Annotated in this window: 50 protein-coding genes, 2 rRNA genes, 1 pseudogene and 1 riboswitch (1 of these 54 running past the window's edge); of the genes and pseudogenes, 33 read left to right on the forward strand and 20 right to left on the reverse strand. The window is 37.0% G+C overall.

The window, feature by feature from the left end:
- The 3 genes from FTT99_RS04915 to FTT99_RS04925 form a co-directional block, all read right to left on the reverse strand.
- Positions 1-512, reverse strand: partial view of a lysine N(6)-hydroxylase/L-ornithine N(5)-oxygenase family protein gene (locus FTT99_RS04915; protein ID WP_180129655.1) — the 5' portion only. Its footprint begins 946 nt before the window's first position; 512 of the gene's 1,458 nt are visible here — the first part of the coding sequence; its start codon is at positions 510-512; its stop codon lies beyond the left edge, outside the window.
- Positions 505-2,289: an IucA/IucC family siderophore biosynthesis protein gene (locus FTT99_RS04920; RefSeq protein WP_180129654.1), complete on the reverse strand. Its 1,785-nt coding sequence runs from the start codon at positions 2,287-2,289 to the stop codon at positions 505-507. The genes FTT99_RS04915 and FTT99_RS04920 overlap by 8 nt, the downstream gene beginning before the upstream one ends.
- A 564-nt stretch (positions 2,290-2,853) precedes the next feature.
- Complete coding sequence (locus FTT99_RS04925) at positions 2,854-3,123, reverse strand: hypothetical protein (protein ID WP_180085067.1); 270 nt, start codon at positions 3,121-3,123, stop codon at positions 2,854-2,856.
- A 353-nt stretch (positions 3,124-3,476) separates the two neighbouring features.
- Between FTT99_RS04925 and FTT99_RS04930 the strand changes: the two genes are divergently transcribed.
- A complete protein-coding gene (locus tag FTT99_RS04930; RefSeq protein ID WP_180131961.1) occupies positions 3,477-3,968 on the forward strand; it encodes a hypothetical protein in 492 nt (163 codons plus the stop codon).
- Positions 3,969-4,081: 113 nt separating this feature from the next.
- Here the strand turns inward: FTT99_RS04930 and ybaK are convergent, their stop codons facing one another.
- Positions 4,082-4,549: a Cys-tRNA(Pro) deacylase gene (gene ybaK, locus FTT99_RS04935; protein ID WP_180022788.1), complete on the reverse strand. Its 468-nt coding sequence runs from the start codon at positions 4,547-4,549 to the stop codon at positions 4,082-4,084.
- Between the two features lie 154 nt (positions 4,550-4,703).
- On the opposite strand from ybaK, the gene FTT99_RS04940 reads away from it, so the two are divergent.
- The 7 genes from FTT99_RS04940 to FTT99_RS04970 all read left to right on the forward strand — a co-directional run bounded on the left by FTT99_RS04940 (position 4,704) and on the right by FTT99_RS04970 (position 11,577).
- The gene (locus FTT99_RS04940; protein WP_180131959.1) at positions 4,704-5,597 is read left to right on the forward strand and encodes an acyl-CoA thioesterase II; all 894 of its coding nucleotides are present in this window, start codon (positions 4,704-4,706) and stop codon (positions 5,595-5,597) included.
- 90 nt (positions 5,598-5,687) lie between these two features.
- On the forward strand, positions 5,688-6,323 hold the full coding sequence (locus FTT99_RS04945; RefSeq protein ID WP_180131957.1) for a CDP-alcohol phosphatidyltransferase family protein: 636 nt from the start codon (positions 5,688-5,690) through the stop codon (positions 6,321-6,323).
- 47 nt (positions 6,324-6,370) lie between these two features.
- A complete protein-coding gene (locus FTT99_RS04950) occupies positions 6,371-8,125 on the forward strand; it encodes a bifunctional alpha/beta hydrolase/class I SAM-dependent methyltransferase (protein WP_180131956.1) in 1,755 nt (584 codons plus the stop codon).
- A gap of 18 nt (positions 8,126-8,143) precedes the next feature.
- On the forward strand, positions 8,144-9,496 hold the full coding sequence (locus FTT99_RS04955; RefSeq protein ID WP_373684598.1) for a phosphatase PAP2/dual specificity phosphatase family protein: 1,353 nt from the start codon (positions 8,144-8,146) through the stop codon (positions 9,494-9,496).
- On the forward strand, positions 9,493-9,921 hold the full coding sequence (locus FTT99_RS04960) for a hypothetical protein (protein WP_180131952.1): 429 nt from the start codon (positions 9,493-9,495) through the stop codon (positions 9,919-9,921). Before FTT99_RS04955 ends, FTT99_RS04960 begins: the two co-directional genes overlap by 4 nt.
- A 61-nt stretch (positions 9,922-9,982) precedes the next feature.
- Positions 9,983-10,633, forward strand: coding sequence for a 1-acyl-sn-glycerol-3-phosphate acyltransferase (locus tag FTT99_RS04965; protein ID WP_180131964.1), 651 nt, complete (start codon positions 9,983-9,985; stop codon positions 10,631-10,633).
- Positions 10,633-11,577, forward strand: coding sequence for a phosphatidate cytidylyltransferase (locus tag FTT99_RS04970; RefSeq protein ID WP_180131950.1), 945 nt, complete (start codon positions 10,633-10,635; stop codon positions 11,575-11,577). The genes FTT99_RS04965 and FTT99_RS04970 overlap by 1 nt, the downstream gene beginning before the upstream one ends.
- Positions 11,578-12,037: 460 nt before the next feature.
- On the opposite strand, the gene FTT99_RS04975 is transcribed toward FTT99_RS04970, so the two are convergent.
- Entirely contained in the window at positions 12,038-13,243 is a 1,206-nt protein-coding gene (locus tag FTT99_RS04975; protein ID WP_180131949.1) for an alkane 1-monooxygenase, read from the reverse strand.
- Positions 13,244-13,424: 181 nt separating this feature from the next.
- Between FTT99_RS04975 and FTT99_RS04980 the strand changes: the two genes are divergently transcribed.
- Positions 13,425-14,375: an AraC family transcriptional regulator gene (locus tag FTT99_RS04980; protein WP_180131947.1), complete on the forward strand. Its 951-nt coding sequence runs from the start codon at positions 13,425-13,427 to the stop codon at positions 14,373-14,375.
- 325 nt (positions 14,376-14,700) lie between these two features.
- On the opposite strand, the gene lpxB is transcribed toward FTT99_RS04980, so the two are convergent.
- Together lpxB and FTT99_RS04990 are read right to left on the reverse strand one after the other, a co-directional pair.
- Positions 14,701-15,873 carry a lipid-A-disaccharide synthase gene (gene lpxB, locus FTT99_RS04985; protein ID WP_180131946.1) on the reverse strand — a complete coding sequence of 391 codons (1,173 nt, stop codon included), beginning with the start codon at positions 15,871-15,873 and terminating at the stop codon, positions 14,701-14,703.
- Between the two features lie 106 nt (positions 15,874-15,979).
- Complete coding sequence (locus FTT99_RS04990; RefSeq protein WP_180131944.1) at positions 15,980-16,240, reverse strand: helix-turn-helix domain-containing protein; 261 nt, start codon at positions 16,238-16,240, stop codon at positions 15,980-15,982.
- Positions 16,241-16,617: 377 nt separating this feature from the next.
- Here FTT99_RS04990 and FTT99_RS04995 point away from each other — a divergent pair, with 377 nt between their 5' ends.
- The 3 genes from FTT99_RS04995 (at position 16,618) to FTT99_RS05005 (ending at position 19,315) form a co-directional block, all read left to right on the forward strand.
- The gene (locus tag FTT99_RS04995) at positions 16,618-17,514 is read left to right on the forward strand and encodes a sulfite exporter TauE/SafE family protein (RefSeq protein ID WP_078193863.1); all 897 of its coding nucleotides are present in this window, start codon (positions 16,618-16,620) and stop codon (positions 17,512-17,514) included.
- Positions 17,515-17,641: 127 nt separating this feature from the next.
- Positions 17,642-18,733, forward strand: a complete 1,092-nt coding sequence (locus FTT99_RS05000) for a 3-deoxy-7-phosphoheptulonate synthase (RefSeq protein WP_143221612.1) — start codon at positions 17,642-17,644, stop codon at positions 18,731-18,733.
- Between the two features lie 57 nt (positions 18,734-18,790).
- Positions 18,791-19,315 carry a protein tyrosine phosphatase family protein gene (locus tag FTT99_RS05005; protein WP_180063791.1) on the forward strand — a complete coding sequence of 175 codons (525 nt, stop codon included), beginning with the start codon at positions 18,791-18,793 and terminating at the stop codon, positions 19,313-19,315.
- Here the strand turns inward: FTT99_RS05005 and ispF are convergent.
- Positions 19,303-19,791, reverse strand: a complete 489-nt coding sequence (gene ispF / locus FTT99_RS05010) for a 2-C-methyl-D-erythritol 2,4-cyclodiphosphate synthase (RefSeq protein ID WP_078193864.1) — start codon at positions 19,789-19,791, stop codon at positions 19,303-19,305. The two genes, FTT99_RS05005 and ispF, sit on opposite strands and share 13 nt — an antisense overlap.
- A gap of 100 nt (positions 19,792-19,891) precedes the next feature.
- Here ispF and FTT99_RS05015 point away from each other — a divergent pair, with 100 nt between their 5' ends.
- A complete protein-coding gene (locus FTT99_RS05015) occupies positions 19,892-20,542 on the forward strand; it encodes a hypothetical protein (protein WP_180003787.1) in 651 nt (216 codons plus the stop codon).
- A 75-nt stretch (positions 20,543-20,617) separates the two neighbouring features.
- Here the strand turns inward: FTT99_RS05015 and FTT99_RS05020 are convergent, their stop codons facing one another.
- Entirely contained in the window at positions 20,618-21,859 is a 1,242-nt protein-coding gene (locus FTT99_RS05020) for a D-amino acid dehydrogenase (RefSeq protein ID WP_180003788.1), read from the reverse strand.
- Between the two features lie 134 nt (positions 21,860-21,993).
- Positions 21,994-22,084, reverse strand: a riboswitch (glycine riboswitch).
- A gap of 229 nt (positions 22,085-22,313) precedes the next feature.
- On the opposite strand from FTT99_RS05020, the gene FTT99_RS05025 reads away from it, so the two are divergent.
- Positions 22,314-23,087, forward strand: coding sequence for a hypothetical protein (locus tag FTT99_RS05025; RefSeq protein ID WP_180131937.1), 774 nt, complete (start codon positions 22,314-22,316; stop codon positions 23,085-23,087).
- A gap of 174 nt (positions 23,088-23,261) precedes the next feature.
- Positions 23,262-23,789 carry a hypothetical protein gene (locus tag FTT99_RS05030; protein ID WP_180131935.1) on the forward strand — a complete coding sequence of 176 codons (528 nt, stop codon included), beginning with the start codon at positions 23,262-23,264 and terminating at the stop codon, positions 23,787-23,789.
- Between the two features lie 102 nt (positions 23,790-23,891).
- Here FTT99_RS05030 and FTT99_RS05035 read toward each other — a convergent pair whose 3' ends face one another.
- From FTT99_RS05035 to prmB, 3 genes are all read right to left on the reverse strand, one after another.
- On the reverse strand, positions 23,892-24,407 hold the full coding sequence (locus FTT99_RS05035; RefSeq protein WP_180131934.1) for an N-acetyltransferase: 516 nt from the start codon (positions 24,405-24,407) through the stop codon (positions 23,892-23,894).
- Positions 24,408-24,685: 278 nt separating this feature from the next.
- Complete coding sequence (gene aroC, locus FTT99_RS05040; RefSeq protein ID WP_078193870.1) at positions 24,686-25,780, reverse strand: chorismate synthase; 1,095 nt, start codon at positions 25,778-25,780, stop codon at positions 24,686-24,688.
- A gap of 13 nt (positions 25,781-25,793) precedes the next feature.
- A complete protein-coding gene (prmB, locus tag FTT99_RS05045; protein WP_180085082.1) occupies positions 25,794-26,804 on the reverse strand; it encodes a 50S ribosomal protein L3 N(5)-glutamine methyltransferase in 1,011 nt (336 codons plus the stop codon).
- Between the two features lie 309 nt (positions 26,805-27,113).
- Here prmB and FTT99_RS05050 point away from each other — a divergent pair, with 309 nt between their 5' ends.
- From FTT99_RS05050 to FTT99_RS05095, 10 genes are all read left to right on the forward strand, one after another.
- Positions 27,114-27,419, forward strand: coding sequence for a hypothetical protein (locus FTT99_RS05050; RefSeq protein WP_078191029.1), 306 nt, complete (start codon positions 27,114-27,116; stop codon positions 27,417-27,419).
- Between the two features lie 157 nt (positions 27,420-27,576).
- Positions 27,577-28,950: an AarF/ABC1/UbiB kinase family protein gene (locus FTT99_RS05055; RefSeq protein ID WP_180131932.1), complete on the forward strand. Its 1,374-nt coding sequence runs from the start codon at positions 27,577-27,579 to the stop codon at positions 28,948-28,950.
- A gap of 241 nt (positions 28,951-29,191) precedes the next feature.
- A complete protein-coding gene (locus FTT99_RS05060; protein WP_171263801.1) occupies positions 29,192-30,478 on the forward strand; it encodes an acyl-CoA dehydrogenase family protein in 1,287 nt (428 codons plus the stop codon).
- A 29-nt stretch (positions 30,479-30,507) separates the two neighbouring features.
- On the forward strand, positions 30,508-31,707 hold the full coding sequence (locus tag FTT99_RS05065) for an acyl-CoA dehydrogenase family protein (RefSeq protein WP_180005578.1): 1,200 nt from the start codon (positions 30,508-30,510) through the stop codon (positions 31,705-31,707).
- Between the two features lie 89 nt (positions 31,708-31,796).
- The gene (locus FTT99_RS05070) at positions 31,797-32,282 is read left to right on the forward strand and encodes a GNAT family N-acetyltransferase (RefSeq protein WP_180131963.1); all 486 of its coding nucleotides are present in this window, start codon (positions 31,797-31,799) and stop codon (positions 32,280-32,282) included.
- 342 nt (positions 32,283-32,624) lie between these two features.
- Positions 32,625-33,209, forward strand: coding sequence for a lytic transglycosylase domain-containing protein (locus FTT99_RS05075; protein WP_180131931.1), 585 nt, complete (start codon positions 32,625-32,627; stop codon positions 33,207-33,209).
- 480 nt (positions 33,210-33,689) lie between these two features.
- Positions 33,690-34,049, forward strand: coding sequence for a roadblock/LC7 domain-containing protein (locus FTT99_RS05080; protein WP_180132176.1), 360 nt, complete (start codon positions 33,690-33,692; stop codon positions 34,047-34,049).
- Positions 34,050-34,101: 52 nt separating this feature from the next.
- A complete protein-coding gene (locus FTT99_RS05085) occupies positions 34,102-35,061 on the forward strand; it encodes a hypothetical protein (RefSeq protein ID WP_180132177.1) in 960 nt (319 codons plus the stop codon).
- Between the two features lie 9 nt (positions 35,062-35,070).
- Positions 35,071-35,607 carry an ATP/GTP-binding protein gene (locus FTT99_RS05090; RefSeq protein WP_078193879.1) on the forward strand — a complete coding sequence of 179 codons (537 nt, stop codon included), beginning with the start codon at positions 35,071-35,073 and terminating at the stop codon, positions 35,605-35,607.
- 10 nt (positions 35,608-35,617) lie between these two features.
- Positions 35,618-36,049 carry a roadblock/LC7 domain-containing protein gene (locus FTT99_RS05095; protein ID WP_180132178.1) on the forward strand — a complete coding sequence of 144 codons (432 nt, stop codon included), beginning with the start codon at positions 35,618-35,620 and terminating at the stop codon, positions 36,047-36,049.
- Positions 36,050-36,060: 11 nt separating this feature from the next.
- On the opposite strand, the gene FTT99_RS05100 is transcribed toward FTT99_RS05095, so the two are convergent.
- The 5 genes from FTT99_RS05100 to FTT99_RS05120 all read right to left on the reverse strand — a co-directional run bounded on the left by FTT99_RS05100 (position 36,061) and on the right by FTT99_RS05120 (position 39,854).
- Positions 36,061-36,501 carry a hypothetical protein gene (locus FTT99_RS05100; protein ID WP_180132179.1) on the reverse strand — a complete coding sequence of 147 codons (441 nt, stop codon included), beginning with the start codon at positions 36,499-36,501 and terminating at the stop codon, positions 36,061-36,063.
- Positions 36,502-36,579: 78 nt separating this feature from the next.
- A complete protein-coding gene (gene istB / locus FTT99_RS05105; RefSeq protein WP_180072157.1) occupies positions 36,580-37,335 on the reverse strand; it encodes an IS21-like element helper ATPase IstB in 756 nt (251 codons plus the stop codon).
- Positions 37,336-38,868, reverse strand: a complete 1,533-nt coding sequence (gene istA / locus FTT99_RS05110; RefSeq protein ID WP_180072155.1) for an IS21 family transposase — start codon at positions 38,866-38,868, stop codon at positions 37,336-37,338.
- Positions 38,869-39,041: 173 nt separating this feature from the next.
- On the reverse strand, positions 39,042-39,236 hold the full coding sequence (locus FTT99_RS05115; protein ID WP_180072154.1) for a DNA-binding protein: 195 nt from the start codon (positions 39,234-39,236) through the stop codon (positions 39,042-39,044).
- 129 nt (positions 39,237-39,365) lie between these two features.
- Positions 39,366-39,854, reverse strand: coding sequence for a hypothetical protein (locus FTT99_RS05120; RefSeq protein ID WP_180072152.1), 489 nt, complete (start codon positions 39,852-39,854; stop codon positions 39,366-39,368).
- An 84-nt stretch (positions 39,855-39,938) separates the two neighbouring features.
- Between FTT99_RS05120 and FTT99_RS05125 the strand changes: the two genes are divergently transcribed.
- Complete coding sequence (locus FTT99_RS05125) at positions 39,939-40,145, forward strand: helix-turn-helix domain-containing protein (RefSeq protein ID WP_180072150.1); 207 nt, start codon at positions 39,939-39,941, stop codon at positions 40,143-40,145.
- Between the two features lie 40 nt (positions 40,146-40,185).
- Here the strand turns inward: FTT99_RS05125 and FTT99_RS05130 are convergent.
- Positions 40,186-40,792, reverse strand: a pseudogene (locus tag FTT99_RS05130) (HAD family hydrolase).
- A gap of 192 nt (positions 40,793-40,984) precedes the next feature.
- On the opposite strand from FTT99_RS05130, the gene FTT99_RS05135 reads away from it, so the two are divergent.
- The 7 genes from FTT99_RS05135 (at position 40,985) to FTT99_RS05165 (ending at position 51,413) form a co-directional block, all read left to right on the forward strand.
- Positions 40,985-41,353: an antitoxin Xre-like helix-turn-helix domain-containing protein gene (locus tag FTT99_RS05135; protein WP_180072148.1), complete on the forward strand. Its 369-nt coding sequence runs from the start codon at positions 40,985-40,987 to the stop codon at positions 41,351-41,353.
- 2 nt (positions 41,354-41,355) lie between these two features.
- Positions 41,356-41,676: a hypothetical protein gene (locus FTT99_RS05140; RefSeq protein ID WP_180072146.1), complete on the forward strand. Its 321-nt coding sequence runs from the start codon at positions 41,356-41,358 to the stop codon at positions 41,674-41,676.
- 117 nt (positions 41,677-41,793) lie between these two features.
- Entirely contained in the window at positions 41,794-43,275 is a 1,482-nt protein-coding gene (locus tag FTT99_RS05145; protein WP_180072143.1) for a class I SAM-dependent DNA methyltransferase, read from the forward strand.
- Positions 43,272-44,435 (forward strand): restriction endonuclease subunit S, encoded by a 1,164-nt coding sequence (locus FTT99_RS16605; protein ID WP_180161282.1) that lies wholly within the window; start codon positions 43,272-43,274, stop codon positions 44,433-44,435. Before FTT99_RS05145 ends, FTT99_RS16605 begins: the two co-directional genes overlap by 4 nt.
- Positions 44,436-44,467: 32 nt before the next feature.
- Complete coding sequence (locus tag FTT99_RS05155) at positions 44,468-47,908, forward strand: DEAD/DEAH box helicase family protein (RefSeq protein ID WP_180072139.1); 3,441 nt, start codon at positions 44,468-44,470, stop codon at positions 47,906-47,908.
- A gap of 17 nt (positions 47,909-47,925) precedes the next feature.
- The gene (locus FTT99_RS05160) at positions 47,926-49,797 is read left to right on the forward strand and encodes an ATP-dependent endonuclease (protein ID WP_099143604.1); all 1,872 of its coding nucleotides are present in this window, start codon (positions 47,926-47,928) and stop codon (positions 49,795-49,797) included.
- Positions 49,794-51,413: a UvrD-helicase domain-containing protein gene (locus FTT99_RS05165; RefSeq protein WP_005134232.1), complete on the forward strand. Its 1,620-nt coding sequence runs from the start codon at positions 49,794-49,796 to the stop codon at positions 51,411-51,413. Before FTT99_RS05160 ends, FTT99_RS05165 begins: the two co-directional genes overlap by 4 nt.
- Positions 51,414-51,781: 368 nt before the next feature.
- Here the strand turns inward: FTT99_RS05165 and rrf are convergent.
- Positions 51,782-51,896, reverse strand: a 5S ribosomal RNA gene (rrf, locus tag FTT99_RS05170).
- 196 nt (positions 51,897-52,092) lie between these two features.
- A 23S ribosomal RNA gene (locus FTT99_RS05175) occupies positions 52,093-52,368 on the reverse strand; the annotation flags it as partial.

Consider the following 52,368-nt stretch of genomic DNA (forward strand, 5'->3'; position numbering starts at 1 on the left):
TGTAAGCAACGCTCTGGATATTGCTGTTGTATGTCTTTTAGACACTGTGGTAAATGCGGAACATTACCCGAACCAATGACCAAATTTCGGCATTGATAACGTCTAAAACGTCCATCTTGCTCAACCATGACTTCAAAGCCTTGCTCTTGGGCATAAATGGCTTTTACGGTTGATTGATATTGAATATGCTCTAGTTGGTCTGCAACCCATTGACAATAATGGTTATATTCACGTCTAGGAATCTGAGCTTGTTCTAAAAAATAGAATTTGTATAAACGCTGCTGCGCCTTTAAGTAATTTAAAAAACTAAAAGGACTGGTTGGATCGACCATGGAAACCAGATCGGCCATAAACGGCACTTGCAGTACTGTATTGGGCAATTGCATACCCGCATGCCAGTCGAACTGTGGTTTCTTTTCAAAAAATTGATACTGCAAATGATTTTGCTTATGTAGCAAACTCGCCAAACTAAGGTTAAATGGCCCTAAGCCTATCCCAATAAAATCAAGCATATTGCACATCCTTCTGTTCCACACATAAAGGATTTGGCAATTGTACATAAACCGATTGCTGATGGACTGGAGCAATCAATTCATCCAGCTCATACAAGCGCGTCAACAGATTACCTTTATACGGTAAGGTTGGCTGATACAGTAATGAATGAATCAATGAACTTTCTGGATAAGCCTGATGCAAGGCCAACAGTTCATTTTGCAATATCGATATCAACACTTGTTCTGTGACATATCCAGTTGCACCAATTGCATTGATAATGCCGAATAAAGTATTACCAAAGAAATAATAGCTAAAGCGCTCATCGACAAAGGCTTTGGAACCCACGGCATGCGCTTTTTCTTGCAACTCTGGAAATGCGCTTAAGACCTCACCTGCAAGTTCTTCGATATAGTAAAAGCCTTGATTGTCACGCAGCCATAGATATTTAGGCATTGCATTTTCAAGCTCAAGTAAGACATTTTGCTGATGTGATTCAAAGGCCATTCCGTATTGATGGTACAAATACATTAATGGTTTTAGACTGATAGCTAAGAATTGTTTAAACCAATTGATCGCAATGGCGCTTTGATTAAGTTCAGGTTGTTGTTTTTCGATTTGTTCGAATAGTGCATTAAAACGGCTTTTCGGCTGTGCAGGATGCTCTTGGCACAATGACGCAATACAACTCACCTGCTGCTTTTCACTGAAAGGCTGATCACGGAAGATGCAAATAGTTTCTTCGACGATTTCATCATCTATGCTCAATGCCATCCACGCAGGATCATTCACCGCTTTGAGCGTTGGGCATTGTTGTAAAATACGTTCACCGAGACTTGAATGCCAAAGTCGATGGGTCATTTCACCACGGTGGCATTCTTTGGCAAGGTTGACTCGGATTGAATTGGTGATCATTACAGATAGTGATGGTTTTAACATCCACGGCGCTGCAAAACTTGCCATAGTCCGTACCGAAGTTGTTGGTGAAAATGCCCAACCTTTCTCGCCAAAATCGATAATTTTTAATTTGGTTTTTAAACTTTTAAACCATGCTTTTGACTGTAAATAACGTGCTTGCCAAGGATGCAAAGGCAATAACTTATAATGCGAATAAGCATTCAGTAGTGCTTGATCTGTTTCTGATAAATGCCATTGCAATTCGCTTTTCAATTGCACTGATACAGCTTGATCTAAAGCTGAACTTTCTTGAATATATTCTGGAGCTACCAACCAATAATGCAGTTGGCTGAGACCTTTGGCTTCTGGCGAATACCTTTCCCAATCTTCATGCACAAAACCGACCCGACTTTTCGGTGCAGGATGCATGCTGTGCCCTAAAATTAAAGCTTGTTCCGATTCAATGAAACTTTGTTCCGCTTGGACCAAAGCCTCAAAATCATGTTCACGTAGTGTCAAAAATTGAATAAGCGCTTCACGACTTTCGATCCAACGCTCTAATAATGATGAAGCATCCAGTGTATGACCTGACTCTTGTACGAGCTGTTCAAGTAATAAACTCGCTATCGCGGTGATACTAAATGACTGTTTCTGTCCTTTATTAAAAACGTATGGGATATCTGCAAGACGATGTCTACCAACAAGGCTGACATAAGATAGTGGTACAAATAACTGTGATTGTATGCAATCTAAGGGGATGTATAACAACGTCAAGCCTTGGCTAAACGTCAATTGTGATGAATTCTGTTGATACTTTTCCAGCAAAATACCTTTACCGGTTTCGTGTGAGTATGCATTGACAAGATGCTGCATCGCCAAGCGATTTGCAAGCTCTTTCATCTGACCATATCCTCTATTTTTAAGCTTTTCCAAGCTTTGTCATGTAATTATGTTTCTTTAACTGTGCAAGTAATGCTTAGTACACTGGCCAGCGTGAAACTATGTTAATGATTGCATTTTTGTGAAGATTTGCTACAGGATTGCAAATTTGGTCTTATCTCTATGTATTTAAAAATTAATTTTTTTGATATGAACTTTTCTGTTTTTATTTATACAATTTTCTGAAATGGAACTAAATGATAATTTTCTCATTTAGCATAGAAAAAATGAATCACCTTGTTTATTTATCGGACATTTTGTCACATTGTGCAACTTAAACTAAAAACCCATGTCTTTTACATGGGTTTTTATATTCTGCTTTCAACCGAGCAATTATTTAATCTAGGTACGAAATGTGCAGTTAAATTTTAATCATTGAAGACTTTACTAACACCATACTGGCCATACATTCTTATTGCCAATAAGCATGTATTTCATAACAAACACCTACTGATTTCTGATCCATATCTTCTATTCAGACTGGTTATACAGCATGAATTATGTACTCCAACGATTTGGTTGAAATCAATCAATTGATTTAACAACCCAATCCAAAAACTTGTGCTTATCAAAAAAGTCAGGTGCAGCATTTGCAAATATACTTTTTTCTTTGTTGTTAAAGATTCCTTTGTAATAAAAAGACCTATCTGCGGTAAATTTTGAGTCATCCCCTTCATGCAATTCTCTAAAGAAGATCGATAACTGCATAAATCGACTTTTAGATGCTAAACTGTGTTTTTCTAATACAAAATTATAGATTTGCTCAATAATCGCTTTCGAATTTGAATAAGGCATTTTGTTGTCTCTTAATTTGATCACACTTTCAAATTACAGCTTTTAAATTAAAATACAACTGTTTTAGTCGGATTTTAAATACCTATTTTTTATAAGTATTTTTATAATTAAACACCTTTAAGTGCTATTAATGAATCAACCTCTAAACATGAAGTTTTACTAAATTCTACTTCTGCAACTTCATGCATTTTCGTTATTCAAAGCTAAAGAAACAACAAAAGTGTAGTCTTAGCTAGAACTTCCAAATTAAAAATAATCAGTTGGAGTGAATTGATGAGTATTAATATGCACAAAATACGTATTAACCAAGATTAAAATGTTAAAAGTTTTAGCTGAACAAGGACTTCACCTAGATGTATATCAAAATTTTAAAGTTTATAAGTATTCTCATTTTTAGCAGTATTTTAACAACAGGATGTAAATCTTCACCGTCTCCTCAGCAAGAATTAGATGTACAGGCAAATTTTTTCCCGTCTATGTTGAGAATTGATGGAAATCTCTTTGCCTTAGCGAATCAAACACCTCCTAATGATTTAACTATGGAATTATTTAAATCAACACTACTCAAAGCAACTATGTTGAGAAAATACGAAGTTGAAGCCAAAAATAATTTTAGTTTAGAAAAAAATAGAAATCCAATTGAGCTGAATTCAATGTGTTTGATGACTAAATTTCTTCTAAATAAATCATATATTCAAAAAGCTAATCTCAATCCTGAATTTTATGAAGATATTTACGGCTGGATTAAAACAAAGAATAGTTCTTGGGAAAACTTACTTAAAGAGACTAAACCCGGAGAGTTCGAATATTCATGTGTGATTTCTCCTTCAAATATCCCCAATTAAGATGTGACATCGAACCAAAAAGCCGCTTAATGCGGCTTTTGTTATTTTATAGATTTTGAAGTGGAAGGTATTCCCTCTAAATTCACTTAAATTTAAGTAGTCAAAAACCGCACTTAAACATCTATCACATCAGCAAAATTTGCACCCAAAACTTTTGCTAAATCCTCGGGTTTTAAACCAATATCCAAACCACGCTTACCACCACTCACATAGATTTTAGCTAAGTTCTGTGCAGAAGCATCGATCACAGTTTTTAAGCGTTTTTTCTGTCCAACTGGACTAATACCACCTACCAAATAACCGGTTAAACGCTCTGCATCCTTTGGGTCTGCCATTTTTAGTTTTTTACAGCCAAATGCTGTGGCCACTTTTTTCAAATTCAGCTGATATTCCACTGGCAATACGGCAACAAAGTAATTTTTATCGTCCGTAACCATCAATGTTTTAAAGACTTCTTCGACAGTTAAACCAAGTTTTTCCGCAGCTTCTAAACCAAAACTTTTTGCTTCTGGGTCATGGTCATATTCATGAATTGTAAAGTCGATTTTATTAGATTTTAAGAGTTTACATGCAGGTGTCATTGCTTTTTCGTCATTCCATTCGGACAACTAGGAAAACTTGATTATAAGCCTATTCTAGAAAGACCGGCGAACACTTTTATATTTTTCATGAACATGACTTGTGCAATAAGTTTGAGTTGAATACATTTAAATAAAGCAAAAATTTCAAAAAAATATGACAACGCTGACTCAAGACCTCATCCAATTATTATCTGTAGTGCCCAAAGATCAGGGCTACTTTTTGGCACAGAGCAAACCTCTGTTTGGTGACCATATTTTTGGTGGGCAATTACTTGCTCAGAGCATAGTCAGTGCATCCTTTACCTGCACACTCCCACTCCACTCTTTACATGCCAACTTTATTTCTGCGGGTCTTGCAAATCATCCCGTATTATTTAAAGTCGAAAATTTACGTGATAGCCATAGTTTTTCTACACGACAAGTGACCGCCATACAGCATGGCAAACCAATATATATGGTGATGTTGTCCTATATGAAAAACGAAACGGGTATGGAGTATCAAATACCCGAACCAGATCTGATCCAACAGTTTCCACCAAGTATGCTCAAAGAGGAGCAATTCTATAAATCGCAAATCCAATCATCTATTTCACCTGAATATCTGGCCACATTTTTACAGCCTTTTCAGCTTATATCTAAACCGATTGAATACGTGCTGACAGATTTTCCACCGTCCGGTCAAGCTTCTGTCTTAAATCAAAATCAATATGCAGAATATTTAAAACTCCATGATGCCTTGGATGCACAATTTGACCAACTTCATATACATCAGGCCATTGCAGCATATTATTCAGACTATAATTTATATTCTGCGGCGCTCAAAACACATGGTTTAAATTATCTGTCTCCTGAAATCATCGCAACCAGCCTTGATCATTCGATGTATTTTCATCATACCTTTCGGGTGGATGATTGGGTTTTCTATGACATGAATACTACCCGAACCTCTCAATCACGTGGGCTTAGTCATGGGCAAATGTGGCAAGATGGAAAATTAATCGCAAGTACTACACAAGAAAACTTAATGCGTTATACAGGTAAATCTTGAGCCCTGTGACAATCTTTAACATTCAAATTCTTGTTAAGTGAAGCATCCAGCGTATAAAATTTATGCAAATCATACCGCTATAACAATAATATGCCTTCGATCTACCAGCTTAAGCCTGCATTTCAAAACCTGCTTCGACCTTTGGTTAAATCACTTCATCATCTTGGTATTACGGCAAATCAAGTGACCCTATTGGCAATGTTCATTTCGCTTGCTGTGGCGTTTTTCATTTATATTTATTTCTCTCACAATGGTATTGGCATTTTACTGCTAATTTTTCCTGCATGGATGCTTATTCGTATGGGTTTCAATGCTATAGATGGCATGCTGGCACGTGAGTTCAACCAACAATCCAAACTCGGTGCTTTTTATAATGAATTATGTGATGTGATTTCTGACTCAGCACTATATTTTAGTTTAATTTGTTTTGCTTTTATTCAAGCCGAACTGCTAATTTTGACCTGTTTTCTCGCCATACTTGCTGAATATACAGGTGTGATGGCGCCATTAGTGGGTCAAGAACGTCGCTACGATGGTCCAATGGGAAAAAGTGACCGTGCTTTTGTATTTAGCATCATCTGTATCGTGATCGTGACTTCTTCTATATTTAACTTCGGTTTAAATACATTGTCTCTTATTTGCAATAGTATTTTGATTATTATCATCTTTTTATTATTTATCACGATTTATAACCGCATTAAAAATAGCATTATCAACCCACAATAAATTTCAGTTTAGATCGTCAGTCGATTTATTATTTTGAGAACAACACAATGTATAACAATACTCAGCATACCTTTACGAGCCATGATGGAACATCCTTGTTTTATCAACATTGGGAAAATAGCAGTTTAAAAAGCAACCGTAAGAAAAAAGCGGTGATCTTATTTCATCGTGGCCATGAACATTCGGGACGAATGGCGCATTTGGTTAATGAATTGAATTTGCCTGATTTTGATTTTTTCGCTTGGGATGCGCGAGGTCACGGCAATACCCCAGGTGAACGTGGTGATGCACCTAGCTTTTCTGCATGCGTTCAGGACATTCAATATTTTATTCAGCATATTGAACAAACTTACCAAATTCGATCAGAAAATATAGCAATTGTAGCTCAAAGCGTTGGTGCTGTTTTAGCCGCGACATGGGTGCATGATTATGCCCCTAAAATCCGTGCTTTATGCCTTGCCTCGCCTGCATTTGACATCAAACTCTATGTGCCTTTTGCAAAACCCGGCTTAACACTTCTCAATAAATTCGCTGGCAACTTTTTTATTAATAGTTATGTCAAAGCCAAAATGTTGACGCACGATACTGCACGTGCGCAGAGTTATGACACTGACCCGCAAATCGCTCGGGCCATATCGGTCCGTATGCTGCTGGGTCTATATGCAGCCTCAGATCGAATCGTTAAAGATTCACAAAATATTTTTGTTCCTACACAGGTTTTATGTTCGGGATCTGACTACGTGGTGCATCAAAAACCGCAATTGGCGTTTTATCAAAAACTCCCTCATCCAATGAAGGAATTTCACGTCTTAGATGGTTTTTATCATGATACCTTGGGTGAAAAACATCGCAAAATCGCCACAGATAAAATCCATCGCTTTATTCAACAATGTTTTAAACAACCCTATTCCGCACCTAAACTTTTAGATGCAGATAAAATTGGCCCGAGCTGTGCTGTAGCAGAAACCTTAAGTTCAACGCTTCCAAAACATTCTTTAAAACATGCATTTTGGAGCTTAACCAAACAAAATCTTAAAATTGGTAGTCTCTTTTCCAAGGGTTTAAAAATTGGTGAAGAGACAGGATATGACTCCGGCAGTACCTTAGATTTTGTCTACAGAGATAAATCAGAAAGCCAAAATGCACTGGGTAAAATCATCGATCGACAATATTTAAATGCGATTGGTTGGCGTGGTATTCGCGTTAGAAAACAAAATATTGAAGCGCTATTAACGAAATATGCTTCTAAGTTAAATGATGCCCAACACGCGGTACGGATTATGGATATTGCAGCAGGCCATGGCCGATATATTTTAGATGCTGTACAAAAACTGCCTGAGCAGCCTGAATCTATTCTGCTCAGAGACTACAGTTCAATCAATGTACAAGCGGGTCAAGCAATGATTGAGCAAAGAGGTTTAAGCCAGATTGCCAAGTTTGTAGAAGCGGATGCATTTGATACCACATCACTAGCCAGTGTTGAACCTAAACCTACTCTAGCCGTGGTCTCAGGTTTATACGAATTATTTAGTGATAATGATTTACTTAGACAGTCCTTATCAGGCTTGAGTCAGGCCATTGAGAAAGATGGTTATCTTATCTACACAGGTCAAATTTGGCATCCGCAACAAGAGTTTATCGCCCGTGCCCTGACCTCACATCGCCAAGGAGATGCGTGGGTCATGCGTTTACGCTCACAAGCCGAGATGGATGCCTTGGTTGAGCAAGCAGGATTCAAGAAAATCGATCAAGTTATTGATGAGTTTGGTATTTTCACCGTTTCCGTTGCACAAAAAATTTAAGCTTGGATGGTCAATCTTATGCATAAACTGGATACGGAAACAGGAACTTGGAAATACGGCCTACTGTGTTTGGCATTTCTGGCACCTTTTTTCTTCTTAAGTTATGGTTTTGCCAATCAATACGCTGCGGGTTTAGCGTCTGTACCTGTTATCGTCTTTGAATGGGAAAAATATATTCCACTTTGGCCATGGAGTATTGTGCCTTATTGGTCGATTGATCTGTTCTATGGATTGTCTTTATTACTTTGTTGGAATAAGTTTGAATTAAAACAACATGTCCTGCGACTATTTTCGGCACAAATCCTTTCAATCAGCTGCTTTTTAATTTTCCCGCTACGTTTTAGCTTTGAACGCCCCGAACTCACAGGTTTTTTCGGCCTATGGTTTGATGTCTTGATGGGCTTTGATAAACCGTTTAATCAAGCACCTTCCCTGCACATTGTGCTACTGGTGATACTTTGGGATTTTTTCCGTCGGCATAGCACAGGTAAGCTAAAATATCTGGTAGATGGTTGGTCCTTTTTGATCGGTCTCTCGGTTCTAACCACTTGGCAGCACCATTTTATAGATATTCCAACAGGTTTATTGGTCGGTGCCTTATGTTTATGGCTATTCCCGATGGCTGGCTCTGCGCCATGGGTTCAAAATAAACAAAGTCGGCTAAGCTTAAAGCACATTAAAATCGGCATCCTTTATCTGTTTGCTGCCTTATTGTGTAGCGCAATCGCACATGCAAAAGGTTGGTGGCTTTGGCTGCTTTATCCTGCAAGCAGTCTGCTTTTAGTTTCGTTTGCGTATTTATTCAATCGACCCCATTTTTTTCAAAAACTCAGTCATGGTGATATGACCATTGCTGCAAAAATATTGTTTGCGCCATACTTTGTATTTGCTTGGATCAATAGCCGAATCTGGACTTATCGCCATCCTGAAGATTCTAAAATCATCAAAATTAATCAGAGTTATATTTATTTAGGTCGCTATCCGTCCAAACAGGTCTTGCAACAATATGATGCTTTACTCGATTGTTGTGCAGAATTACCCATTTATCCAAAGTGCTCCTATGCTCAAAACTTGAGTTTAGACCTGATTCCTTTACAGGCCAATCAGCTGCATAATGCTGTAGATTCTTTAGAACTACTCTTGAAATCTAATAACAATGATGAAGCACAAAACATCTTGGTCTTCTGTGCTTTGGGATATTCACGAAGTAGTGCTGTAGTTGCCGCATTATTATTGAAACAACATCCTGAATATTCAGTCGAAGATGTTTTACGGATTATTCGCCATAACCGTCCGTGGGTCGTGCTTAAAGCACCGCAAATAAAACATTTAAATACTTATCGTTTAAAACTTAAAGGACTTGCACCATGAATTTACAACTTGTGGTGCTGTCAAAGTTGTTGCAATCCACCACTGGATTGCTCATCTCAGCTTATGTGGCAGCCATTTTCACGCTCTGGCTCATCATCCAGTTTGGCAATGTAATGCTATTCGATTTGCTATATGTATTGATTTCTCTAGTTTTGCTCGGAATACAGCATTATTTAAGCTTGAGAATCAAATTTGATTCGGCACTTTTAGCCACTGTCGCTGAATACAGCAAAACTCAAAGCCTAGAACAAACCACCAAAGAGCTGGACTTAAGCTTAATTAACCTAAAATTAATGCCTACAAATAAATGTGGCCGCGCATGGGAACTACGTGAGTTAGGTTGTCTGGCTTTATTTAAATGGCAGATCTTTGTGCTTTGCTTGCAATACATCGCATTCATCTGCATATTTTTACTGTATAAATAATTCACAATAATTTGAATCTATGCCAAATCCATTAGACACTTCAGGGAATGCTCACTCACCAATGAAAGGTAATTTTTTAAGCCGTTCAATTGCTCGCTATATTGCCTTTCTCACTCGTCGTGGGGCGCGGCTGCTCACGGGCGCGCGGAGTCTATGGGTCGGGTGCAAACCGGTTATGAAACAGCGTATTTATTATGCAAATCATAATAGCCATATCGACTTTATTTTGCTTTGGTCATCACTGCCGACAGATCTCAGACGGAAGACGCGTCCTGTAGCGGCTTCGGATTATTGGCTAAAAGATGGCTTTCGACGTTTTCTCATTCAAGATACGTTTACTGGCGTCACTATTCAACGAAATCGAGAGCAAAATCAAGATCCCTTAGAACCGATCAAAGCCGTTTTAGCGCAAGGTGACTCAATTATTTTCTTTCCTGAGGGTACTCGAAATTTAAATGATGACGTTGAATTATTAGAGTTTAAAAGCGGCTTATTTCATCTCAAAAATCAATTTCCTGATGTTGAAATCGTACCGGTATGGATCTCAAATTTAAAACGTGTCATGCCTAAAGGCGCGCTTATACCATTGCCATTATTATCTACCGTTATTTTTGGCAAACCTTTAGAAGCCCATAATGAACAGAGTAAAACTGAGTTTTTAAACTACGCTCAGGATGAATTACTCAAATTAAAAGCATTGGAGTATCAATAATGGAATTCACCAATGCGCAAATGACCTATGTATTGTTTGGTATTTTTGCAGTTATTTTAATTATTGCCTCAACCATTGGTTCAATACTAAAATTTAAAGCGGGTTATGCACCTGCACCAGTTATCGACAATTTAAATGCACGGATCAATGCATGGTGGGTCATGCTGTTGGTACTTGGTGTAGCAATTTCATTAGGCAAAATTGCTTTTGTGATCCTGTTTGCGTTGATTTCACTCTTTGCTTTACGTGAATTTATCAGCTTACTTCCAACCCGTCGCGGTGATTATCTTCCGTTGCTGATCGCTTTTTATTTTGTCATCCCTTACCAGTATTATTTGGTGTATATCGACTGGTACGGGCTATATTCTATTTTTATTCCGCTGTATGTATTTCTTCTTATCCCTATCGCTACACTCAAAGCCGAAGATACCACGCGATTTTTAGAGCGCAGTTCAAAAATTCAATGGGGTCTGATGATCAGCGTATTCTGTATTTCGCATGTGCCTGCGCTATTAAATCTTAAACTTCCCGGATTTGAAGGTGAAAAAATTTGGCTAGCGATCTGGCTGATCATGGTGGTACAAGCCTCCGATGTCTTACAATATGTCTGTGGCAAGCTATTTGGAAAACACAAAGTCGCACCGATACTTTCACCATCTAAGACCGTAGAAGGATTAATCGGAGGCATTGCTTTAGCCACTACATTAGGCGTTGCTATGTCATGGCTTACACCCTTTAGCTATCTACAGGCTACATGTATTGGCTTTATTGTTTGTATATTTGGTTTCTTTGGTGGTCTTGTCATGTCGGCCATTAAACGCGATCGTGGTGTAAAAGATTGGGGACAGCTCATCCAAGGACATGGTGGCATGCTCGACCGAATTGATTCAATCTGCTTTTCTGCACCGATTTTTTTCCATATTTTGCGCTATTGGTGGTCTTAAGAAATGACTAAGTTTTAAACAGAAAATTTGGGATCTTAAATGATGTTACGCACGTAGAATTAATTTCACATTTTAAAAATGATTTTTAAGTCTATGCGACGGTGTCTTACATCTAAAGATTGAATAAAGGTATTAGCCTTCGGCTGGAGATACTCTTACGAAACGTTGTTTCTCATTCGGCAAAATGAGAAGCGAAGCTTCGCAAGGAAACCATCTTGCGGTGTAATGCACCTCACCAACAAAACTCGTTCACTAGCGTCAAATTATTCAAAGAATCGCAGAAACATTTTTGATTACAATAAGTCTTGTCTCAAACAATTTCGGATGACGTTACCGTGTATCGTTCTTTTATTTGAATCAACGTGCGCTTCTGATGTTACTTCGTAACATCAGTTAATAATATGCACAATAAAAAATCCCAAGTAAACAAGCTTGGGATTCTTCTTATCAGGTATTCGATTTAAATGTCTGAAATTGCAAACTTTTTAAAAATACTTGCACGACGTTTAGGATGAATATTGGCTTTAGTTAAATCGCCTTGGTAGTGATCATAGACACGTTTATCCATCATCTTAAACCAAATAGAGGGTACTAAAGCAGGAATTAGCATAGTGGCATAGCCGCTAGGCAACTCTGGCGCTTCATCAAAATGTCTTAAAGCCTGAAATGGACGAGTCGGATATGCATGATGGTCTGAATGTCGTTGTAATTGATACAAAAATAGATTGGTCACAATATTATTGTTATTCCAACTATGTTCAGGCATGGTGCGCGCATAACTTCCATCCGCTTTTTGCTCACGCTTCAGGCCATAATGTTCAATATAATTAATAATTTCAAAAAGACTGATTCCATAAAAGGCCTGTGTAACTAAATACGGTGTCACACCTTTACCAAACATTTTCAGCATCGATGCATGAAAACCTGCACTCATCGCCCAACCATGAAACAGTTCATTGTCCTTCGAAAAGAAACTTAAACCTTTACGTTTTAAGCGTTGTTTCTCAATCTGCACCGCCGATTTAATTCCACCAAATACCGTGCGTGGCCAAAACTCATAAAAGGTTTCACCCATTTTTGAAGATGCAGGATCTTCAGGCGTTGCCGCACGTTTATGGTGCCCATAAGGATGTTCAATTCGGAAATGGCTATAACCTAATGGTGCGAGAGTCGCATGTGCCCAATAATGGTCTTTTTTATGAGGTCGATGGCAAAGTTCATGTGCTGTATTTACACCGACGCCATTGATGGCGCCCATCGAAATCCCAAGTAGAACTTGATCTAATAATGAAACATCTTTACGGGTAACCACATAGCCAGCAAAAGCGTTCGCTGCCATTTGCAGTGGAATAAATAATTTGACGATACGATCATAATAAGGATCATTTACTAAAACTTTAATGTCATCATCTGTCGGGTTATTGGCATCATCACCGATCAGTGCATCCAGTGCAGGAATAATGACATGCAATAGAAGTGGCCCGCCCATGGCAAATAGTTTTTTTGTCGGTTTTGGACCAAAATGATAACCCGCCAAGATCCCCATACCAATGACTGGTAAACCTGGACTCAATAGCCAACCATAACGTTTTTTATCTAAAACACTACCGATTTTGCTTTCTAACTGAGCGAGCTGCTGTTCATTTAATTTTACTGGTGCATTCATGCGCTAGACTTCCCTATTTACTTCTTCTGTGTTTATATTCGTAAAATATGGGCAGCCATAACAGTTTTAAGCGTCCAAAAAAACTATGTGATCGTCTTTGGCATTTAAGGATAAATGTTGACCTTTAAACACATAGTGACCATCTATAAATACAAAATTAATATGAGTAAATATTTGAAATATGGATGCTTTAAGTAAAATTTTTGATGATATTCATCTCCATCGATCTGAATATATTTATTTGAAATCACAGCATCCTTGGGCTTTTCATTTTCAAGATCACAATGCCATGGTTGCGTATGTAGTGATTCAAGGTCAGTGTATTGTACATATAGATCAAGAGCAGGTCTTACTTGAAGCTGGCGATCTTTGCCTTATTCCCTCAGGGCAAAATCATTACTGCAAATCTATACAGTCTGATGTCTTGGTTGAGTCAATAAACATCACACCACTGTTTCAAGAGCAACGAAATAAAACCATTGAATTAAATTCTACTGAGTCTCATGAAGCAGAAGAATTATTTGTACTCGCGATCCGTGGACATGTCGACAGCATTATGGCAAAGCCCTTAGTGAATGCACTCCCCACGCTATTACATACACCACATATCATGAGCAGTACCGCACCGGAATGGTTGCAAATTGGCTTACATTTTCTGGCCGTTGAAGCGCATCAGATCCGTCCAGGCCGCGACAAAATTTTGGATCATTTGGTGAGTATTTTATTTATCGAATGTGTGCGTGATTATATTGCAGCCTTGTCAGATTCAAGCAGTTGGTTGCATGCCTTGAGTCATCCTGAATTATCCAATGCTTTAGCCGCGATTCATGAACAACCACACCATGCTTGGACCGTCGAAAGCTTGGCAGAACAATGTTGCATGTCACGTTCTAAATTTGCCAGTTTATTCACTCAAATGCTCGGTGAAACTCCACTCGCCTATTTGCAGCAACATCGTTTGCGACTGGCAACACAGCACTTACAAACGGGGCAACTGACTATTCAGCAAATTGCCCATCGTATCGGTTACTCATCTGAAACGGCATTTAGCCAAACTTTTAAAAAGTTTTATGATCTCACACCGAGCCAGTATCGACAGCAGCATCAGCTCGCAAAAACTGAGTCACCTTAGAGGTTTATTTAACTGACGTTACGCACATAAAAGTAATTTTGCATTTTTAAAATGATTTTTAATTTTATTCGACGGAGTCTTACATCTAGGGATTGAATAAAGGGATTAGCCTTCGGCTGGAGGTACTCTTACGAAACGTTGTTTCTCATTCGGCAAAATGAGAAGTGAAGCTTCGCAAGGAAACCATCTTACGGTGCAATGCACCTCACCGACAAAACTCGTTCAATAGCGTCAAATTACTCAAAGTATCGCAAAAACTTTTTTGATTAGAAGTAGTCCTGCGTCGAACAGTTGCGGATGACGTTACCGTGTATCATACTTTTATTTAATTTAAAAGCTTTAAAATCGCTTCCACAGGGTTTTCACTGTTGCCTGAAAGCAATTGTTTATGCATGGTGATGTGCTGCATCACTTGAATTTGCGATTTTTCAACATCCATCAAGCTTTCAATTTCTGCTGCTAATTTTTCAGGCGTTGCATCATGTTGGATGAGTTCCTGAATCACCTTTTTGCCCGCAATAATATTTGGCAATGAATAATACGGAATTTTGATCAGCAATTTCACCACATGGTAGGTCAGCCAATTTAACTTATAAAAAGTCACCATTGGACGATGTAAAAGCATCGCTTCTAAGGTTGCCGTTCCTGATGCTAAAGCGACAATATTCGATGCGTTCATCACCTGACGGCCAATTTTAGATTCCGTATCGTTGTTTTCCATCAAACGAACTTTGGTTTGTAATGCTTCAGGGTACTGCTTGAGCAACAATTCAATTTGCTGTTTACGTGCATCATTGATTGCAGGAATCAGGAACACATAGTCTGGATGCTGCTCCGTCAAAATCTGTGCGGCAGACAGCACCAAAGGCCCTAAGCGCTCAATTTCCCCGCGACGGCTGCCCGGAAGTAATGCAATGTGTTTTTGATGCTCATCTAAGCCTAACTCGTGTTTAGCCGCAACGAGTGGATTATCTAAAGGCAACTGACTTGCCAATGGGTGTCCGACAAATGCAGCCGGAACTTGCCATTTTTGGAAAAACGCTTTTTCAAATGGAAATAAGCAAAGGACTAAATCAATACTTGCTTTAATGCCATGTACACGCCCTTGACGCCACGCCCACACTGAAGGGCTAACATATTGTACTGTTTTAATTGGTAGCTGTTTTTGCTTTAAGCTCTTAGATAAACGCAAATTAAAATCCGGCGCATCAATCCCCACAAAAACATCGACAGGATTTTCAGTCCATTTTTCAACCAGACCATCGCGTACAGCAAAGAGTTTTTTAATATCTTTTAAGACCTCAACAATCCCCATTACCGATAAAATATCCATCGGATAATAGCTATTAAAACCTTCTGCAATCATTTGCGGACCGCCGATGCCTTCAAATTCCGCATCAATCCCTTGCTCTCGAAAACTGCGGATAAGCTTGGCGCCTAATGTATCCCCGGATACTTCCCCAACCACGATGCCAATTTTCAGTTTCCGATTTTGCAAAAGTCTGTCCTTTTAACTCAATGTTCTTTAGCTATAGATTCTATACGAGTCCTTCGCAAAATTAATAGATTTCCTGAAAAAAGCTGCACGTCTTTAAGTTACCATTTTAGAAATATTTATCACTGCTACTTAGCTGCTGATTAAAATTTTTCCGCCAATGGTTCGGATTTGTGCCGTATTTATTCTTAAACAATTTACGAAATAGCACTGCTGTATTAAAACCTGCGCTTTCCGCAATTTTATCAATCGAATAATCTGTCACTTCGAGCAATTCAGCCGCATATCGCAGTCTTTCATTATTTAACCAAGTGACAATAGGTAGTTCTGACGCATGTTTAAAATGTCTGGTCAGTGTCCTTCTACTCATATTGGAATAATGGCGAAACCTTATCTTTTTAAATTTTGCAGGAGTGGACTTTAAGTTCACAGTCGCATATATCGATAAATAACAAATCAAAAGCTTAGAATTGAAAACCTACATTGCATTTAGGTATTGGATATCCACTTCAGATATTCAAAGCCTTATATTCAAAATATATGATTTCACTGCAGCATAATCTACATTTGAACTATCAACCAGTTGAGAAAACCATAATCAATAACTTAGTTTAGATAAAATTCATTTATTTCAAAATTAAAAACATTCTTTATCTATTTTTTTCACAAGCAAATCACTAATCGAGACAACGACTTATATCAATTAGTCATAAGATATGCACGTTTTTTGATATTTGGCATTCAGCGATGGTCGGTCCTTTAGAGTTCATTCTGGCAGGTGTAATTGTAGGTTTCTGCGTAGGTATTACCGGCGTTGGCGGTGGTTCATTGATGACCCCGATCCTGATCAGCCTGTATAAAATTGAACCCCATATTGCGATCGGCACAGACCTACTATATGCCGCAATTTCAAAATTTTGTGGTTCTTTAGTTCATGCACGTAAAATGAATATTGTATGGACCATTGTTATTTGGCTTGCAGTCGGCAGTATCCCTGCGTCTTTTGCGACCCATTGGGTACTGGAAAACTATCTGAGCCAATCGACACATTACAAAACGGTATTAACCATGTTTTTGGGTTTTATGCTGACGATTACTGGGATCTCAATTATTTTCCGTGGTCATATCGAAAAATTCTTTAATAAATTTCGAAAAACTGATCAGTTGGATGATATGAGTGCGGATCTTGAACGTATCAATTTCCAAGCTAAAAATAAGCGTGCATATATCATCATCATGGGGATTATTTTAGGCGTATTCGTTACCCTATCGTCTGTTGGTGCAGGTGCCTTCGGTATTATGGCTTTGGTGCTTATGTTCCCGAACTTACCGATGATTCGTATTATCGGCTCTGACGTCGTACATGCCGTGCTTCTTACACTGGTTGCAGGCTTGGGTCATATGAGCTCAGGTAATGTCGATTTTCATTTATTGGGTTGGTTATTGGTGGGTTCTATTCCAGCGATTGTTGTCGGAACTTTGATCAGCTCACGTTTACCAGAAAAAGTGATTCGTAAAGTCTTAGGCATTACCTTGTTTGTTTTAGGCATGAATTTCATCATTAATCCAGTAAAATCAAAACCTGTTGAAAAACCAACAACTGCAATGTTGATCGCACCGACGGTGAATAGTCAGCAGGTTTAAATTAACTGCCCGATTCATCACTTTTTTTTCAGAGACTTATTGATCTTTTTTATAACATTTGAATGCTATATTCATGTTATATTCGGCTCACGAAACAACCTTTTGTATAATCAAACCAGTGACGGCAATGAATACTTTACAGTCAAATTCTATTACCCAAAACGACATTGATGACGTGAATGTAAAAAGCATTCAGCCTCTTGTTACTCCTGCAGAACTAAAAAAAGAGCTACCTCTGACTGAAACTGCCTATCAAACAGTCCTTAAGGGCCGTGAAACTGTACGTAATATTTTAGATGGAAATGACAAACGTCTTTTTGTTGTCATTGGTCCATGTTCAATTCACGACACAGTCGCTGCACATGATTATGCTGACCGTTTAAAAGTTTTAAGTGACAAAATCCAAGATACGATTTATGTCGTGATGCGTGTGTATTTTGAAAAACCACGTACCACTGTGGGTTGGAAAGGTCTAATTAATGACCCTGACATGAACGATTCTTTCAACATCGAAAAAGGCTTACGTATTGGTCGTAAACTTTTACTTGAATTGAATGAAAAAGGTTTGCCTTGTGCAACTGAAGCACTCGATCCAAACTCACCACAGTACTACCAAGATCTTATTTCTTGGTCAGCGATTGGTGCGCGTACCACTGAAAGCCAAACACATCGTGAAATGTCTTCTGGCCTTTCTTCACCTGTGGGCTTTAAAAATGGTACAGATGGCGGTTTAACCGTTGCGACCAATGCCATGCAATCTGTTAAACATGGTCATAGCTTCTTGGGCTTAAGCGACCAAGGTCAAGTTTCTGTTATTCGTACCAGTGGTAACCCTTATGCACACGTCGTACTCCGTGGCGGTAACGGTAAACCAAACTACGACGCAGGTTCTGTTGCAGATGCAGAGGCGGCATTAGCCAAAGCAAAAGTTAGTGGCAAAATCATGATTGATACCAGTCATGCAAACTCAAACAAAGACCCGTACCTACAACCCCTTGTTCTCAAAAATATTACTGAACAAATCCTTGACGGAAACAAGTCAATCGTGGGTATTATGGTAGAAAGTCACTTAAAAGGTGGTCGTCAGGATATTCCTGCCAACCTCTGTGACCTCGAATATGGTAAATCAGTGACTGATGGCTGTATCGATTGGGATACGACTGAAAAAGTCTTGTTAGAGATGCATGAAGCACTTAAAGACGTGTTACCGACACGCTAAGTGAATGAAAAACGCCATCTTCAAGATGGCGTTTTACTTTGAAGGATTATTTGTCAGATGAATGAAATCGAAAATGCGTTAAGTCACATTGAAAACTTCCAATATATACATGAACACTTATTAACGTCAGGACAACCATCTCCTTCTGAGCTTCAAACGATCAAAGAATATGGTGTTTCAACGGTTATTAATTTAGCACTGACCGATGCATCCAATCATATCGAGCATGAAGACCGCATTTGCCTAGATCTAGGCCTGAACTACATTCAAGTTCCGATCTCTTGGGATACCCCTTCAGATGATCAATGCCTTTTAGTACTCGATATGATTGACCATTTGATTCAAGGTCAAACGGTTTGGCTACACTGTGCGAAAAACTTCCGTGTCAGCAGTTTGATGTATTTATATCGTCAATACTATATGGATGTTGATATGCCAAAGGCTCAAGAATTTATGCATCAAATTTGGGAACCTAATGAAACATGGACAGGTTTAATCCATGCGGTTGCCTTACAACTCCAAGGCCGTAAAGCAACTCAAGATTTACAACATGCGCTGATCCATCCAGATCATTTTGCGTGAGAAATCAGTACAGTTGCGGTAGAAAGAATTCCTTCTTGGCGACCAGTAAACCCTAATTTTTCGGTGGTGGTCGCTTTGATGCTAATTTGTGTAACTTCAACATCCATAACATTTGCGATACTTTGACGCATTTCTAAATTATGTTTTGCTAGTTTAGGGCGCTCACAAGCCACGGTAATATCAGCATTATTAAGTACATATCCACGATCTAAAATCATTTGGTAGACGTGTTTTAAAAGTACTCGACTATCGGCACCTTTAAATTTTGGATCTGTATCTGGAAAATGCTGACCAATATCTCCAAGTGCCAAAGCTCCTAATAATGCATCACAAAGCGCATGCAATACCACATCACCATCTGAATGTGCTTTGAGTCCATGTGTGTGTGGAATTTGAACACCAGCAAGCGTTACAAAATCACCTTCTTCAAATGCATGCACATCCATGCCCTGACCGATACGAATTTGAGCTATCATGCTTGAGTTCCTTGAGAAAATAATGATTGAAATCTTGTATTCACGCTTTCTATTTCGCTATAGTGTGGGCAAGCGCAACATAGTGAAAGTATAAGCGATCATGCTGTTGAAAACTGAAATAAATATCATCAAAAAATTCGGACTGGTTCTGCTAATAGGTTCTGGCCTAGCGACGTTTACGCATGCAGAAAAGATAGACTGTGATCATGCCAATACTCATGCAAAAAAAAATTACTGTTCTAACGGTTTTGAAGAACAACGTGAAAAGCTAGATGGGCTTTTTTTAACAGCGCAGTTGATTACCGATGCCCCAATACGCTTGCTGATAGATACGCAAAAATTATGGTACAGCCGAGTTCAGCAATGCAAAAACTTGGAGTGTTTTAAACAACAGTTTGAACTTCGCTATGAAGATTTGAATATTTATACCTCAATGAACCAAAGTTTAACGCAGCATTATCTTAAATTTGAAAATGGCCATTTTGCGACATCACCTGTACATTTAAAAGTGCATCAACTGGGCAAAGACAGCATCAAAATCGAAGGCATTGCCTATCGTAATCCGAACAATCGAGTTGAAACACAAACCATTCCATTTTTAGCTTACACAACACCCGAACAAAAAAATCAAATCACCGATAATGAACACGACTGCAAATATCAGTTCAATTACAGTAAGGCCTTACTCTCAGTAAAAACCGAACAAAAAGGCTGTGAACGTTTTGCAGGGATTTATCGTTTATATGATTAAGATCAAATTCGAATGACTTAGAAAAATACAAAAAAGCCTCAACGTTGAGGCTTTTGGGTGTCTAAAATATATCAGTTAAATCGGATGTGTTTGCTGCACTTGCTGGCTGATCATTGCAGCTGTTGCCGCAGATAAAGTCCATCCAAGGTGACCATGCCCTGTATTATAGAAAATATGATCTCGCTTACCTGCATGCACTACTGGCATCATATTGGGCATCATTGGTCGTAAACCCGCCCACGGCACCACATGTTCTGTTGATAGATTAAAATTACGATTCGACCAATCAATTAAAGGCTGAATGCGATCGGCACGAATATCTCGGTTATAGCCATTAAACTCTGCCGTACCTGCAACACGGAGTCGATTTGCACCTAAGCGTGAAGTCACAATTTTGGCACTTTCATCCAACAGACTTACCCAAGGCGCATTGGCCTGACTTTGTTCATCATTTAAATTAATGGTGATTGAATATCCTTTGACTGGATACACATTTACGCGATCACCGAGTTTATGTGCAAGTTCATAACTACCTACGCCACCACAGACCACTACAGCATCTGCCTCAAGTATGCTATCTGCATCAGGATTTTCCATATTTTCATCACTGGCTTTTAATCGAACATTGACACCTTTTGTATGATGCTCAAAGTCAGTCACCTCAAAACCCCACATATATTTCACATCAAAGCGTTCCGTTGCTTTGGCAAGCTGCGTTGTAAATTTATGGATATCTCCAGTGGCATCACCCGGACAATAAAAGCCTCCATAGTATTCACCTGTCAGACTAGGCTCAATGTCACGGATTTCAGCTAATGTCACAGGATGACGCTCTAAACCACCTTCACAGAGCATATTATTAACTTGAGTCGCCACCTCATAATCATGTTGATTATGAAAGAAATGTAAAATGCCGCGTTTTTCTAAATCAAACTGTAAGTTTTCATGCTCAGCAATTTCAAATAAACGCTGACGTGCCATCAATGCGAGACGGACGGTTTCGTGAGTATTTTCACGATAATCTTTAATATGCCCCATAAATTCAAAAAGCCATGAATATTTATGAAGATTAAAACTTGGATTTAATAATAATGGCGCGGTTTTTTGTGACATCCATTTGATGCCTTTCACCACCGTTGCTTTTTGGTTCCAGACTTCAGCATTACATGCTGATAATTGACCACCATTGGCAAACGACGTTTCCATCGCTGGATAAAGATGTTTATCGACCACAGTGACACGATAGCCGAGTAATCCGAGTTCGTAAGCTGTCGTTACCCCAGTAATACCTGCACCAATCACAACAATATGACACATATAGGCTCCTTGGAAATTATATTTCCTATGCTCGCCCCATCTGTTATTGGTACCTGAGAGCTTTGGTTCCTTGCGATGCAATGTGAACCTTCCCCTTCGGTGAGTAGGTCTAGCCTACTTCTCTCCAGATTTTTTATATGATTACAGTCCTTTTGCCTGAGAGTTTCCTGGGGGAACTTGCTCCTTCGGCGAGCACGATCTGTGCTTCTCTCCTGCAATCATCCATTCGTTTTTATTCGGCATTCATCTTGGTATTGCCTTAGTTAGATATGAGCAATATTTGTACCAAATCTCAAGTCCTATTTGGGTCAATATTGTTAAATATTATTTTTATATCGATTTAAGTTGTTAGGTTATAAATTTAAAATCATTTTTTCTAAACCTAAATACTTAATCTTTAAAATAAAGGTTTAAAATATTAAATGAAATTTATAACTAGAAAGATTGAAGTTTTATGTCGGATTCTACGCTTTTCTCTCGCTTTGTATCTGTGATCAAAACACATTCTATTGAAGAATTAACCCAAAGTGATTTACTCCTACTTAAGACTCTGGGAACTATTCAAAGCTTTTATGCACCATTTGAGGCCATAAATCATGATACAAAAGTGGTCATCGTCGGCATCTGCCCAGGCCAACAACAATGGCGTAATGCATTAATCGCAGCGAAGGACGGCTTAGAACAGCAATTATCTGAGGAAAACATTCTTAAACTTGCCAAGAATAGTGGTACTTTTAGTGGCCCTATTCGCAAAAATTTAACTCAACTGCTAGATCATATTGGATTACACAATCAATTAGGCATACAGACCACTGCTGAGCTATTTAGCATTCATCAAGATAAGGTGCAAATGTGCTCGGTTTTACAGCAATGCATTTTGGTCAATGGAAAAAATTATGCTGGCTCAACACCCGCAATGCTAAAAAATGAATTATTAAAACAACATATTGATGATTATTTTATTCCTATGGTCCAACAGCTTCCTAACGCAATTTATATCCCGCTAGGCAAAGGTGTAGATGAGGTTTTAAATTATGTAAGCAGCTTAGGCTATTTAAATGATCAACAGATTCTAGCTGGACTTCCCCATCCATCAGGTGCAAATGCTGAACGGATCAAATATTTTTTAGGTGAAAAACCGCGTAACCAATTATCTCGACAAACCAATCCCGAACAGATAGATAGCGCAAAATCACAGATTTTGCTTAAATTATCTAAACTTCTATGAAATGGGCTCAATATAACGTGAAAATATTGTTTATTTGAATATCCACTACTTATATCAAAGCAGTGCTCAAACAAAACTAGAAAAGTGTGATGTATTTTACTTTTTTGTTTTTCTGCGTGAATATGCGCCAAAATAAATATTGCTTATAAAAATAACGCTAACATGGAAAAACACATGAAAAATTATTTAGTTCTAGGATTTACACTCCTACTACTCACAGGTTGTATTACCGTACCTAAAAATAAACCTGAAACAAGAACCTTGAAGCTAAAAGGTGTGAATACCGTTGAAAACAGCAAAGTGATCCAACGAACCATTACTCGGGGTCAGTTACTATGTGAAGCTGGGCAAAAATGTCCTGAACTTGCAATTGATTGGCAAAAAAACAAAGGTGAGTATGCACTTTCACTGCATTCTTATGATCAACAGCAGCTTGATATGAGTGAAATATCTTTTGTGATTGACGGCAAAGTATTGTCTTATCCTGCAATAGGTCAAACAAATTATCGTCGCTTAGATAATTCAAATGTGATTGATTCTTCTAATACCGTGATGATCCCAGATACTGTGCTTAAACAATTTTGTGACGCAAAAGATATTGCGGTGATTATGAATACCAACCAAGGTGAAATCGCACACTATATGCTAAAAAACCAAAAATCATCAGATGCCTACCGACTATTTTTACGTGCTTACTCTTAAGCCCAAATAGTCTAAAATCAAAATCCCAAAAGTTAGTGTATGTTTTTTGGGGATTTTTTATTCATCTCGCTTTATAAATTGATCAAATGCATCACATGGTCTTTATTTTATTCGTTTAATTAATTGTTTAATTGTCAGTTCACAAATCGGTTGACCTACCTCTAGATGAAGAGGATAGGCTTGATTTTCATCTGTAAGCTTATAGCCACGTCGTTGATAATATTTTATTAATTCTAAACGCCGATCAATCACATACATCACAAATTCTTCAACATTGGGTTCAATCAACATCGCTTGCTGTTCTGCAAATTGCAATAATTTTTTTCCTAAGCCCTGAGCTTGCTCATTTGGATGAATTGCAAAATGACCAATTTCACAGCTCATCCCCTGCATTTGAATACCAATACACCCCTTGATCTGCGCATGTACCGACTCAATCACATATAGATGAAAATCCTTTTTTTGTAAGAGTTGACTGAGTTGAGATACATTTATTCGATTTCCTCGAACAATATGATGTTCCGTGGTCCAACTCTTGGGATGATTTTCCCGATAGGCTGTATTCATTAAGCTTTCAAGCTGCTGAATATCACCAAGTAAAGCATGTCTTATATTCATATTTTTTTGCTATTTATTTTCATAGGCCTAGTTTACCGAAATAAAAAAACCAGACAATTGTCTGGTTTTTTTATGCAATTTTCTCATCAGTGTGACTTGCTAAAGCTATTCACCAACCGCGTTCGGAACAAAGCAGCGCTTTGTTATTTATCCACTGTGACTCGCTAACGCTACTCACCAACCGCGTTCGGAACAAAGCAACGCTTTGTTATTTATCTACTGTGACTCGCTAACGCTACTCACCAACCGCGTTCGGAACAAAGCAGCGCTTTGTTTCCTCACTTGGGTTCAATTGGGGCAAATGGTGCGACTACATCCGCATTTTGTGCGCGGTTACGCATGAAGTGATCCATAAGCACAATTGCCAACATCGCCTCTGCAATTGGTGTCGCACGAACACCGACACAAGGATCATGGCGACCTTTGGTCAACACATCTGTGTCTTCACGATTAATCGTGATGGTTTTACCCGGCGTAGTAATGGAAGCTGTTGGTTTCAAGGCGATCGCAACACGAATATCCTGACCACTCGAAATACCGCCCAAAATGCCGCCTGCATGGTTTGCCAAGAAACCATCCGTAGTTAACTCATCACGGGTTTCATGACCAAACTGCTCGGCAACACCAAAGCCATCACCAATTTCCACACCTTTTACGGCATTGATGGACATCATGGCATGTGCAATATCTGCATCTAAACGATCAAATACAGGCTCGCCCCAACCTACTGGCACTTGCGTCGCAATAATTTCCAGTTTTGCGCCACAGCTCGTTCCTTGTGCACGAAGTGAAGTTACGAGAGCTTCGAAACGTGGGACAGCATCTGCATCACCACAGAAAAATGGGTTATTCGGAACTTCATTCCAGTCCAATTTCTCTGCTTTTTCGGTACCAATTTGCGTTACATGACCACGAATTTCGATGCCGAATTTCTCAAACAAGAATTTTTTAGCAATCGCACCCGCAGCAACACGCATCGCAGTTTCACGAGCACTCGAACGGCCACCACCACGATAATCACGGAAACCATACTTATGTGTATACGTATAGTCTGCATGACCCGGACGGAAGGTTTGCGCAATGTTGCCATAATCTTTTGATTTTTGATCTGTGTTACGGATCAAAAGACCAATCGATGTGCCGGTTGTTTTGCCTTCAAATACGCCTGAAATAATTTCAACTTCATCGGGTTCTTTACGCTGAGTCGCAAACTTAGATGTGCCCGGCTTACGACGATCCAGATCCTTTTGCAAATCGGCTTCAGTCAGTTCAATACCCGGTGGAACCCCATCCACAATGGCCATCAAACCAACGCCATGAGATTCACCACAAGTCGTTACACGGAAGAGCTGCCCTATACTATTACCTGCCATGTCAAACGACTCCTTATGCTTGAACAGATTGAATAAATAAATCTCGGTATTCGCGGCATTGAGCAGCAGTCAATGCAAAGATACCTGTACCGCCTTTTTGGAACTGTAACCAGTAAAAATCAACGGTATTGAAGTTTTGACGCATTGCCCATTCTGAGTTACCCACTTCGATCACAATTAAGCCATCTTCAGTCAGGTAATCTGCAGCTTGTGCCAACATTTTACGGACAAGATCCAAACCATCTTGACCCGCAGCAAGCGCCATTTCAGGTTCATGGTGGAATTCTTCTGGTAAATCTGCCATGTCTTCAGCATCCACATATGGTGGATTCGACACGATCAAATCATATTGATTTTCTGCTGGAATTTTGGCGAATAAATCAGACTCAAGTAAAGCCACTTGATATTGTTTATTGTGGTGTTCACAGTTAATTTGCGCCACTTCAAGTGCATCTTTAGATAAATCTGTTGCATCAACTTCAGCGTCTGGGAATGCATATGCTAAAGCAATCGCGATACAACCCGAACCCGTACACATATCTAAAATGCGCTGAGGAGTTTTTGGATTGGCATTTTCAGGTAGATTATTAACTGCAGAACCCATCTCGCCATTTTCACCTAAGCAATATGGCGCAAAACGGTTTTCAATTAACTCTGCAATTGGAGAACGTGGAATTAGTACACGTTCATCGACATAAAATGGCTTACCAAAGAAATACGACAAGTTAAGTAAATAAGACGTCGGAACTTTTTCATTAATACGACGTTCTAACAATGCTAAAAATTCTGCAACTTCACTTGGCAATAATTTCGCATCTAAGATTTCCGCATCTGCATTCCAATCTAGAGATAACGTTTGTAAAACCAATGCTGAGCTTTCAGCAAAATAGTCTTCTGTACCTTGTCCTAAGTGGGCATCATATTGACGTAAAGCTGTTACCCCAAAGCGGATATAATCACGAATTGTTGATAGGTTTTCAGCTGCTTCCTGTAAATGTTCAGGGCTAATAGTCGGTCGATCCACTTAAGGCGTCTCCAGTTCATAATTTTTTAAACGCCCTATGATACCTTGTTTTGATGCTATTTATAATAAAAATACGGCATTATTCACCGCTTGAAAGCATTTCATAACCGTATATATGAGGTCTGATACATTCGCTGAAATGAAATGTGTACTTTATGCCTTTCAGCATTCTATAAAATCTAATTAGATGAAAATTACGAATAAAAACCAATTCAAGCTCAATTGTTTAGCAATTTGTACTTGATCCTAAGCTTTATTTTCTTAAAATCATCCCCATACAAACAGTTAAATTTTAAATGCGGAGCTCCAATGAGCTATAAGCACAATAACCTCATGGCTATGCGTCAAAGCTATTGGGAAGACACTCAGTCTTTAAACGTGCAAACTGAAAAGGCATTTTTTCAGCAACTGCTGATCGAACATCAAGTTTTCCCTGATGCGAGTCTAGAAAACGCACGTACCCTATTTTTTAGCTTACCGAGCATTATTATTGTCAAAGGTTATGCTGCCGGATTTAAAGACGAATCTGTCCAACATCTTATTCATCAACATATTGAAGAACATAAAGCCGCATTGATGCAAAACGATACGGTAAAAATCAAATATCGTTTATAGTTTTCTTTCCAATGTACCTGTCTACGCGGCATCTTGCTTAAGTTTGCAAGTGCTTACTGCATATTCAGTAAGTTGAACTATTTTAATACGTTAAGAAACGTTAAAATTAGCTACAATGTATTTTTCTGCGAATTGCTGATTAAAGGATTTAATTTACATGTCAGATCAGAACGATAAGCTCAAACACTTGAAAACGTCTTCTATGGATCGACGCTTATCTATCGCAAAGGCATCGCTACTTGCGGGAACTCGTTGGGCAGCATCAAACGCTACTTCTATTTTTTCGAGTGAAGAAGAAAAAGAGAAAAAGCGTAAAAAAGCCATGAAAGATCAGGCTGAATATCTCGTCGCAGAAATTGGTAAATTAAAAGGTTCGATTGTAAAAATTGGCCAAATGATGGCGTTGTATGGTGAACATTTTCTGCCTGAAGAAATCACCCAAGCCCTCAACACCTTGAACAATCAAACAGTTGCATTGGCATGGCCAGCCATTAAAGTCCAATTACAAAATCAACTTGGCTCAAAACTTGATGATCTCGTGATTGATCATGAGCCACTTGGTACAGCTTCTTTGGCACAAGTTCACCGTGCAAAACGTAAATCTGATGGTTTAGAACTGGTTTTAAAAATCCAGTATCCGGGTGTGGCAGATGCAATCGATTCGGATATGAATCTATTCAAAAACATGCTCAAACTGACACGAATGGTTCCTCAAACCCGTGAATTTGATCAGTGGTTTGATGAAGTTCGTGAAATGATGCATCGTGAAGTAAATTATAAAATCGAAGCAGATACCACTCGCCGTTTTGCTGCACGCTTAAAAGAAGACCCGCGCTATATCGTGCCGCAAATCATTGATGGTTATTCAACACCTCAAGTGCTGTGTATGACTTTTGAACGTGGTGTACCGATTAACAGCCCAGTAATGCTGTCACTTCCTCAAGAGCGTCGCAATGCCTTAGGTGAAGCATCACTTGAGATTGCCGTACGTGAAATTTTTGAATGGGGTGAAATGCAAACCGACCCTAACTTCGGAAACTATTTGGTTCGTTTGGGCAATGGTGCGGATGTACCAGATAAAATCGTACTCCTCGACTTTGGTGCGATCCGTCAGTTCGATGAGCATCTATTAGGCGTTGCACGTAATTTGATTACCGCGGGTTATCACCATAGCTCTGAGCAAATGGTCAAAGCGATGACAGGTTATGAGTTCTTTGATGGTATTCCACAAAGTATTAAACCTGATATGGCTAAAGTCTTTCTGTTAGCGACAGAGGCATTTAGTAACACTGAAAATAACCCAGAAATCCCTGCTGGCGTTATGGACGAACAACAACGCTATGACTGGAAAAAAAGCCAATTACATAGCCGTGTGATGCAACAAGCGTCAAAATCGATGGCATCTCGTTACTTCTCTGTTCCACCTAAAGAGTTTATGTTTATTAGCCGTAAATTTATCGGTGCATATACCTTTATGACCGTCATTGAAGCAAAAACCAATGTTCGTCGTATGATTCAAAAATATCAATAATGATGCTATGCACACCTTAAGACTTGGCTGACCCAAATGTCAGCCAAGTCAATTTTAAAATAACAATACTTTTAAGCCTTTTTACTTTTCTATTCTTTATTAATCATTTAGCTATCAAAAATCACTTAAGCGCGCCGTTTATCTTTGACAATCATGCATGTCATTTATGACATGGTTTTTCTATCTTTGGCATGTCAGCATTAAATAAGAACAACGCAAATGGAAAACAACAATGACCAATATGGTAAACAAGGCACAAGGATTTGGACTCTCACTTTTAACTAAAATTGCCGGAAGTGATGTACTCGATCAGTTTAAACTGCGCAAATTTGTTGAAAAATCTTTGTATCAGAGCTCAAAAGCTGGTTTTAAAACCTTGAGCCAAACGCAAAAAGTATTTCAGACCAACAAAGATGTGCATAAGCAACGTTTGCCTAATCAACAAAAATCATTATTTGATTTAAACCTGACTGAAGAACAACAAATGACTGCTGATGCGATGCAGCAGTTTGCCACAGAAGTCTTGTATCCACTTGCTCATCAAGCCGATCAAGAGGAAAGATTTCCTGAAGCGTTATGGCAACATATCCAAGATCTAGGTCTAAATTATTATGCCTTACCTGAAGATTTGGGTGGCGTCGCGGCAGAAAAAAATATCATTAGCAATATCTTAATTGCTGAACAATTGGCTGAAGGTGACTTTAGTTTAACAGCAGGTTTACTGTCGACATTTAGCTGTATCAATGCCATCACCCAATGGGGTTCAGAATCTGTTCAAGCAACCTACTTAGCGGCATTTGCAGATGATTCAGCCCTACGTGCAAGCTTTGCGGTTCAAGAGGCAACAGCGGCATTTAATCCCTATCAACTTAAAACTCACGCGATTGCTGATGGCCAGCAGTATAAAATCAGTGGGGAGAAAACCTTAGTCCTTTTAGGTGAACAGGCAGATGTGCTCTTGGTGAGTGCCATGCTCAATGGGCAGCCTGAAGTTTTTATTGTGCAACGTGACCAGAGCATTAGCGCAAAAAAAACACCTGCTATGGGTTTGAAAGCCACTGAAACGGTAACGTTAAAATTTGATCAGACCCCTGCCCAACGCTTAGGCGATCAAGATTTCAACTACACATCATTTATCGATCTTGGCAATTTAATGTGGTGTGCCATGGCTGTTGGTACCGCAACTGCAGTCAAGAAATATTGCATTCAATATGCAAACGAACGTACAGCTTTTGGGGAGCCAATTTCGCACCGTCAAAGTGTGGCATTTATGATTGCAGATATGGCAATCGAAATTGATGCCATGCATATGCTCATCCTCAATGCAGCAAGTCTAGCCGAAGCTGGCAAGCCCTTTCATCGTGAAGCCTATTTAGCCCGCGTATTATGTGCTGAAAAGTCGATGAAAATTGGGACCGATGGCGTGCAAATATTAGGTGGTCACGGCTTTACCAAAGAACATCCCGTAGAACGTTGGTATAGAGACTTACGTGCCACAGCGATTCTTCAATCTGGCTTACATGCTTAATTCAGCAAAATAAAAACAAGGAAATGTCCATGAACTTACAAAATCCGAAAAAATTTAAATTGCTGATCGACCAAGCCCATGAAGTCGCTTTAAATGTTCTACGTCCTATTTCACGTAAATATGACAAAGCCGAACATGCCTATCCTAAAGAATTAGACATGTTGTCTTCCCTCGTCGACGGTATGAATGATGGCGGTGATGGCATGAATGCAGGTGCTGCCGTCAATAAACGTGGCGACACAGACACGGGAAATAAAAACGGTGTCAATATGTCGACTGCACTCAGTATCATCGAGATGTGCTATGGAGATACAGGCCTGTTGCTCAGTATGCCTCGCCAAGGGCTTGGCAACTCAGCTATTGCAGCAGTAGCTAATGATGAACAACTAGAACGCTTAAAAGGAACTTGGGCCGCTATGGCCATTACAGAACCCAATTGCGGCTCTGATTCAGCAGCAATTCGGACAACAGCGACGAAAGATGGCGATGAATACATCCTCAATGGTGAAAAAATCTTCGTCACCTCGGGCGAACGTGCTGATTCAGTAGTTGTTTGGGCAACACTAGATAAAAAATTAGGTCGAGCAGCGATTAAATCCTTTGTTGTTGAAAAAGGTACACCAGGAATGACTGTAGAACGCCTAGAACATAAATTGGGTATTAAAGCTTCTGATACTGCTGCCATTAGTTTTGTAGATTGTCGTGTCCCTGCTGCAAACTTATTAGGCAATGCTGAAATTGATGTAGCAAAGGGTTTTGCTGGGGTTATGGAAACTTTTGATAATACTCGCCCACTCGTTGCTGCGATGGCTATAGGCTGTGCAAAGGCATCTTTAGAGCGAATTAAAGAAATCTTTAAAGATGAATTAGACGAACAGTATTCAACACCCATCTTACAAAGTTCGAATATTGCTGCACAAATCTACCGTATGGAAGCAGACTGGGAAGCAGCACGTCTCCTCATGCTCAAAGCCGCATGGATGGCCGACAACAAAAAACCTAACTCACGTGAAGCATCCATCGCTAAAGCAAAAGCAGGCCGTGTAGGTAATGAAATCACATTAAAATGTGTAGAGCTCGCAGCTGCAGTTGGTTATAACGAAGATGAATTATTGGAAAAATGGGCACGTGATTCAAAAATCCTTGATATATTTGAAGGAACACAGCAAATTCAACAATTAATCGTTGCACGACGTGAACTGGGTAAAAGTTCAAGCGAATTAAAATAATTACTTTGCTTGAGCAATTTGAAACTTAAAGATGGATTTTTATATAGGATCAGTCTATAAACAATCCATCTTTTTGTTTTTCGATGATTATGTTTCAGATCCGACCACTTCAACTTGAAGACAATGCAAGCATTGCCAATGTCATTCGCACAGTTTCCAAAGAATTTGGATTAGCACCTGAATCAGGATTTGCCGTTGCAGATCCAATTTTAGATGATTTATATCACGTCTATGCGCAAACAAATGCACAATATTGGGTTATTGAAAATCAACACGGTACAATTTTAGGTGGTGGCGGCCTTTCTCCTTTAGCTGGAGATTCAAGCATTTTAGAAATCCAAAAAATGTATTTTATGCCTGAATTACGTGGTCATGGCTTAGCCAAAGATATTTTAGAACTTTGTTTTCAATTCGCCAAAGATCATAATTTTAAAGCGTGTTATTTAGAAACTACACATACACTTGGACAAGCGGTAAAACTCTATGAAAAAGTAGGATTTCAACACTTACAAGCTCCCAAGGGCAATACAGGTCATAGCCAAGCATGTGAAATTTGGATGCTTAAAACGCTTTAATAAACTTAGATTTAATTAATTTCGCTGAAAAGGTTTTAGAGCTTTTTCAAATAGAGATATTTAATGAGTGGATATTCAAGTTTTTTATAATTAAAGATCTCCGCTTTTGAATAACCCACAATCTTAAGTAAGTAAGAATGTAAAGAGAGAAATACTAACTCAATTAACACGATCTGCTTTTCTCTCTTCACTTAGACAATCATGTAATTTGAGTACATTTCCATCAATTTTTACAATTACACTGTATAGAGCAACTTAAGAAAATATTGACCTCTGAGTCTCCAGTTCATACTATCACTTTAGAAATTACACTTAGCCATGATTATTTTAAAGTGAATATAAATGCAGAATGTACTGAATAAAACTCGCCTTTCAACTCGTCTTTCGTCGCTCCTAAGCGCTCACAGCTTAAAGTTTTCAACTGTTATTATATCTGTAACCCTGATTTCTGGATGTTCATCACTCGGTGGTGGCTCTGTAGAAAAACGTGCTGTTAAACTTTCATCAGGGATCCAAAAGGCCTATTCAGTCAATCCTGAAACTGCAAATCGAGTGTCACCCTACATTGTGCAAACTGCTGATCAATACAACTTAGATCCTTTACTACTGGCTGCTGTTATTCGCCAAGAATCAACTTTCCGCCCTTATGTCAGTTCACCTGCAGGTGCAGTCGGTTTAACTCAGGTGATGCCACGTTATTGGCAAGCAACATGCCCTGGGGATTTATATGACGAATTCACCAATATTAATTGTGGGTCATTTATTTTAACTAAATATAAAAATGCCGCTGGCAGCATGCCAAAAGCTTTAGCCTACTATAATGTCGGACCTACCGCTTATAACACCAATCGAAAAATGAAAAAACAAGGCAAACGTTATGCAAAACAAGTGAAACAACATCGAAATAATTTAAAAAGTGCATTATAAGAAGTAAAGTTCAATCCTATTACCCCATGATTGAACTTTTAACATATATCACAAATACTTGAATTTAATAGACTTAAATCACAAATATAGATTATAGAATAATATTATATGATGTATTTTAATGAGCAATAAACAAACAAACAGCATGTATTTTTAATATTTATTTCATCTTATATAATCGTTTTTGTATATTAAATTAATGAAATAATACATTAAATCTATTAATAAAAAAACCCTTACAAAACAATAACCTTAATAGAATTTCATATACAACAATTCTATAAAAAGTTTAAATATTCTACACAATCCTACAACTATTAGCAGCCAAGAATCGTTTAAAGACCATTTTTACTTTATTTATTATTAACAATAATCAACCAGCTGATTTTTTTAGCATTGTTTATTCATTATTTTTAGCTAATATCATATAGGTCAGTAAAACTATATTACTGATTAACATATAATTTATTGGGGTTAATAATGGCCAAATTATCTTTAAACGCTTTAACAGACATTGACGGTTTTATTGCTGTAGCTTTGGTTGACAGCGAAAGTGGCCTTGCTATGGCGACACAAGGCAATAACGACATCGATTTAGAATTAGCTGCTGCTGGTAATACTGAAGTTGTCCGCTCAAAGCGTAAAGTTGCCAAAGCGTTGAATTTAAATGACTCTATTGAAGACATTCTAATTACTCTGGGTAAACAATATCACTTAATCCGCCCACTCGACTCAAATGAAGCATTATTTCTTTACCTCGTCTTAGACCGTAGTAAATCAAACCTTGCTATGGCTCGCCATGAACTTAAACATTTCGAAAAAGAATTAGATTTTTCTTAATTTAAAGTTGGGTTATTTCACAAGAAATAACCCAGTTTTTCTGGACCATTTCGTGAATAGCACATTATATATTTCTGTCTTTGGCTTAAATCTAAATGTTATCAATGACATCAAATCTATTATTTCAAATAAGCTATCTGAAACTTTTACTATTCATTGGACAAACATTGCAGATTCAAAACTCCAAGTCCTATTAATCAATGAAGACTTTATCGACCTGCCGAATATAAATAAAATAAAGCACGAAGATTTAATCATACTTAAACTTAAAAAAAATGAATTGAACGCAAATCAAATCGAACACGATACCCTGTTTTTACCCCTAACAAATACCAATCAATTTGAGCATTGGTTAGAGCATTCAGTTGCGTTAAGGTTCCGAGACATTAATCCTGTAAATGTGTCCAATCCTATTGTTGTTCAAGACATAAAACCTAAATTAAATGCACTCCAGATCTCACAGGCTTTTAAAGATTTAAATAAACATCAACGTCAACTATTGCTTTTAGATCAAAAACCAATCGCACTCATTGATAACTTAAGCAATGAGTTTTGGATAGAACAAAATATACAAATCACACAAAATTCTGAAATCACACTCATTTCAGCAGATACAAATACAGTTGTCACTTTTAAATATGGGTTGGAATCAATAAATTTACAGCATGGATTATGGCAATTTGTTTGGGATTACGTAGATGATACTCCCCCCAATTACACAAGCCACTATAAACTTTTGCATTGGCCACAGCCTATACATTGTGCTGAGCGACAATCACTATTGAAAATATCCGCTTTTTTTATGGAAGGTAGTTCTACTCAATATATTGCTGAACAAATACATTTAAGCCAAAACTTTATTAATCGTTATTTATTTGCATGCCACATAGCTCAAATCATAGAAGAGATACCGGCCATGGCAAGTGTATATCATAGCCAAAAAACAGCTCAAGAATTTTCAAATCCACTGCAGAGTTTTTTCCGTAGTCTTCGAAAAAAATTAGGAATCTAAAATTTCATTATGATTTTACAGCAATACAAGATCGTATTTGCCGGAACGATGGGTGCCGGAAAAACCACTGCTATTCAAAGTATTTCTGATATTCCTGTACTGAGTACAGAAGCGCTTAATACTGATCAAAATGCGCATCAAAAAATGTTGACTACTGTTGGAATCGATTACGGTGAACTTACTCTCGCCGATGGTACTAAACTTGGTTTATATGGTACACCTGGCCAAGAAAGATTTAACTTTATATGGAATACCATTTGTAACGGCGCGATTGGTACAATTATTTTGATTGATCATACACATGACCATCCAATTCAGCAGCTGAATGATTATTTAAATTATTTTTCTGAAAATAATGAAAACATCATCATCGCGATTACACATTTAGACAGTACGCAGTATAAATCCACCAAACTTTATAAAGAATGGCAGGATTCACAACAGATACATCACCCCATTTTTTATATCGATGCTAGAAATAAAAAAGACATTCTTTTTATTCTAGAAGCACTTATTGCAAAAGCCGAAGTTCAACTTTCAATCTAATGAAGATATTATGAATACAGCAATTCGTACAACACGTTCAGCACCACTACAGCTTATTGAACAGGCACATAAACTCATGAAGGAGTTAATTTCTGATGTGTCCGGTGTTGAATATACGATGTTATGTTCAACAGATGGTTTTGAATTAAAATCTATAGAAAAGAAAAATATTGAAAATTCTGGAAAACTTGCAGCTGTAAGCAGTTCGATCTTAGCAATGGTTCAAGCTTTTACTAATGAAATTAATTTAGTCGGCTGTCAAACCATTACATTAGATGCAGAAAATGGTAAAGCATTACTCACAGCTATCTCTCATCCTCTACACCCCATGATATTAGTTGTCTTAACATCAAAAAATGTATTATTAGGGCAATTATTATATTCCTTAAAAAGAGTGAGTAATGAACTAAGCGAATATCAACTGTCAAATACATTCGCCTAGTCCGATTCAATTTATTTCATCGAGTCACGCATTTTATCTTCATCAAAATATTGTGCAAATGATGCAATACGTTTTTCAACAACTGGATTTTTCATCAGGTTCTCAGCTGCACGATTCCCCAATAGTTCAAATGCTTTACCCAAAGCATTTGTTCCTTCATTTTCTGTAACAGCCTTGATTTCAGCATTACAACGTTTAGTAAATAAATCTTGAAATAAATTTGCCATATTTTTATCAATCTTTTGCATCTCAGCGGACGTTACTTTACTATATTTAGAAATTTCTGGATGTGCTGAAAATGCCAAATAAATCCAAGCCGTTAAGTTCTGACTCTCTTCTGCTGAAATTTTATTTACCAAACATTCACTTAGTTTATCCTGATACACACCGGCTGTAGTATTGAAAGAAACAAATGCAAATAAAACTATAGTTAATAATTTTTTTAAAAACATCTTAAATACCCTATATATTATTAAAGTGTATATCACACTCAAAATCTGCCACCCATTTCACTTTAAAATCTACCACTTTTAAAGAGTGGTAGTTGTATCTAGCATTACAGTTTTCCTCATTGAGTCACCATCTATTTCCAGTGTATAAGAGTTATGGATAATTCGATCTAGAATTGCATCAGCAATGGTAGGATCTTGGAATTTTGTGTGCCATAAATCATATGAGAATTGACTTGTAATAAGTAAGCTGCCGCATATTGAATAATTATCAATAAATTCTAGTAAAAGACTTTCTATTTTTGGAGGAATATTACTAAGACCAAAATCATCAATTATAAGTAAATCATATCTAATCAATTTTTTAATAAAAAGCTTTTCATTTGATTGATCTATAGCTTGTTCTAATGCTTCAAAAAACTCAGATGCTCTATAAAAAATAGTCTTATAACCTTTTTTACATGCTTCAGTTGCGAAAGCACATGCAAGCCATGTTTTTCCTACCCCAGTTGGACCTTGTATGCTCATGTTCTTATGTAAATTAATCCAAGTGCACTCTGAAAATCTATTAACAAATTGCTTTGATAAGCCACGACGTTCTATATCAAACTTAATTTCATCAATACAAGCATGAGGATATCTTAGATACGCATTTCGTATTAGTCGTTCAGTGAGCTTTCGTGCCCGAGTTAACAACTCGGTTTTACAAGCATCAATCATAGCTTCTTCAAAATTGATTTCACCTGAATAAACAGCATCAATATTAGAATCTAATGATTGAGTAAAACCATGCAATTTCAACTGTGCAAGTAATGTTGATAAATGAGGATTTAACATTTATTTATCCCCTTTATAATAACTGGAACCACGCAGATTTTTATGTTCTTTTACAACATCTTGTTGATCAAACTCCAAATATGATCTTGATTCAATAATGGACTTTAATCTAGCCAAATTTTCTATTTTTAATTTATAGGCATAACATAAGGCCTGTTCAAGTCGATCAATGAATTGTTTACTATTAACCCAACTTCTGAAATCAAATAAATAATTTAAGTTGTTGTATAAATTTGAGTTTTTACAAATAATCATATTACAGTAATTGAACGTGTTAGTGCCAATTGATTGGGACCAATTTAAAATACTTTCCTTCGATAGATAATCTGTAGTTCTATGATTCTCCGTTTTATGTTCATAAAATGTAGAGATTTTTCCTTCGCCTTGAAGAAGCGTATGTTGAGCGATTAGTTTTTTATCTTGATAGATATATAGCTGATTATCTAAAATTTTTAGCTCAACTTTTTCTCTAATATACTGATGAGGAACAGAGTAAGAATTGTTCAAATATTTCACATGATAATCAGAAGGTACTATTGTTTTCGAATATTCATTCAATACTTTGTATTTGATTAAAGGTAAGGGTCTAAGTAATTTTTTTTCATGCTCAAGAAATATAGCCATCCGACCCTGCGAAAAAGTTTTAGTTTTTTTATGATTATAACAATCCACCATATATTCAAGTCTTTCATTCAAAGCCTTTATACTTGTAAATTTTTCATGACGTATTCTCATTAAAATCTGCTTTTGTACAATATTCACGGCATTTTCACTGACTGCTTTATCTCTTGGTTTCCGTGGTCGAGCTGGCAGAACATTAATTTTATGAAATTCTAAAAATTCTTGAAAATATGGATTAACTTCAACGATTCGATTTCTATGTTTGGTAATTAATGCTTTAGCATTGTCACAAACAATAGTTTGAGGAATACCATCAATTTTATCAAACATTTGAGAGCATCCTCGAATCCAATCTTCGGTTTTTTGTGATTCCGTGGCATAAGCAAAAATTAAACTAGAAAAAGGTAAAGCCCCAACAAAAATATTGGCATTTATTACATCACCATTAAATAAGTCAATATCTACAAGATCCCCACTGTAATCAATTTGTACTATTTCACCCGGATAATATTCTTGCTTCATTGGAATGTCTTTTTGTTTTTGTGCTTGTTTTATTAGTTCACAAAACCGTGTGTATCCAACACCATTTCCATGAGTTTTCAATCTATATTCTTCCCAAAGAATAGCCTTTGTAAGTCCTTTATACGTAGCTAACTCACTACATATCGCTTCGCAGTCAGGTTGTGACTTTTTGATACGTTTTATTGAGCGATTAATTTTTAATTTTTGTTCTAATTCTGAATTGTTTAGTTTAGTAAAATCTTCATAAGTTAATTCTGTCAAAATTAGTAAGGACTTGATTTTTGATACTGTTTCACGAGAGATTTCTACAATTTTAGCTATTTCTCGATTGCTTTTATGACTAAATATATAGCTAATTACTAGCCTAATTTTTTCAATAGATGTGTTCATAATTATACCTCAGAATAAAAAATGAGGCAGAAAGCACCATAAACATTGATAATATAACCAATGTCTTTTAGAATAAATTTGTCTTGGACGTGCAAGTTAAAGACAAATTTATAAAGACTCATGTTGACGCATGGGTCTTTATACTTTCTGCATAAAAAATATAAACTTACTTTTTATTTCATATCTTTTTGCTCCTTAATTCCTAACTTCACAGCGATTTTATGGCTTTCCCCACGTTTCGGTATCTTATTGTTTTTGAAAATCCTATAGACTAAATCTGGAGAAAATTGATTATCTCTCGCCCATTCAGCGATCGAGATCCCTGCTGAAGAAAAATCTTCTTTTACTTCCTGAATAGACTTGATCATACGTGACTAAAACTGACTAAATTTGAGTGAAATTTAGAATAAAAAGTGAGTGCTAGTCAAGCTCTAATTTCAACTAAATTATTGAAATAACTAAATATATTTTTTTGTTATGTCGATATTTATAAGCTGTTATAGTTTGTATTGATTTAAAATTGAATGTATGACATCTAGTTTTAAGTTAAGTTCAAAAAGCTGTTTATGTAACTCTTTCTTATATTTTGATACATGTCTTTCTGCCAAGATCTTTTCAGATATAAGCTCATTAACATAATTCAACTTATATTCATGAATTTTGATATTGCTTTTAATATCAAATACTTGTTTATCTAATTGAATTTGCATTTCTTTATTGTATTGATAATTAATCAAATATTCGATATTACTCGTACCCGTATAGAGATATACATTTTTATTATTTAATGATTTTCTTTTTTCTAAATATTTATGTTGGACTAAAATATTTAACCCACGGTACATCTTAGCTTTAAATATATTTTTATTATATTCACCATCAAATGGCATTTTTTCCCAAAAATGTTTTGCTTGCCAATCTACAATTTTATTTTTTTCAAAAATTGAGAGAAATTCGAGACCTAATGGTAAGTAGGAAGACATCATAAATAATTTTCAAAATGAGGATTATAGTCCGTGGAGTTGTAAGCATCAAAATTTAATAGTCTGTCTTTTAGGCGAAAGAGCTAAATGTCAGAGTTATCTAAATCATTAGGACAAAATATACGCACACTTCGAAAAGAAAAGTCGATTAGTCAGGAATCCCTTGCTCACGTTTGTGAAATTGATCGTAGTTATTTAGGGCGAATAGAACGTGGAGAGGTTAATATTACTGTATGCAAACTTTATGAAATTGCTAAGGCTCTCGAAGTGAATGCGAAGGAGTTACTGCCATAACGCTATAACTATCTGAAATTTTGTTGATTTGAACCAATGATCATTCATGTGGTGTTGTTAGTAAATTTTGCAATACATCCATAAGGTTTTGCGAACGATTTCTTTCTATTAATTTTGCCGACATTCCTAGAGAAATAGGCATTTTTACATCTAAAATTGGATGATCTCCAATGAATAGTATTTCCGACATTTCACAGCCAAATTGAGCTTGAATAACTTCATAAATCTGTTGTTCAGGTTTTATATAACCGAGTTCATAACTAAAAAAATGGCATCAAAATGATTTGCTAGCAGTGTTTTAAGTTTGTCACCGTAAGGCATAGCTAAATTGGAGCACAGTGCGATTTTAAAGCCCTTATTTTTTAAGTTTTGAAGCGTAGAAATCGTATCTTTGTATAATTCAATTGTATTGAGTTCAAACTGAAGATCATCATTTATTTCATCCAAAAGTTGTATTGGTATGACATGACCAAAATGTAGAGCTAACTTTTCAATAGTTACAGCATGGGACATGATGATTCTGGCATCTTGCATGTTTGGCTTTCTTCCATTGTCTCTCAACCATTTCATTAACTTACGATATGGAGATCGATTTTTACCAGTGTTCCAAAAGCATCAGAAATAATGACTTTAGGTTGATAGGACATAGCATTCTAACCGTATGTGCATTGGCAAATATTTAGTTTAGTCTAGACATGAGCTAAGAAACAATCTTATTTTAAAATCAGATAATTGCAGATTTAATTATGGACGTAAAATGTTTGATTTTACAATTTATGTTACTGGAGCTATACGCTTACCAGCAAAATGAAAAAGCAAATGTGCTATGAGTTATTGATATGAATACACCATCATCTAGGCAATCATTGGATCAAAAAAGAATTTTAGCAAAAGCATTTTTCAAAGCATCTGAACAGCTCAATCTTTCTCAAACTCAACTAGCTATGATTTTAGGTATATCTGAACTAGAAATACATAAATTAAGATCAGAAGGTCAACTTGACCCTTTCTCACAACAAGGAGAAAGAGCATTATTAATTATACGCTTATTTAAAGCTTTATATAATTTAAGTGGTGGTGATCAGGAAACGATTCAACTATTTCTTAGCTCTAGAAATCAAGTAACAGGCGGAATTCCCCTTGAACAAATTGAAACCATGAATGGTTTAGTGGCTTGTCTACAATTTGTTGAGCTCATCCAACGCTAACCATGAGCCTAAAAGCAATTTTATTTAAAAACCAGATTATTGAGGATTTAATCATAGACATCCATAAAAAATTCGGTTTCACAATTTATGTTACTGATTTAAATACTACGGATAAGTGTGTCGAAGATCGCTTATTTGAATCAGGTTGTAATGATGCCTTACTATGTTCGATTAATGACAATCTATATTTAGAATTTATGAGAGCAGCGGAAAACCTTCATACTGCTATACTGAGTGCTATAGAAAATATTCAACTTGCTGGGTGTAAGTACGATCAAATACTTGTAGAAAATGAACTTTATACATGCGTAGAAAAAAATTAGAGCTTTAGACTGCAACCTAAATCAAACGGCAAAAACTGTCGCCCCTCTTTATTTCCCCATAGCTTTTCCCCCTTAAATCCAACACAATAGATACAAAGAAATTTGAGAGTCATCTACGTGATTACAGGCGAAATTAAAAGCAAAATTGACCAGATTTGGAACGCATTTTGGAGTGGCGGTATTTCCAATCCTTTAGAAGTCATGGAGCAAATGACTTATTTGCTATTTATTCGCCGACTCGATGAAATTCAGATTACGAAAGAAAAGAAAGCTAACCGCTTAAAAACTGCTGTAGAACATCCAATTTTTACGCCTGAGCAAGATCATCTTCGTTGGTCAAAGTTTATTACTTTAGGCGATGCTGCAACTTTATATAATACCGTTGCCAATGAAGTCTTTCCTTTCATTAAAAACTTAGGTGCAGAAGACGAAACCACCTACAGCCATCATATGAAGGATGCACGTTTTACCATTCCTACGCCTGCACTGTTAACCAAAGTGGTGGATTTGGTTGCCGATGTACCAATGGATGATAAAGACACCAAAGGCGATATTTACGAATACATGCTCGGTAAGATCGCTTCAGCAGGTCAAAACGGTCAGTTCCGTACGCCTCGCCATATCATCAAGATGATTGTGGAGCTGATGCAGCCTAAACCAACAGATACCATTTGTGACCCTGCCTGTGGTACAGCAGGCTTTTTAGTCGCTGCAAGTGAGTATTTAAACGATCATCACAGTACAGAGATTTTTGCCAATCCTGAAGCAGCTAAGCGTTTCAGTGAAGAAACTTTCTTTGGTTATGACTTTGACAGCACCATGCTTCGTATTGGTTCGATGAATATGATGCTGCACGGTGTTGAAAACCCACGAATTGAAAACCGTGATTCTTTAAGTGAAGCACATTCACATATTGCGGAAAAATACAGTCTGATCCTTGCCAATCCTCCATTTGCAGGCAGTTTGGACAATGAAAGCTGTGCCAAGAACATTCAAGCCGTAGTCAAAACCAAAAAGACCGAATTGTTATTTTTAGCCTTGTTTTTACGTTTGTTAAAAACTGGCGGTCGTGCTGCGGTGATTGTGCCTGATGGCGTGTTATTTGGTTCATCGAAAGCGCATAAGGATTTGCGTCAAAAGATTGTAGAAGAACAAAAGCTTGAAGCCATTATTTCGATGCCATCTGGTGTATTTAAGCCTTATGCTGGGGTTTCAACTGCCATTATGATTTTCACCAAAACCATGTCGGGCGGTACGGACAAAGTTTGGTTTTATGATATGCAGGCGGATGGTTATTCGCTTGATGATAAGCGTAACGAGCTAGATGCATCTAAGCATGAAAATAACAACATTCCTGACATTATTGCTCGTTTTAAAAATTTAGAGGGTGAAAAAGACCGTAAAGCGACTGAGCAAAGTTTCTTGGTAGATAAAGCCGATATTGCTGCCAATGGTTATGACTTGTCGATTAACCGTTATAAAGAAGTGGTGTATGAGCAAGTGGAATATGAAGCACCAAATAAAATTTTGGCGGATTTGGAAGTGCTTGAGCAGGATATTTTAAAAGGAATGGCGGCGCTTAAGGAGATGCTAAAGTGAGCTATCCTTTAATTCCGTTAGGTCAATTAGCAAAATTCATTAATGGTGATAGAGGGAAAAACTATCCGTCTAAAGATTCATTTGTGGATGCAGGAATTCCATTTATAAATGCTGGATGTTTATCAGATGAATGGGTATTAGATTCTTCAAAATTTAACTATATATCTGAAGAAGCTTATGATCGTTTAAGTAGTGGCAAGATTCAAAAAAATGACATTTTGTTTTGTTTAAGAGGTTCTGTTGGTAAATTCGCTGTAATCCGTGATGATAATAAAGGAGCTTTAGCATCTTCTTTAGTTATTTTGCGAGGAAATGACAAAGTTGATGTTGAATATTTGAAGCATTATTTGGCAAGTTCTCTGTGTACAAAAGAGTTAGATAACTATCAAAATGGTGCTGCGCAACCCAATTTATCTGCAAACGATTTTAAAAAGTTTTTGGTTCCACTCCCACCACTTTCAGAACAACGCCGAATTGCTGCTATTTTAGATCAAGCGGATGAGTTACGCCAAAAACGTCAGCAAGCGATTGAAAAGTTAGATCAGCTGTTGCAATCAACTTTTTATGATTATTTTGGTGATCCTATTCAAAATACGAAAGGTTTTCCGCTAAAAGATTTTAAATCAATTATTAAATTTACTGGCGGCTCACAACCACCTAAAAGTATATTTTCTGATACTTGCAAAGAGGGCTATGTTCGATTAGTTCAAATCAGGGATTTTAGAACCGATAAGTATCTTACATTTATACCTAAAGATTCAGCTCGTAGGTTTTTCAAGCGTAATGACGTGATGATTGGTCGATATGGTCCACCTGTTTTTCAGATTTTAAGAGGGTTAGAAGGCGCATACAATGTAGCCTTAATGAAAGCTGAACCAAAAGCAGAGTTAGATAATGATTTTTTATTTTATCTTTTAGCTGTTCAATCTATTCAGCAACTAGTCATTGCAAACTCACAACGCTCAGCAGGTCAGACAGGGGTGAATTTAGAATTTTTGAATAACTTAGTAATAGGTGTACCGCCTTTAGAACTTCAAAAAGTATGGGCTAAAATTGCTCTTAAGATCGAAGATCAAAAGCAAAATCTTTATAAACAACTAAATATACAAAATCAGTTATTTAGTTCATTACAAAACCAAGCATTTAACGGCACTTTATAACATTTAATTTTAAAATATGAGGGAATATATACATGAGCAACTTTCAGTTTTTAGAACCTGAATTTAAAAGCTTGGCAGCTACGGCTAAAGAAGCCGAAAAGCTCACGTATATATCCCCACAATTTGCCCTTGCAGCAGCTCGTACATCGCTTGAAAACCTTGTACTGTGGCTGTATCAATACGATAAAAAACTGACCCAACCCTATGATGCTTCACTACACAACCTACTTAATGATCTAAAATTTAAAGACCTGATTCCACCCTATATTTGGGACAAAATGGATAATATCCGCATGGTCGGCAACAGTGCCGTACATGGGAAAAAGTTCAAACAACTCACCACCGAAGAAACCGTCAAGCACATCAGCCATTTATTCCTGATGTATGTTTGGTTTGAACGCAACTATGGTTCACCATCAAAAGATCGTTCACAGTCGATTTTATTTAACCCAAAACTAATACCAAATGCTGACAATACTCAGCAAATCACCGCCAACCAAGAACAACTACAAAAAGAAACAAAAGCTAAAGAAAAACAGTTTGCTGAACAACATAAAGCTTTACGGGAACGTGAACAAAAATTATTTGAACTGTCCGCAAGTTTAGAAGAGCGTGAAAAATTACTTGCAAATATAGATGCTGAACTTGCACAAAAACGTGCAGACGTTGAACAAGCCAAGATTGCCAACAGCAAAATCGAAGACCCTACCGATTATAAAGAAGACGAAACTCGAAAACTTAAAATTGACCTCATGCTTGAAGAAGCAGGCTGGGAAATAGGTACATCGGTTCGAGAGGAAGTTGCTGTAACAGGTATGCCAAGTCCATCGGGTAAAGGTGCAGTGGATTATGTGCTGTATGATGCCAATGGCTTGCCTTTGGCGGTGGTTGAAGCCAAACGCACATCGACCGACCCTGATATTGGACAACAACAAGCCAAACTCTATGCAGACTGTTTAGAGCAACAAACAGGACAACGCCCTGTCATATTCTATACCAATGGCTACAAAACCCGAATTTGGAATGATGTGCAAGGTGGCCCACCACGCTTAGTACATGGTTTTTATACGCAGGCAGAACTCAAGCGTCTGATCGAAAGACGTAAGAACAACCCTGATTTAAGCAGCTTTCCGATCAATACAGCTATTGTCGAGCGTTACTACCAAACTCGTGCCATCAAAGCCATGCTTGCAGCCTATCAACGTAAAGAACGTGCAGGCTTACTAATCATGGCAACAGGTACAGGTAAAACACGTACCGCCATTGCATTGGTTGATGTGTTGATGAAAGCCAATGTGGTGCAAAAAGCCTTATTCCTTGCTGACCGTACTTCATTGGTCAATCAAGCGCACAATGCCTTTAAAGCCAATTTAAAAGATGCCTCATTCGTCAATTTGCTTGAAGATAAAGACCAAGTCGGTCGAGTCTATTTCTCTACCTATCAAACCATGATCGGCTTGATAGACGAAAAAAATGCCGATGGTACACGCCAATTCGGTACAGGCATGTTCGACCTGATTATTGTTGATGAGGCACACCGTAGCGTTTACCAAAAATTTGGTGAGATTTTTAAATACTTCGATAGTTTACTTGTCGGTTTAACCGCAACGCCACGAGATGAAGTTGACCGTGATACCTACGCACTGTTTGGCTTAGAAAGCGGTGTCCCAACCGATTACTATGATCTTGACCAAGCCATTGCTGATGGTTATCTCGTACCACCCAAAGCCTATTCTGTACCGCTTAAATTTATGCGTGAAGGCGTGAAATATGACGAACTTTCCGAAGAAGAAAAACAACATTGGGATAGTCTAAATTGGGGCGATGAAGATGCGCCTGAAGAAGTTTCAGCATCCAAGATTAATAAAGAGCTGTTTAATACAGGCACGATTGATTTAATGCTCAAGCACTTGATGGAAAATGGTATTAAAACCGAAGGCGGTGATCGTCTGGGTAAAACAATTATCTTTGCCGTCAATCAAAAACATGCCCAGTTTATTGCTGATCGCTTCAATGAAAACTATCCGCAATATGATGGCAAGTTTGCCCGTGTCATTACCCATGCCACTAAGTATCCACAAAGCTTAATTGATGACTTTAGCAAGAAAGATTTACCTGAGCCACAGATTGCGATTTCAGTGGATATGCTCGATACAGGCATTGATGTACCTGAAGTGGTCAACTTAGTATTCTTTAAAGCTGTACGTTCTAAAGTGAAGTTTATGCAGATGATTGGGCGTGGCACACGCCTCTGTGAAGATCTATTCGCCCCTGATGAACATAAAAAAGAATTCTTTATTTTCGACTACTGCTCGAATTTTGAATACTTCAATGAAAACCCTGATGGTGCGCCTGTATCGACCACAGAACCACTCGGACAACGCTTGTTTAAAGCACGTTTAAATATCCTGAGTTTACTGAATGCGAAGGACGATGAAACAGATGAATTGAAAGCTGTGCAGCAAGATATGCGTCAGAGTTTGCAGAATGAAGTGAAGTCGATGAACAATGAGAACTTCATTGTGAAGTCTGAACTTGAGCATGTTGAACACTTCAAAAATGATGATGCTTGGAACAACTTAGATGACCTTGCGATAGGAACATTACGAGAACATATCTCTAAACTACCGAATCAACTTGAGCCTGAAACCTTAGAGGCCAAACTGTTTGATATGTTGTGTTATAACCTTGAACTAGCTGTGTTGGAACAGAACAATACAGCGATTCAGAGTTATGCCAATCGAGTGATTGAAATTGCTTCTAAACTGGAAAGCAAAGAAAATATTCCTGTTGTTGCAGAACAGATTGCGCTAATTCAAGACATTCAAACCGTTGAATATTGGAAAGCCATTACCTTGCCCATGCTTGAGGCGATGCGTAAACGTATTCGTGGCTTGGTGAAACTGATTGAAAAATCCACATCGACTATTGTGTATTCCATGCTTGATGATGAAATTGGAGATATGCAAGCGGTTGATATTCCTGTCGTATCAAGTGGTGTCAATCTTGCACAGTACCGTAAGCGTGTAGAAAGTTTCATCAAAGCGAATGAAAATCATATTACTATTGCAAAGTTAAAACGTGGTTTGACTCTTACACCGACTGATTTAAGTGAGTTAGAACGCTTTGTTTTTGAAGCGCAAGAAGTTGAAAGCCGAGATAAATTTGAAGAATGTTTTGGGACTGAAAAATCCTTACCTCTCTTCATTCGTTCTCTGGTCGGATTAGAGCGTCAGGCGGTTCAGGAAGCTTTTTCTAAGTATTTGCAAGGCTCAACGTATAACGAGAAACAAATACGTTTTGTGGAAATGCTAATTGAGCATTTGACTCAAAACGGTGTACTGGATGCGGCACAACTTTATGAACCACCTTTCAATCAAATCCACTATGAAGGAATTGACGGTGTGTTTAGCGAAGCAGATGCTGACAACATATTTGGGGTTGTTGAAGCATTTAATGAAGCGGTGGCGTAATAATTAAGGGTAAAATGATGAAAATTGATAAAGTAATTCTAAAAGGTTTTAGAAATTATAAAGATGCGACAATAAATTTTAATAATAACACTTTAATTATTGGTGAAAATGATGTTGGTAAAACTAATCTCATTTATGCATTACGCCTCATGTTAGACAGAAGTCTTTCTGAATTGGATATAGAGCCATCAGAGTTGGATTTTCATGTACAGGGTGGTGTCCAGTCTGAAAATTTAGAAATCATAATTAAATTCTTTGATATTAAAGAAGAAGCTGCATTATCCATTTTGAAAGAACACGTAAGTGATGATGGAGAATGTGTTTTTAAATACATGGCTTCTAAAGAAAATCTAGATTATAAATTATATCTTGGTCAAAATGAGACAGACTTATCTGAAATTCAAAGTCGTTATTATTTAAAATATATCAATTTAAAGTATATTTCTTCCCAAAGAGATTTAAGCAAATTTATTGCTAAAGAGAAAAAACAATTACTTAGGATCTCCAAAACAAAGATTACTGAAGAACAAGAAAAGCTTGATCGAGAAAACGTACTAGAAATTTCTAAGCAATTGGTTGACCTAGACGATAAAGTTGCACAATTAGAATATGTAAAAACTGCTACTCAAGAAGTTAATTTAGAATTAAAGAAATTAGCTTATGCCCATGATGATTATGATGTAAAACTAAATGCTAGTGGTATAGAAGTGGATGATTTTATTAATAAATTACAATTAGGGGCAATGAGCGGTGGCTCAAATGTTATGTTGGGTGGTGATGGACGTAATAATCAAATTTTAATTGCTTTATGGAAGGCACTGAGCGAATTTGAACACGATTCAAATGATGAAGTAGTGTTTTATGTTGTTGAGGAGCCAGAGGCACATTTACACCCACATCAACAAAGAAAATTAGCTAGTTATTTATCTTCAGAATTACAAAGTCAATGTTTAATAACAACACACTCTCCGCAAATAGCCTCAAGTTTTTCGCCAAGTTCTATTATTAGATTATTTAAGAAAGATTTCTCTACAATTGCGGCCAGTAATGGTTGTACAAAAGAACTAGAAAAAGCATGGGAAGAATTAGGTTATAGGATGAGCATTATCCCTGCAGAAGCATTTTTTTCAAGTGGTGTTTTTTTAGTTGAGGGCCCATCTGAAGAAATTCTATATAAGGAACTGTTGCTTAAAAATAAAGTTGATATTGATTACTACAATTTATCCGTTTTTGCAGTTGGAGGAATTCAATTTAAAGTATTTGCAGCCGTTTTAAGAGCTCTAGAAATACCATTTTCATTAAGAACTGATAATGATATTAGTACTGTAGAAATGAATTGCAAAGTTCATGGTTTTAATAAAAATGACTCTTTAAATCCTTGCTATGTATATAAGAAAATTGAAATTAATTATACAGATGAAAAATGTATAAAATGGCAATATCTAGGAGTTAATAGATGCTATGGAATATTAAATAGAGATTCCGAAAAATGGAAGCATAGTCTTTACCCTTTAAATAGAGTTAATATTTTGGGTGATAAACGGTGGAAAGCCTTTGAAAAGACGATAAATGCACATGGCATATTTATGTCTAATATAGATTTAGAGTGTGATTTAGTAAGTGTTGCTTCTGAAGAAATTAAGAAGGCATTAGGTAAAAAAAATAATAATAGTGCAGTAGATTTTCTCAAAAAAAGCAAAGCCCTAAATATGCAAATATTAATGGCTAAATTAGAAAAGAAAGGCTTTGAAAAAATTTATGAAAGTGATTTTGGTAAGCCGATTAGGTACTTAATAAATTTATTATTAAAACAATCTGACACTGACACTGAATCTCCAGTTCTTATTAATACGAACTCTGAAACTGCCAAAGAAGTGGTCTTGTTATGAAGTTGACGAATGATCAAATAAAAGCAATTCAAGATATTGAAAATAATTCGGTAATCATGGCGTGTCCAGGGAGTGGAAAGACTACCGTTCTTATTAATAAAATGAGTTTATGTTGTGAAAAGTTAAAAAGACATAATGGAATAATAGGATTATCTTTCACCAGAAAATCTAGTGAAGAGTTGAGAAGAAAATTTCAAAAGAAGACGATAAGTTCAAATCTCAATTATCTAGGTACTATAGATGGCTTTCTGATCAATGAAATTATTAGACCTTTTTTGCCAAAGCTATGGGGCAATGAGAACGATGATATTGAGATCGTAAGTATTTTATCGGAAGAAGAATCTATTCCATTTGTACAAGAGTTTGCGAATGGAGAAATATATTTAAAAGATATAGAAAATGATAATGCTTTTAAGGGATTATTTTTAAGTGGAAAAATATGGCAAAGAACAGTAACACCTTTAGCTTTGTTTGTACTTAAAAATTCATCAGTCTGTAGAAGATACATATCATCTCGATATAAATACTTGTTTGTAGATGAATATCAAGATACTTCATCAGGACAACATCTAGTTTTTCTAGAAATTTTAAAACTAGGGTTGAAATTTACAGCGGTAGGAGATATTGATCAGTCAATTTACAGATGGCGTGATGCTATTCCTGAAAATTTAACTTCGCTTGTAAATGAGCACGATTTTAAAGAATATGCTATTGATCAAAACCATAGATGTGACCCATCTATTGATTTATATGCTAGAGCTTTTTTAAAAGGTATAGATCTAGAAGAAATTGATAAAAAAAACATATTTGGATTGCATATAAATAATTCAGGAAAACATAGATACGCTAAGTTAGATGATTTTATACAAAAAATTAAAGATGAGAATAATTTTGATTTTTCAGATTTTGTGATATTAGCAGCTAATAATGCAACGGTTCAGCATTATGCTTTGAATACGCGTCATAGTTATAGAATTTACGAAGATGATCCTCTTGATAGTATGAATCATTATATTGCACAGTTATGTTCTGATTTGATTTTATATAAATTTTGTAAGAATTATTCAAGTTACTCAATATATGAGAACTATAAGTCTAGGTTTATTAATATTAAATTAAATGATTTTAAGGTTGAAGTTAAAAAAATAAGAACTGAAAATGATACTGATGAAATTTGTGAAATAATTAAAGGCTTAATTAATAAAACTAATTATAAAGGTGATTGTGAAAATTTTATTTTGGCAACAAAAAATATTTTTAATGATGAATTCTTGTTGAAAAAATATAAACCACATAATAAAAATGAATTACAAATAATGTCAATTCATAAGTCAAAAGGTTTGGAGTTTAAAGTTGTTATCCACCTTGGTTTGGAACAATGGGTATTGCCACGTAAAACAAAGAAACAAGGTCAATGGACTTTTAGCGATTTAGAAGGGGATAAAAATTTACACTATGTTGCGATCACACGAGCTGAAAATCTATGCTATTTAGTAGATATGCCTATAAGAGTAAAATCAGAAAATAACGTGTTTAAAGAGATGAATGCAAATAAATCTGAATTCCTATGTATTGAAAGATTGAACAAGCATATTGTTGATCTAGGAGTTATGTAGCTATTCTTAGATGTAATTTGGATCTAGAGATTTCTCTAGAACTATTAATCAGGAATCGGTGGACTATTCTTAATTGGAATCGGTGGACTACTCTTAATTGGAATTAGTGGACTACTATTGGTGATATATACAATTAAAGAGATAAATGATTTTATTATATTGATTTATTACACATTTTCATTAGCAAAAGATTTTAAAATGATATAGATGGATGTATGAGCATTTTAGTTTTATTTTCTTTAAATATCTCTCGTTTTCTTATTTTTTGAATTTGCTTCTCTTATTATTTTCTATTTTGATAACTTTCCCTTTTTCTTCGTGCATAAAAAAACACCCCCTGACGTATCAGGGGGTGTTTTCGAATAATGAGCTGGCGATGACTTACTCTCACATGGGTAACCCCACACTACCATCAGCGCTAAGAGGTTTCACTTCTGAGTTCGGGAAGGGATCAGGTGGTTCACTCTTGCTATTGTCGCCAGCACAACTGTTATGGATACTTGCTTAGTCTAATCTCAGAGCAGTGCTCTTCGTGCTAAGTTTTCTACCAAATGAGTTATTAACAGAAGTACTTGAGTTAATTTAAGGTGTTCATTTTATCTAGCTTTTCAACTAAATCAAGTTTGATTGATTATATGTGAATCAATTGATGCTTTACATACAACTGTTTGGGTGTTGTATAGTCAAGCCTCACGAGCAATTAGTATTGGTCAGCTTCATGCGTCACCGCACTTCCACATCCAACCTATCAACGTCGTAGTCTTCAACGGCTCTTTAGTGGACATAAAGTCCAAGGGAAATCTTATCTTGAGGTAGGCTTCCCGCTTAGATGCTTTCAGCGGTTATCCCTTCCGAACATAGCTACCCGGCGATGCGACTGGCGTCACAACCGGTACACCAGAGGTTCGTCCACTCTGGTCCTCTCGTACTAGGAGCAGATCCTCTCAAATTTCCA

It is taken from the genome of Acinetobacter sp. YH12040, assembly GCF_013420005.1.
Classification (GTDB): domain Bacteria; phylum Pseudomonadota; class Gammaproteobacteria; order Pseudomonadales; family Moraxellaceae; genus Acinetobacter; species Acinetobacter amyesii.

Bases quoted from the DNA above. Each gene is read 5' to 3' on its own strand.
- FTT99_RS04920 (WP_180129654.1), bottom strand. From the start codon at position 2,289: ATGAAAGAGCTTGCAAATCGCTTGGCGATGCAGCATCTTGTCAATGCA.
- FTT99_RS04925 (WP_180085067.1), bottom strand. From the start codon at position 3,123: ATGCCTTATTCAAATTCGAAAGCGATTATTGAGCAAATCTATAATTTT.
- FTT99_RS04930 (WP_180131961.1), top strand. From the start codon at position 3,477: ATGTATATCAAAATTTTAAAGTTTATAAGTATTCTCATTTTTAGCAGT.
- ybaK (WP_180022788.1), bottom strand. From the start codon at position 4,549: ATGACACCTGCATGTAAACTCTTAAAATCTAATAAAATCGACTTTACA.
- FTT99_RS04940 (WP_180131959.1), top strand. From the start codon at position 4,704: ATGACAACGCTGACTCAAGACCTCATCCAATTATTATCTGTAGTGCCC.
- FTT99_RS04945 (WP_180131957.1), top strand. From the start codon at position 5,688: ATGCCTTCGATCTACCAGCTTAAGCCTGCATTTCAAAACCTGCTTCGA.
- FTT99_RS04950 (WP_180131956.1), top strand. From the start codon at position 6,371: ATGTATAACAATACTCAGCATACCTTTACGAGCCATGATGGAACATCC.
- FTT99_RS04955 (WP_373684598.1), top strand. From the start codon at position 8,144: ATGCATAAACTGGATACGGAAACAGGAACTTGGAAATACGGCCTACTG.
- FTT99_RS04960 (WP_180131952.1), top strand. From the start codon at position 9,493: ATGAATTTACAACTTGTGGTGCTGTCAAAGTTGTTGCAATCCACCACT.
- FTT99_RS04965 (WP_180131964.1), top strand. From the start codon at position 9,983: ATGAAAGGTAATTTTTTAAGCCGTTCAATTGCTCGCTATATTGCCTTT.
- FTT99_RS04970 (WP_180131950.1), top strand. From the start codon at position 10,633: ATGGAATTCACCAATGCGCAAATGACCTATGTATTGTTTGGTATTTTT.
- FTT99_RS04975 (WP_180131949.1), bottom strand. From the start codon at position 13,243: ATGAATGCACCAGTAAAATTAAATGAACAGCAGCTCGCTCAGTTAGAA.
- FTT99_RS04980 (WP_180131947.1), top strand. From the start codon at position 13,425: ATGGATGCTTTAAGTAAAATTTTTGATGATATTCATCTCCATCGATCT.
- FTT99_RS04990 (WP_180131944.1), bottom strand. From the start codon at position 16,240: ATGAGTAGAAGGACACTGACCAGACATTTTAAACATGCGTCAGAACTA.
- FTT99_RS04995 (WP_078193863.1), top strand. From the start codon at position 16,618: ATGGTCGGTCCTTTAGAGTTCATTCTGGCAGGTGTAATTGTAGGTTTC.
- FTT99_RS05000 (WP_143221612.1), top strand. From the start codon at position 17,642: ATGAATACTTTACAGTCAAATTCTATTACCCAAAACGACATTGATGAC.
- FTT99_RS05005 (WP_180063791.1), top strand. From the start codon at position 18,791: ATGAATGAAATCGAAAATGCGTTAAGTCACATTGAAAACTTCCAATAT.
- ispF (WP_078193864.1), bottom strand. From the start codon at position 19,791: ATGATAGCTCAAATTCGTATCGGTCAGGGCATGGATGTGCATGCATTT.
- FTT99_RS05015 (WP_180003787.1), top strand. From the start codon at position 19,892: ATGCTGTTGAAAACTGAAATAAATATCATCAAAAAATTCGGACTGGTT.
- FTT99_RS05020 (WP_180003788.1), bottom strand. From the start codon at position 21,859: ATGTGTCATATTGTTGTGATTGGTGCAGGTATTACTGGGGTAACGACA.
- FTT99_RS05025 (WP_180131937.1), top strand. From the start codon at position 22,314: ATGTCGGATTCTACGCTTTTCTCTCGCTTTGTATCTGTGATCAAAACA.
- FTT99_RS05030 (WP_180131935.1), top strand. From the start codon at position 23,262: ATGAAAAATTATTTAGTTCTAGGATTTACACTCCTACTACTCACAGGT.
- FTT99_RS05035 (WP_180131934.1), bottom strand. From the start codon at position 24,407: ATGAATATAAGACATGCTTTACTTGGTGATATTCAGCAGCTTGAAAGC.
- aroC (WP_078193870.1), bottom strand. From the start codon at position 25,780: ATGGCAGGTAATAGTATAGGGCAGCTCTTCCGTGTAACGACTTGTGGT.
- FTT99_RS05050 (WP_078191029.1), top strand. From the start codon at position 27,114: ATGAGCTATAAGCACAATAACCTCATGGCTATGCGTCAAAGCTATTGG.
- FTT99_RS05055 (WP_180131932.1), top strand. From the start codon at position 27,577: ATGTCAGATCAGAACGATAAGCTCAAACACTTGAAAACGTCTTCTATG.
- FTT99_RS05060 (WP_171263801.1), top strand. From the start codon at position 29,192: ATGGTAAACAAGGCACAAGGATTTGGACTCTCACTTTTAACTAAAATT.
- FTT99_RS05065 (WP_180005578.1), top strand. From the start codon at position 30,508: ATGAACTTACAAAATCCGAAAAAATTTAAATTGCTGATCGACCAAGCC.
- FTT99_RS05070 (WP_180131963.1), top strand. From the start codon at position 31,797: ATGTTTCAGATCCGACCACTTCAACTTGAAGACAATGCAAGCATTGCC.
- FTT99_RS05075 (WP_180131931.1), top strand. From the start codon at position 32,625: ATGCAGAATGTACTGAATAAAACTCGCCTTTCAACTCGTCTTTCGTCG.
- FTT99_RS05080 (WP_180132176.1), top strand. From the start codon at position 33,690: ATGGCCAAATTATCTTTAAACGCTTTAACAGACATTGACGGTTTTATT.
- FTT99_RS05090 (WP_078193879.1), top strand. From the start codon at position 35,071: ATGATTTTACAGCAATACAAGATCGTATTTGCCGGAACGATGGGTGCC.
- FTT99_RS05095 (WP_180132178.1), top strand. From the start codon at position 35,618: ATGAATACAGCAATTCGTACAACACGTTCAGCACCACTACAGCTTATT.
- FTT99_RS05100 (WP_180132179.1), bottom strand. From the start codon at position 36,501: ATGTTTTTAAAAAAATTATTAACTATAGTTTTATTTGCATTTGTTTCT.
- istB (WP_180072157.1), bottom strand. From the start codon at position 37,335: ATGTTAAATCCTCATTTATCAACATTACTTGCACAGTTGAAATTGCAT.
- istA (WP_180072155.1), bottom strand. From the start codon at position 38,868: ATGAACACATCTATTGAAAAAATTAGGCTAGTAATTAGCTATATATTT.
- FTT99_RS05115 (WP_180072154.1), bottom strand. From the start codon at position 39,236: ATGATCAAGTCTATTCAGGAAGTAAAAGAAGATTTTTCTTCAGCAGGG.
- FTT99_RS05120 (WP_180072152.1), bottom strand. From the start codon at position 39,854: ATGATGTCTTCCTACTTACCATTAGGTCTCGAATTTCTCTCAATTTTT.
- FTT99_RS05125 (WP_180072150.1), top strand. From the start codon at position 39,939: ATGTCAGAGTTATCTAAATCATTAGGACAAAATATACGCACACTTCGA.
- FTT99_RS05135 (WP_180072148.1), top strand. From the start codon at position 40,985: ATGAATACACCATCATCTAGGCAATCATTGGATCAAAAAAGAATTTTA.
- FTT99_RS05140 (WP_180072146.1), top strand. From the start codon at position 41,356: ATGAGCCTAAAAGCAATTTTATTTAAAAACCAGATTATTGAGGATTTA.
- FTT99_RS05155 (WP_180072139.1), top strand. From the start codon at position 44,468: ATGAGCAACTTTCAGTTTTTAGAACCTGAATTTAAAAGCTTGGCAGCT.
- FTT99_RS05160 (WP_099143604.1), top strand. From the start codon at position 47,926: ATGAAAATTGATAAAGTAATTCTAAAAGGTTTTAGAAATTATAAAGAT.
- FTT99_RS05165 (WP_005134232.1), top strand. From the start codon at position 49,794: ATGAAGTTGACGAATGATCAAATAAAAGCAATTCAAGATATTGAAAAT.